At 34.6% G+C, this 57671-nt stretch carries 52 protein-coding genes and 2 pseudogenes (2 of these 54 cut by a window edge); 18 read left to right on the forward strand and 36 right to left on the reverse strand.

Going from position 1 to position 57671, the window contains the following annotated elements; genetic code table 11:
- The 6 genes in view from BR43_RS09100 to BR43_RS09125 are tightly spaced (at most 29 nt apart) and all read right to left on the reverse strand, a layout consistent with a single transcriptional unit that may run on beyond the window.
- Positions 1-321, reverse strand: the 5' portion of a protein-coding gene (locus BR43_RS09100; protein ID WP_034561368.1) for a thioredoxin family protein. It extends 165 nt beyond the left edge of the window; only the first 321 of its 486 coding nucleotides appear in the window; its start codon is at positions 319-321; its stop codon lies off the left edge, out of view.
- Between the two features lie 29 nt (positions 322-350).
- A complete protein-coding gene (locus BR43_RS09105) occupies positions 351-797 on the reverse strand; it encodes a thioredoxin family protein (RefSeq protein WP_034561370.1) in 447 nt (148 codons plus the stop codon).
- Entirely contained in the window at positions 784-2859 is a 2076-nt protein-coding gene (locus tag BR43_RS09110) for an ATP-binding cassette domain-containing protein (RefSeq protein WP_034561372.1), read from the reverse strand. The genes BR43_RS09105 and BR43_RS09110 overlap by 14 nt, the downstream gene beginning before the upstream one ends.
- Before the next feature lie 5 nt (positions 2860-2864).
- The gene (locus BR43_RS09115) at positions 2865-3977 is read right to left on the reverse strand and encodes an ABC transporter permease subunit (protein ID WP_034561374.1); all 1113 of its coding nucleotides are present in this window, start codon (positions 3975-3977) and stop codon (positions 2865-2867) included.
- Positions 3978-3979: 2 nt separating this feature from the next.
- Entirely contained in the window at positions 3980-4861 is an 882-nt protein-coding gene (locus tag BR43_RS09120) for an ABC transporter ATP-binding protein (RefSeq protein WP_034561376.1), read from the reverse strand.
- A gap of 10 nt (positions 4862-4871) precedes the next feature.
- Positions 4872-6152: a hypothetical protein gene (locus BR43_RS09125; protein ID WP_034561378.1), complete on the reverse strand. Its 1281-nt coding sequence runs from the start codon at positions 6150-6152 to the stop codon at positions 4872-4874.
- A gap of 214 nt (positions 6153-6366) precedes the next feature.
- Here BR43_RS09125 and BR43_RS09130 point away from each other — a divergent pair, with 214 nt between their 5' ends.
- Complete coding sequence (locus tag BR43_RS09130) at positions 6367-6558, forward strand: hypothetical protein (protein ID WP_034561380.1); 192 nt, start codon at positions 6367-6369, stop codon at positions 6556-6558.
- Between the two features lie 154 nt (positions 6559-6712).
- Here BR43_RS09130 and BR43_RS19890 read toward each other — a convergent pair whose 3' ends face one another.
- The 7 genes from BR43_RS19890 to BR43_RS09160 form a co-directional block, all read right to left on the reverse strand.
- On the reverse strand, positions 6713-6889 hold the full coding sequence (locus BR43_RS19890; protein WP_157463980.1) for a hypothetical protein: 177 nt from the start codon (positions 6887-6889) through the stop codon (positions 6713-6715).
- Between the two features lie 223 nt (positions 6890-7112).
- A complete protein-coding gene (locus tag BR43_RS09135; protein WP_245617847.1) occupies positions 7113-8219 on the reverse strand; it encodes a TcaA second domain-containing protein in 1107 nt (368 codons plus the stop codon).
- Positions 8220-8292: 73 nt separating this feature from the next.
- Positions 8293-9357: a DUF5105 domain-containing protein gene (locus tag BR43_RS09140; protein ID WP_034561382.1), complete on the reverse strand. Its 1065-nt coding sequence runs from the start codon at positions 9355-9357 to the stop codon at positions 8293-8295.
- A gap of 204 nt (positions 9358-9561) precedes the next feature.
- Entirely contained in the window at positions 9562-10392 is an 831-nt protein-coding gene (locus BR43_RS09145; protein ID WP_034561384.1) for a carbohydrate ABC transporter permease, read from the reverse strand.
- Positions 10385-11248, reverse strand: coding sequence for a carbohydrate ABC transporter permease (locus BR43_RS09150; protein WP_034561386.1), 864 nt, complete (start codon positions 11246-11248; stop codon positions 10385-10387). Before BR43_RS09150 ends, BR43_RS09145 begins: the two co-directional genes overlap by 8 nt.
- Before the next feature lie 68 nt (positions 11249-11316).
- Complete coding sequence (locus BR43_RS09155) at positions 11317-12648, reverse strand: ABC transporter substrate-binding protein (RefSeq protein ID WP_034561388.1); 1332 nt, start codon at positions 12646-12648, stop codon at positions 11317-11319.
- 24 nt (positions 12649-12672) lie between these two features.
- Complete coding sequence (locus tag BR43_RS09160; protein WP_245617848.1) at positions 12673-13803, reverse strand: glycoside hydrolase family 88 protein; 1131 nt, start codon at positions 13801-13803, stop codon at positions 12673-12675.
- A 499-nt stretch (positions 13804-14302) separates the two neighbouring features.
- Here BR43_RS09160 and BR43_RS09165 point away from each other — a divergent pair, with 499 nt between their 5' ends.
- The gene (locus BR43_RS09165; RefSeq protein ID WP_034561393.1) at positions 14303-15283 is read left to right on the forward strand and encodes a LacI family DNA-binding transcriptional regulator; all 981 of its coding nucleotides are present in this window, start codon (positions 14303-14305) and stop codon (positions 15281-15283) included.
- A 272-nt stretch (positions 15284-15555) separates the two neighbouring features.
- A complete protein-coding gene (locus BR43_RS09170) occupies positions 15556-16572 on the forward strand; it encodes an Abi family protein (protein ID WP_034561398.1) in 1017 nt (338 codons plus the stop codon).
- A 68-nt stretch (positions 16573-16640) separates the two neighbouring features.
- Here BR43_RS09170 and lacD read toward each other — a convergent pair whose 3' ends face one another.
- The 5 genes from lacD to BR43_RS09195 are packed head-to-tail and all read right to left on the reverse strand — an operon-like array spanning position 16641 to position 20365.
- On the reverse strand, positions 16641-17630 hold the full coding sequence (gene lacD, locus BR43_RS09175) for a tagatose-bisphosphate aldolase (RefSeq protein WP_034561400.1): 990 nt from the start codon (positions 17628-17630) through the stop codon (positions 16641-16643).
- 18 nt (positions 17631-17648) lie between these two features.
- Positions 17649-18590 (reverse strand): hexose kinase, encoded by a 942-nt coding sequence (locus BR43_RS09180; protein WP_034561402.1) that lies wholly within the window; start codon positions 18588-18590, stop codon positions 17649-17651.
- A gap of 20 nt (positions 18591-18610) precedes the next feature.
- Positions 18611-19129: a galactose-6-phosphate isomerase subunit LacB gene (lacB, locus tag BR43_RS09185; protein ID WP_034561404.1), complete on the reverse strand. Its 519-nt coding sequence runs from the start codon at positions 19127-19129 to the stop codon at positions 18611-18613.
- 25 nt (positions 19130-19154) lie between these two features.
- Positions 19155-19583 (reverse strand): galactose-6-phosphate isomerase subunit LacA, encoded by a 429-nt coding sequence (gene lacA / locus BR43_RS09190; RefSeq protein WP_034561407.1) that lies wholly within the window; start codon positions 19581-19583, stop codon positions 19155-19157.
- Positions 19584-19606: 23 nt separating this feature from the next.
- Positions 19607-20365, reverse strand: a complete 759-nt coding sequence (locus BR43_RS09195) for a DeoR family transcriptional regulator (RefSeq protein WP_034561409.1) — start codon at positions 20363-20365, stop codon at positions 19607-19609.
- Positions 20366-20655: 290 nt separating this feature from the next.
- On the opposite strand from BR43_RS09195, the gene BR43_RS09200 reads away from it, so the two are divergent.
- Genes BR43_RS09200 through lacG form a run of 3 tightly spaced genes read left to right on the forward strand, consistent with a single transcriptional unit; the run spans position 20656 to position 24121 of the window.
- Positions 20656-20964: a PTS sugar transporter subunit IIA gene (locus BR43_RS09200; protein WP_034564977.1), complete on the forward strand. Its 309-nt coding sequence runs from the start codon at positions 20656-20658 to the stop codon at positions 20962-20964.
- A 55-nt stretch (positions 20965-21019) separates the two neighbouring features.
- Positions 21020-22696 (forward strand): lactose-specific PTS transporter subunit EIIC, encoded by a 1677-nt coding sequence (locus BR43_RS09205; RefSeq protein ID WP_034561411.1) that lies wholly within the window; start codon positions 21020-21022, stop codon positions 22694-22696.
- An 18-nt stretch (positions 22697-22714) separates the two neighbouring features.
- Positions 22715-24121 carry a 6-phospho-beta-galactosidase gene (lacG, locus tag BR43_RS09210; protein WP_034561413.1) on the forward strand — a complete coding sequence of 469 codons (1407 nt, stop codon included), beginning with the start codon at positions 22715-22717 and terminating at the stop codon, positions 24119-24121.
- A 26-nt stretch (positions 24122-24147) separates the two neighbouring features.
- Here lacG and BR43_RS09215 read toward each other — a convergent pair whose 3' ends face one another.
- From BR43_RS09215 to BR43_RS09240, 6 genes are read right to left on the reverse strand one after another with little or no spacing between them, the layout of a single operon-like run.
- Positions 24148-26319 (reverse strand): glycoside hydrolase family 3 N-terminal domain-containing protein, encoded by a 2172-nt coding sequence (locus tag BR43_RS09215; protein WP_034561415.1) that lies wholly within the window; start codon positions 26317-26319, stop codon positions 24148-24150.
- A 14-nt stretch (positions 26320-26333) separates the two neighbouring features.
- Positions 26334-27236 (reverse strand): ROK family protein, encoded by a 903-nt coding sequence (locus tag BR43_RS09220; RefSeq protein WP_034561416.1) that lies wholly within the window; start codon positions 27234-27236, stop codon positions 26334-26336.
- Positions 27237-27288: 52 nt separating this feature from the next.
- Positions 27289-27891, reverse strand: a complete 603-nt coding sequence (locus tag BR43_RS09225; protein ID WP_034561419.1) for a YesL family protein — start codon at positions 27889-27891, stop codon at positions 27289-27291.
- Between the two features lie 27 nt (positions 27892-27918).
- Positions 27919-29565 carry a type 2 periplasmic-binding domain-containing protein gene (locus BR43_RS09230; RefSeq protein ID WP_034561421.1) on the reverse strand — a complete coding sequence of 549 codons (1647 nt, stop codon included), beginning with the start codon at positions 29563-29565 and terminating at the stop codon, positions 27919-27921.
- A 21-nt stretch (positions 29566-29586) separates the two neighbouring features.
- On the reverse strand, positions 29587-30462 hold the full coding sequence (locus tag BR43_RS09235) for a carbohydrate ABC transporter permease (RefSeq protein ID WP_034561423.1): 876 nt from the start codon (positions 30460-30462) through the stop codon (positions 29587-29589).
- Between the two features lie 8 nt (positions 30463-30470).
- Positions 30471-31409, reverse strand: a complete 939-nt coding sequence (locus tag BR43_RS09240) for an ABC transporter permease (protein ID WP_051933891.1) — start codon at positions 31407-31409, stop codon at positions 30471-30473.
- Between the two features lie 184 nt (positions 31410-31593).
- Here BR43_RS09240 and BR43_RS09245 point away from each other — a divergent pair, with 184 nt between their 5' ends.
- Entirely contained in the window at positions 31594-32352 is a 759-nt protein-coding gene (locus tag BR43_RS09245) for a MurR/RpiR family transcriptional regulator (protein ID WP_034561425.1), read from the forward strand.
- 146 nt (positions 32353-32498) lie between these two features.
- Here BR43_RS09245 and BR43_RS09250 read toward each other — a convergent pair whose 3' ends face one another.
- The 4 genes from BR43_RS09250 to BR43_RS09265 form a co-directional block, all read right to left on the reverse strand.
- Entirely contained in the window at positions 32499-33956 is a 1458-nt protein-coding gene (locus BR43_RS09250) for an ATP-binding protein (RefSeq protein ID WP_034561426.1), read from the reverse strand.
- Between the two features lie 581 nt (positions 33957-34537).
- Positions 34538-35920, reverse strand: a complete 1383-nt coding sequence (locus BR43_RS09255) for a PTS transporter subunit EIIC (RefSeq protein ID WP_034561427.1) — start codon at positions 35918-35920, stop codon at positions 34538-34540.
- Positions 35921-35984: 64 nt separating this feature from the next.
- Entirely contained in the window at positions 35985-38267 is a 2283-nt protein-coding gene (locus tag BR43_RS09260; protein ID WP_051933892.1) for a glycoside hydrolase family 65 protein, read from the reverse strand.
- Positions 38268-38293: 26 nt separating this feature from the next.
- Complete coding sequence (locus BR43_RS09265) at positions 38294-39724, reverse strand: 6-phospho-beta-glucosidase (protein ID WP_034561428.1); 1431 nt, start codon at positions 39722-39724, stop codon at positions 38294-38296.
- A gap of 274 nt (positions 39725-39998) precedes the next feature.
- On the opposite strand from BR43_RS09265, the gene BR43_RS09270 reads away from it, so the two are divergent.
- Positions 39999-40613, forward strand: coding sequence for an HAD-IA family hydrolase (locus BR43_RS09270; protein ID WP_034561429.1), 615 nt, complete (start codon positions 39999-40001; stop codon positions 40611-40613).
- A 71-nt stretch (positions 40614-40684) separates the two neighbouring features.
- On the opposite strand, the gene BR43_RS09275 is transcribed toward BR43_RS09270, so the two are convergent.
- Positions 40685-41548, reverse strand: a complete 864-nt coding sequence (locus BR43_RS09275; RefSeq protein WP_034561430.1) for an AraC family transcriptional regulator — start codon at positions 41546-41548, stop codon at positions 40685-40687.
- Between the two features lie 37 nt (positions 41549-41585).
- A complete protein-coding gene (locus BR43_RS09280; protein ID WP_034561431.1) occupies positions 41586-41966 on the reverse strand; it encodes a winged helix-turn-helix transcriptional regulator in 381 nt (126 codons plus the stop codon).
- 145 nt (positions 41967-42111) lie between these two features.
- On the opposite strand from BR43_RS09280, the pseudogene BR43_RS09285 reads away from it, so the two are divergent.
- A pseudogene (locus BR43_RS09285) lies at positions 42112-42990 on the forward strand (NADH-dependent flavin oxidoreductase); the annotation flags it as partial.
- 15 nt (positions 42991-43005) lie between these two features.
- Here the strand turns inward: BR43_RS09285 and BR43_RS09290 are convergent.
- Positions 43006-44610, reverse strand: a complete 1605-nt coding sequence (locus tag BR43_RS09290; RefSeq protein ID WP_034558278.1) for an IS1634 family transposase — start codon at positions 44608-44610, stop codon at positions 43006-43008.
- 118 nt (positions 44611-44728) lie between these two features.
- Between BR43_RS09290 and BR43_RS09295 the strand changes: the two are divergent.
- Positions 44729-45049 (forward strand): annotated as a pseudogene (locus BR43_RS09295) (NADH-dependent flavin oxidoreductase); the annotation flags it as partial.
- A 766-nt stretch (positions 45050-45815) separates the two neighbouring features.
- Here the strand turns inward: BR43_RS09295 and BR43_RS09300 are convergent.
- Positions 45816-46952, reverse strand: a complete 1137-nt coding sequence (locus BR43_RS09300; protein ID WP_034561433.1) for a hypothetical protein — start codon at positions 46950-46952, stop codon at positions 45816-45818.
- On the reverse strand, positions 46953-47645 hold the full coding sequence (locus tag BR43_RS09305) for an ATP-binding cassette domain-containing protein (protein ID WP_034561434.1): 693 nt from the start codon (positions 47643-47645) through the stop codon (positions 46953-46955). It lies immediately after the preceding gene.
- Positions 47646-47808: 163 nt separating this feature from the next.
- Here BR43_RS09305 and BR43_RS09310 point away from each other — a divergent pair, with 163 nt between their 5' ends.
- Positions 47809-48129, forward strand: coding sequence for a hypothetical protein (locus tag BR43_RS09310; protein WP_034561435.1), 321 nt, complete (start codon positions 47809-47811; stop codon positions 48127-48129).
- Between the two features lie 223 nt (positions 48130-48352).
- On the opposite strand, the gene BR43_RS20725 is transcribed toward BR43_RS09310, so the two are convergent.
- Positions 48353-48607, reverse strand: a complete 255-nt coding sequence (locus BR43_RS20725) for a transposase (RefSeq protein ID WP_034561436.1) — start codon at positions 48605-48607, stop codon at positions 48353-48355.
- A gap of 257 nt (positions 48608-48864) precedes the next feature.
- On the opposite strand from BR43_RS20725, the gene BR43_RS09320 reads away from it, so the two are divergent.
- The 7 genes from BR43_RS09320 (at position 48865) to dagF (ending at position 56386) form a co-directional block, all read left to right on the forward strand.
- The gene (locus tag BR43_RS09320) at positions 48865-51699 is read left to right on the forward strand and encodes a sigma 54-interacting transcriptional regulator (RefSeq protein WP_245617850.1); all 2835 of its coding nucleotides are present in this window, start codon (positions 48865-48867) and stop codon (positions 51697-51699) included.
- Positions 51700-51918: 219 nt separating this feature from the next.
- Complete coding sequence (locus BR43_RS09325; protein ID WP_034561437.1) at positions 51919-52323, forward strand: PTS sugar transporter subunit IIA; 405 nt, start codon at positions 51919-51921, stop codon at positions 52321-52323.
- A 23-nt stretch (positions 52324-52346) separates the two neighbouring features.
- Entirely contained in the window at positions 52347-52844 is a 498-nt protein-coding gene (locus tag BR43_RS09330) for a PTS sugar transporter subunit IIB (protein WP_034561438.1), read from the forward strand.
- Positions 52845-52866: 22 nt separating this feature from the next.
- Positions 52867-53616, forward strand: a complete 750-nt coding sequence (locus BR43_RS09335; RefSeq protein WP_034561439.1) for a PTS mannose/fructose/sorbose/N-acetylgalactosamine transporter subunit IIC — start codon at positions 52867-52869, stop codon at positions 53614-53616.
- Positions 53616-54452, forward strand: a complete 837-nt coding sequence (locus BR43_RS09340) for a PTS system mannose/fructose/sorbose family transporter subunit IID (RefSeq protein ID WP_034561440.1) — start codon at positions 53616-53618, stop codon at positions 54450-54452. Before BR43_RS09335 ends, BR43_RS09340 begins: the two co-directional genes overlap by 1 nt.
- A 63-nt stretch (positions 54453-54515) precedes the next feature.
- Positions 54516-55610, forward strand: a complete 1095-nt coding sequence (locus BR43_RS09345) for a DgaE family pyridoxal phosphate-dependent ammonia lyase (RefSeq protein WP_034561441.1) — start codon at positions 54516-54518, stop codon at positions 55608-55610.
- 35 nt (positions 55611-55645) lie between these two features.
- A complete protein-coding gene (gene dagF / locus BR43_RS09350; RefSeq protein ID WP_034561442.1) occupies positions 55646-56386 on the forward strand; it encodes a 2-dehydro-3-deoxy-phosphogluconate aldolase in 741 nt (246 codons plus the stop codon).
- A gap of 102 nt (positions 56387-56488) precedes the next feature.
- Here the strand turns inward: dagF and BR43_RS09355 are convergent, their stop codons facing one another.
- Complete coding sequence (locus tag BR43_RS09355; protein WP_034561443.1) at positions 56489-57421, reverse strand: hexose kinase; 933 nt, start codon at positions 57419-57421, stop codon at positions 56489-56491.
- A 14-nt stretch (positions 57422-57435) separates the two neighbouring features.
- Positions 57436-57671, reverse strand: the 3' end of a protein-coding gene (locus BR43_RS09360) for a xylulokinase (RefSeq protein ID WP_034561444.1). It continues 1270 nt past the right edge of the window; the window shows 236 of its 1506 coding nt (coding positions 1271-1506); the start codon falls outside the window, past its right edge; its stop codon occupies positions 57436-57438.

Consider the following 57671-nt stretch of genomic DNA (forward strand, 5'->3'; position numbering starts at 1 on the left):
ATATAATTTTGCTACATTTAAATAAACTATTTTTTGATTTAAGCTATTCCCCTTTATATACTTAATCAATTCAGGTTCAAAAATTGTACAATCTCCACAAGTTGGTCTTCCTATATAAACTAAACTTGTTCCCATATTTGATATATTTTTTTCAAAATTATCTACAGTTATTGAATTTAGCACATTATAAATATCTGGATAACTTTCTTTTTCTTCAGTTAAATTTTCTTTTAATTTTTTATCAACATCAAAATACATAATACCCGTCACAATATTTAATAACATAAAACTGAATAATAACAATAGACCTAGCTTCTTCATAAAATTCACCCCTAAATACTAATAAACCTTTAACCTATTTGTTCTAATAATTTCTGAACATCCTCTTCAAGTTGTACTCCTTCTACCCGTTTGATAATTTTACCATTTTTTATAATCAAGGTTGTTGGTGTTACTGATATTCCATAATAGGAAATCATTTTTTTATTTTTATCAGAAGGAACCACAATATGAAAAACTCGATTCATCAAATCTTTTTCTTTTACTTCTTTTTCTAAAATTGGTGCATACTCCATACAACCATCACAATCTTCATTGCCTAATAATACTAAAAAAGTTTCTTTTTTAGCCATTTTTTCTTCAAATTCAACAACATCTATTTCTAAAAAATTAATAGATTCTGATTTTACCAAATCGCTATCATGATTATGAACCAATTCTTCATTACTCAAAAGATAAAAACTAACAATACAAATTAATGCTAATAAGTACATAAAAAATAATTTAACTTTGCTCATGAGTGATAACACCATCTTTCATAGTAAAAACTTGATCACATATTTCTAGTAATGAACTTTCATGAGTGATCAAAAGCACCATCTTGTTTTGTTCTTTCAACTTTAATATGTGTTTGATCAAATCTATTCTAGAATGGTTATCCAGATTACCAGATGGTTCATCTAAAATAAACAACGTACTTTCCCTTTTACTCATACACCTATCTAAAAGTACTTTTTGCTTTTGCCCTTGAGAAATATTAGTTCCTTGTGAAAACAACAATTCATCTGACTGTAAATGATAGTCAAAAATTGATTGATAGTTTTTTTTGCTTTCATGTTCAAATAAAGTCATATTTACATTCTCTTTCACACTACCATAAAAAATGTGTTCTTCTGGTGAATAAAAGCTAATATATTTCAAAATATCCGTATTTGATAAAGTAGGATAACCTTTAGCACTCAAATATATACTTCCTTGATTTGGTGATAATAGCCCTGAAATTATTTTTGTAAGTGTCGTTTTCCCCATTCCATTGTTTCCTTTTATGGCAATAATCTCTCCACAAGATAAAGTTAAATCAAGTTTTTTAATAATGCTTTCTGAATAATCATATTGAAAACTGATGTTTTCTAAAACTAACGTACTAAAATTATCAATTTGAATGAATCTATCTTCATGCAACTCTTCTCCCAATGAGATAGCCTTTATTGTTTCAATATATCCTGCTGAGATTGATGACATTTTATATGCTAAATAATTATTTACAATTCCTTCTAAGATATTAATAATTACAAAAAATACATACATACCTGATGTTAGCGGATATAATGGGTTTTCAAAAAATGTAAAGGATACAAATGTAACTAATAAAATTAAAACCAATATTGTAAATGTTGATATATTGGAAGCTATGTTTATTTTATTTTGTAGGATTTCTTCTAAATACCTAGCTTTAAAAAACATCTCGATTTTATCATCTAAATAGTTTTTAGCGGCCTTGCTTTTTGAAAAAAGTTTAATATCCATCGATCCCATAATATGCTCTTCAAAAGTTGATAAAAAATTATTATTTGATGCTACACTATATTTTTCGTAATTGGCTATTTTTTTTAAATTTACTCGAATATAAACAATATATAGCAATAATACACCTGCAAATATAAGTGGAAAAGTTATATGGATCTTCGCCAATAATAAAATTAGAAAAATTGCATATATACAATCAATTTTTAAAAAGAACTTTATTGCTAATCCACTTGAGTTTCCCATTAAAGTGACCAAGTATCCAATAATGTTATTCATATTCTTCTTCGATTCATTATGATTCATATTCGATTTATAAAATATCTCAATTACTTTTTTTTGTAATAAATTTTCGATTTTCAATTTTATTTGAGTATTTCGAATACTTAATAAGTACATCCCAATAAAGAACGGAATATAAAAAGCTAAGTAAAGAATTGTAGTGGATAAGTGCACATGGGCGAAATTATCAGTTAATACATTTTGTAAAATTTGATAAAACATTATTGGTAAAAGATATTTAAATAATGTAATAAAAAACAACTCTACTTTTACGTTGAAATTTAAATTCCCCAATATAGATTTATAAAGTAACTCTGATCCAGATTTATTTTTCTTAACACTCTGTGTATTTTTAATTTTTTTACCAGAATTTTCAAATTTTATCAAATAACCTAAAAATATATCTTCTAATTCTTTTTCATCAATACTTTCAATATCAGGCTTTGAAGGATCAGAAATAAGAAATTCCAGCTTATTACGATCATAAGAATGTATAACTATATAATGTGTTAATCCATACCTATCACACACAACGATAAATGAATGATCTAATTTTTTTATCTCTTCTATACTATCTACTCTGTAGCAATTGGATTCTATTTCATATTTTAAAAATACTTCTATAATATCATTAATTGATAGTCCTTTATTTTCTACCAGTTGTAGATTAAATACAGTATCTGAGACTTTCAAGCCAACTTGTTCTAGCATAGTTTTAGTCACAGCTATTCCACAATCACTTTGCAGATTTTGCATATTGTGTTTATATTTCATATTTTTTACTCCTGTCTTTTATTCTTTTTAGCTACTATCGCTATCATTGTAATGATTAAAAACATAAGAAATCCTTCCAAAATAAATCTTTTCATTTGATTATTTGAAACATTATCTACTATTCTTTTACCTATCTCTTCATAGTAAAATGGCAACAATCTAACTAAACTAAATTGACCTAATAGCTCGTTTAAAAATAATGAAGGCAAAGTAGATAATCCAAGACAAATATATAACATAGTCATAGAGTTTTTCACAACAAATGAAAGTCCGTAAATACAAGATAACATAAAGAAAAGAAAACAGTTAAATAACAAGAATGCAATAATTATATACTGATACAAAAGCAAAATATTAAATTTATTGTCTGTATATTGAATAACTATTGGATAAACCAATGAACCTGTCTTTCCAGAAAAGATACTTCCAATAAAAAAACTAATGAACAAAGTGACACTTGTAATAATCAATGAATTGATCAAAGACATCTTTAATTTAGTTATTCCTATTTTCTTACGATCTAGAGGTAGTGTGTTTAATAATAAAATTGTATTTTCTTCAACTTCTTTAACATACAAATCAAAAAATAAAAGACAGATTAATATCGTACCACCATAAGAAAAAAAAATTCTTAATACCGTGATTATATAATACCAACCATATGTACCAAAAAGTTCATCAATAGGTTCAATATTTTTCTCCAAAAAATACTGATCCTTTGCCAGAGTAAGTTTTATTTCTTCTTTTAAAGAAGGTAGTTCTCCTCCCAAAATCTGAATTTTTTCTAAAGCTAGCAAATAATCAATATGGTAATTCAGACTTTTTTTCCAATCTTTCCTACTCAATTTCCGTGCATATTCATCTAAATTATCAATTGCTTCAGAGTATGCTTTAATCAATTGATCTGATCCCTCTGAAGAATGAAGTAAGACTTGATGATTACTATATAGGTTCAAATAATTACTACGCAACTCTTCTCGATTTAATTCTTCTCTTACTTTCATTTCATGTTGCGCAACAAAATAACCTCCTATTAAAAAAATAATTAGAGCGAGTAGGATTGATTGATTTTTAGAAGATTTTACCCATTTCTTTAATTCAAATCGAAAGTAGACCATCATTATCCCTCCTCAAATAAATCAAAATACAGACTTTCAGATTGAGTTGCAATAAGTTCATCATCAAAAATTATCTTTTTCTCATCGCAACAGAACGCTCTTATTTTTTGGAACTCAACCTCTGTCATAGTTATCTCTAGTTGATATTCAGTCAATTGCTGATACTCTAGTGAAAGCATTTCAGCTTTTTTGATCAACAACTGTAAATTATCAGTAAAAATTTTATATCGACTTCCTTGTGTTGTTTCAATATCTTGAACAGAAATAATTTTTCCTTCTGATAAAAAAATACAATTACTTGTGAGTTTGTCAATTTCTTCAAGGTTGTGAGAAGAAAATAGAACAGTTGTTGCATCCTCTTGGTTCATTCTTTTCAAAATAGTTCTGACTTTTGCCACACTACTGGGATCCAGTCCATTCAAAGGCTCATCTAAAAGCAGCAGCTTAGGTTTCGGCAGAATAGACATCGCAAAAAGTAAATGTTGCTTCATTCCTAGTGAATAATTCTTTACTTTCTTCTTTAAATATCCTTGCATTCCTAATTCTTCTGTAACTTCTTCTATTCTCTTACTCGAAAGCTTATGCATATCCATAATAAGTTGCAAATGATCCAAACCGCTTAGACTGTCATATAAAACTGAATTATCTTGAAGATAACTCAGCTGATAAAAATTCGTATATTTTGTTGCAGGCTGTCCAAAAATTTTGATTTCTCCTGCATCGGCTTTTTCTAAATTACAAATAATGTTCATTAACGTTGACTTGCCTGATCCATTTGGTGCCACTAAAGCAATAATTTCAGGACTATCAATAAAAAAATCAAGCTCATCCAAAACTAATTCATTTTTATAAAATTTACTTACTCCAGATATTTCTAAAATCATATAAATCTCCTTATATTGTTATTTTTCGGTAGATAAATCGATTAATTAATAATAGACATATACTGCCACAAAACAAGGCAATCCATCCATTTTTCAAATTAATATTAACATTATTCGTCGATAGGGTTGTTCCACTATAATATGCTGGGTTTTCATAAAAATAAACTGACTCTATAGAATTCTCTTCATTAATTGATGACGTTATATTTTGATTTAACTGTACATTATCTTTTCCTATAAATAACTTACTGCTTTCAATATAAGTAAATGGATTCCATTGGGAACCGTTGATTTTTGTATTATTTTCAATTTGTGCCGTTCGACCTAGACCAAATAAAACTACTACAACCACTGCTATTGCTATGAAATTATTTTTACTAACAATTATAGCCAATTGACTTAATTCAAAAGAAAAAAATAAGACCGCTAAAAAGAGCAGAGCATTTTTTAAGATATAATTTGATATCGGTATTAATTGAACTTTACCATTAATTAACGAAATAAGCGGATAATCTGAAGGAATATGGGTTCCAAATAAATAACCAATCAAGTAAGAAATTAGGATTAAACTTAGTAGAAAAAAGAAGGATTGTAATAAAAATAGGCAACTATCTATTAATAACATTAATGTCCGGCTAATTGGTTGTACGAAATTCAATCTCATTTTTTTATTTTCAATTTTTTTTAAATGAATATTTCCAAATAATAATAAAAAAATAACGATTCCTAATACTGACGTTATATATTGAAGTGCTGAAACTAAAAACATATAGTTTGAGGTTCCATATCTAGTCGATTCAGGTATCAACTTTTTTTTTAATAAACTATTATTCAACAACTGTTTTCCATCTAAATACTTAGAAAAAACTACTGAACTATTTGTAAATACTGAAGAATTATTTTCTAAAAACATCTCCGTATCAAAATTTTGTAAATTAATTAATTCATTTTGCATATAAGTTGTATAGTTTTTTGACTGAAATGACTCATAATTAGTCAAATAAACTCTAGATATTTCCTCATCCTCAGCTAGAATCTTTTTTTCAGTCTCTTTAGAGACTTCTGCGCCATCCTTTTTCATACTTTCAATACTTTGTATTGTAACTTGTTTATTCCGTTCCATATCTTCTTTAGTAAATTTGATAGCATTCTCAATTGTTATGTATTCATTTTTGGCATTATTTTGATTAACTAAATATAAAAGGAACAATGATAAAATAATCAAGATTACTCCTAAAAATATTTTTTGTTCTTGCCAGATTCTTTTTATTTCAAACTTTAGATATCCCACCAACCCACCCCTTCATTTATTAATCTTTTTTTAACAATAACATAATTAATAATAAAAAAAAACCCGTGATTAAATTATTAATTTACTGCTAATATATCCAAAAAAAAAAAAATTGACTCAAAATAAAACGGATGTTACGATTGAAATAAGATAAATCATATTTATTATTTATCAATATAATGTGTATTTATCAAATTTATTTAGGAGGAAAAACATGAAAAAAATTACTTTAGAAGTAACTAAAGAAATATATGCCGGTGCGTCCTATTCGGGAAATATTTATTACGTTGCTGGAATCAAGTTCAATTGTTCTCATAGCTGTAAAGGCGGCAGAATTGGTCACAATGTAACTGGTAATTCAAAAAATGGTTATGTTGTAACTCATATTTGTACAGTAGCACCATAAATATTATCTATTTAAATTTATACTAAAAACTAAAATGCAGATAAGAAATAAACTCCTTATCTGCACTCTTTTTATTTAATCTGTGTATCTACTTGAATGTACTTTGAACCTAAGTATAAAGCACTAAAACAATGCTGGAATCAAAATAGCAAATTCAGAAATCATCCATGACAGCATAATCACCATAAAAAAAAGCGCGATTTGCCATAAAATGATACTTCACTAATGTGTGGCCAGCTAGTGTTGTGACAAATGTTGAAACTAACACCATACTCCAAGAAATCGCTGAAGCTTTCCCAAAGTCAATCATCTCAAAATTAGTTTTATACAAATTCACTCCTACGGTAACTTCAATTCCATTTGGTCCAAAGGGGTTTCATATAAACTATTCGGAATTTCAAATGTATTCAAACCATTAATCGTCGCTAGAATGGTACTTAATAAAATAACAGAATTCATCAAATGATAAACCTTTATTTGATAAAAGAAAAAGCAGATGAGGAAGTTAATCCGTCTCTGCTTCCTCATTTGTCTAACTAGATGACTTATTTACATTAAATCGAATTTATTTCTTCCACATTCCCCTTCCACTTATATATTTTTGGCTTTGGTGAAGATAGCGTCGTACTATTTTTCCATTCAGACACATTTCCAAAACCATTACTTCGGCCAGCAACTTCCCATTTTTTCCCATTTTCATTGTAAATCAGCTGATATTCATACACTTTGCTCTCATCCAACTCCATTTTATTTTCTAAAAATAAAGGTGCTTCAATATATGAATTTGAATCTAAAAATACCATTACAGTCAGTTCCCATTGGTTGCTTTTTTTTCTGATCTTAATTGAATCATTATTCACTGTAATTCCTTTGTATTCATAATACAGAGATTCAATCAAGGGACGGATCTCCATTAAATCTGCAGACACCTCTTTCAAAACGCTGTTCTCAGCCTCTACGAATCCACCGCCCATAAATGCCGCATATTCATCGGAGAATAGGTCAATGACTGTTGCTATACTTTCTGTAAATTGCTTATCCTTTTCAGCTGACTTCGCTAAATAAATTTCTAGATTTTTATTCTTATTCCAAACAATTACTTTTTCTTGCTTCGCTTCGATTTTTGGCATATCTGATAGTAGCTCTATGTTAAAATCATATATTCCTGGAAAAATAGGCCCATATTGTTTTTTTTGTTCATTATATGGAATTGTTTTATTTTTTTCATTATTTATTATTACATTTTTTGCATCCGTGCTGACAGTTAGATAGTTTGGGGTAACTTTTAATTGATAATTTGGGAAAAACAACCATTTTCGCCCTTTAGAACTAATCTCAAAAGTTTTTGTAACTAATTCTCCCTGCTTCTTTTCTGCAGCTTGTTCTTTTAAATCATCAAAAAAAACTTCTTTACTTTTTTCATCTGATTTTAAGTAACTATATAATGATACTATCTCGTCTTTAGTTGCCTTACGTTCTTTAGTGCCAACTACTATTGATTTTTGTAATCCAGAGATATTTTTTTCGTACATCATTTTTTCCAAATGCACAACAAATTTTTCTTTATTATTTAAAGAAACCCCTAATATTACGCTTATACCAACAATTACCACAATACCTATTGCAACTAATTTTTTATTTTTAATAATCAATTTTATCATTTCAAACTCCTTTATTTTCAACTGCTAAAAAATAGCTCCCTACTGAAGTAGTAAGAAGCTATTTTTTATTTCGTTATTCTACTCCTCCGATGAAGGCTCTTAAAAGATACTCATTTGTTCCATCCATATTAGACTTCAGACTCACGTCCCATTTATCATCTTTTTTAGTTAAAACAATTTTCAAATCATTTCTTGGCTCTCCAAGGTCGGATTTTTCAAGAATTTCTGTATATTTAGTTAGTGCATATTGTTCTGATTTTTCAGAATCATACGTGTCTGACTGATCAATATACTCGTCTTTATATTCACCAAAAATCTCATTAATTGCCTCGTTAGATAGGCCTTTCATCGTCATTTCAACTAATGCTTTCTTTCCAACATTTCCGATGACATTAGTTTTATAGGTCGCTCTTTTCGCTTCTATTTCTTGGAATTTATTGAAAAAAGTAGTTAATTCTTCATCTGTTGGTTTGTAACTATACACTGTGTTATTTTTAAAATTTTTAGTAAAAGCTTTTTTTACTGTTTCTTTTGCTACATCACTATCTGTAGAAACATATTTATCATAGTCTGCATTTTCTTTATTCAATAAAACAACATCAATATAAGCATCTAAAGCTTTTTTTGGTTCATCTAATTGTTTTTTAGTTCCTTCATATTTACTTAAATCAATCGCTACTTCAATATCATTTTTACTGTCTTCAGAAATCGAAGAAGGCGAATAACTTAATGTGTATTCTTTATCTGAATCTATATTAAACAAAATTGTTCCATTTAAGTTTTTTCCAGCAGAAAGTTTTCCGCCATCAAAGTTTTCAATCCCTGTACGATAGCCCACGTCAGGTGTTATTTTTTGATCTTCGCCTTTTTCAAATAATGCAAAACTATCAGTTGATAGATACTGTTGTTCTTTTCCGATATTTTTAACTTTTACATCCAACGCGATATAAGTATCCGATCCGCCTTCACCATCTTCAGTAAAAGGAATTACATACGTTCCATTTTCAATGCTAATTTCTGCAATTTTATTTTTAGAAGTTCCAACTTCCTTATCCTTATTACTCATTGCTTTTCCACCGCAACCAGACATTACTACTACTAACAACACAATTAATGCTAACAAATTCTTTTTTTTCATTTGACATCTCCCGTAATCATTTAATAAAATATTATATATCAACCTTAACATACAACAGTTATTATATCAAACGTTTTATAATTGCAGTTATCTAGTATTAATCTATTAGATAGCTGTCAATAAATGAAATGAAAAACCAGATAGTTGCTTAGATACTTCATAATTATACATCTTAGCCAGTTAAGCTTATAATTTTCTCTTCTTTTATTTAATTCCCTTATCTACATCTGTCGATTTGAATTTGCTTTGAACCCATGTATAGAGCGCTAAAACGGGGATAACAGAAGTTGCCAAGACTGCCATCATCGCTCCATAATTTAGATCGTCTTGTGAGGCTTGGGTAATATTGCGAATGACCAAAGGAACGGTGTACATCTCTGTATCCGAAGTCATTACTAGCGGGAATAAATAAGAATTCCAGTAGCCCATAAAAATGAGTAAACCTGATGTAATAATATTTGGTTTCAGTAAGGGCAAAGCAATCTGATAAAAAATCCGAAACTCGCCAGCACCATCAATACGAGCTGCTTCAATTAGCTCAATTGGAAAACTGTCCGCATATTGCTTCATAATAAAGACTGCATTTGCTGAAGCGACTGCTGGTAAAATAATCCCACCATAAGTATTGGTTAAGCCTAGCCGACTAAAAATCATAAATGTTGGAATCAAAATAGCAAATCCAGGAATCATCCGTGACAGCATAATTACCATAAAAAAAGCGCGATTTGCCATAAAACGATACTTCGCTAATGTGTAGCCAGCTAGTGTCGTAACAAACGTTGAAACGAGCGTTCCTATAATTGTTACAAATAAACTATTAAAAATCACTCGTACATATTGATAATTTTCTAACAAGTAGTTCATGTTTTCCATTAAATGGGAACCGAACTTAAGGTTAATCGTATTACTTAAAATCATGGCATTATTTTGAGTTGAAGCAATCATCATGTAAATATAAGGAACAATAAAAATAACAACACCAATAGCTAACATGAGATAAACTATTCCATTTTTTCTTCTATTTTTTTTATGCATTCTTCTTCCCCACCTTAAATTGAACAACTGATAGAATCGTTGACACTAACACCATACTCCAAGCAATCGCTGAAGCTTTCCCAAAGTCAATCATCTCAAAACTTGTTTTATACAAGTTCACTCCTACAGTAACCGCAATTCCATTTGGTCCAAAGGTATTTCCATATAAAATATTCGGAATTTCAAATGTATTCAAACCATTAATCGTTGCTAAAACTGTACTTAATAAAATAACGGGTTTTAACATAGGAACTGTAATATTAAAAAATTTTACAGTTGATGAAGCACCGTCAATATCTGCACTTTCATAGATTTCACTGGAAATATTTTGCAATCCCCCTAAAAATAGAATTGTATAATATCCTACATTTTGCCAAATAATGACGATAAACATCGCCATTCTTCCCCAGAAAGGATTTGATAACCAAGGAATTGGATCGCCGCCAAATAACGTAATAATAGAATTAAATAACCCAACTGGATTAAAAAACGTCATAAAAACTGAAGCGACTGCAACTAGCGAAGTAATTGCTGGTAAATAGTAGACTGTTCTAAAAAAACCTTTTCCTTTAATAGATGGATTGTTTAGCAGAACTGCAAAAAATAGCGCAAAAAAGATAATAAAAGGGATTGTTCCAACCATTAAAATCAAGACGTTAACATAGGATTTTAAAAACATTGGATCCTTGAATAAAGCACTAAAATTAGCTCCGCCTATAAAACGAAAACTATTGCCTCGAATTTCCATAAAGCTAAAGGCTAAAGAAATTAAAATCGGTAAAAGAACTGTAATAATGAAGAAAAACATAAACGGTACCATAAATAAATAAGGAATACCTTTTGATTTAGCTTTCATCTTGCCACACCTTTCAATAAAAAGGCTGACTTGCTTACCTTCATCAGCCTTTATCTTTTTTAACTAAATTATTTATTGACTTCAATTGAATATTTTTGTGCCATTAAATCGGCTTGTTTCGCTAGGGAATCCTCTAATTTTGCACCATTCCAATAATCATAAACAGCCATTTTTAAATAGTTTACTGCATCTCCTGCATAAGGATAATAAGCTAAGCTAACTGCATTATTCCCAGCTTCAAGAATCGGTTCATAAATTTTTTGACCGCCATAAAAATCAAAGCCTGTGTTTGCAGCCTCGCCTTCATACGCTTTTGTCACTGCTGAAGCACTCCCCCGAGCAATAATATCATTTTGAGTCGCTTCATCTGAGATAGCAAAGTCCATAAATTGTGCTGCTGCCGTTTTATTTTTAGCATTTTCACCAATATACCAAGCTGATCCACCACTGACTGGATTCAATCCTTGTTCATCTGCAGAATAATCAACAATCTGGCTAACTTTCCATTTATCTTTATCATCTGGATAGTTATTCGCCATATTTCCCGCTAGCCAAGTTCCTTCAATAATTACAGCTGCCTTTTGGAAGGTTGGGTAGCGATCTTTATCACTTGAATAGTAAGACACAATTTTAGCATCAATCATTTTATCAACAATTTTGATTGCATTTTTTGCTTCTTTTGTCGCTAAATTAAGGTTACCATCCTTATCAATTAAGGGTTTATCTTGTTGCTGCATAATATGTGAAATCAAACTATTTTCACCATTTGCATCTAAGGCCACTAAATCGACTCCCGTTTTTTCTTTGATTTTTTTACCAGCGTCAATTAATTGATCCCAATCTTTCACGGTAGCAATGTCTACACCAGCTTCTTTAAATAAATCTTCACGATAAAACATCATGACCATGCCTAAATCTTGTGGGATTCCAAACAAATCTTTATTAGGTGCTGTTTCTTTTAACCCATTTAACTTAGATGAAATGATAGTCTTTCCATATTTATCTTCAAATTTTGCTTTTGTTAAATTCATAAATGAATCTGGAAATTTATCTAACACTCCTGTGATATCGCTATCTTGCACTATGACTAACTCAGGTAGGATTTCGTTGCCAACTAAAAGTGGCGTTAATTTTTGGGTAATTGCTGGTGGTGCGACATCGGTTGTCTTTAAGGTTAATTTTGTATCGTATTCTTTGTTGTAACGTTCAAGCGTACTTTCAAGCCACTCTGTATTTTTGCCTTTTGGTGCGTACACCTTTAGCTCGCCGTCTTTCACTCGTTCGGCCGTTTGATAGTCAACAGACTTAGCTCCATTTGCGCTACTTTCACTTTTTCCACAAGCTGAAAAAACAACTAAACTCATTGTCAACAAACTCATTGCAATTAAACTTTTTTTCATTTTCCTTCCTCCTTAAAAATCAAATTACCAGTATGGTTTCCAAACTTTTCTTAATCGAACTAAGGCTTCATAGTAATAATAATCGCCCCAAAGACAGCATTCATCAATTCCCAAATCATTCGGTATGGAATACACTGCATGTTTAACAAATCCGTTCACCGCTTCGCCTTCAGTTGTGTAGTGTTCACTTAACGATCGAACAATGCTATAAGCTGTTTCTTCATATTGGCTCCGTCTTTCATCTGTGATTGGCAAATGTTTGGCCAATTCCAATAAGCCACAGGCTAAGATTGACCCCGCCGACGTATCCCGATATTCATCACCAGAAGTAAAATATAAATCCCAGTAAGGTACATCATCCTCTGGCAAATAACGTAAAAAATAATCTGCATTTGCTAAAGCCGTCTCCAACAAACTTTCATCATCTGTATATAAATAATTTAAAGCAAAACCATAAACTGCCCACGCTTGCCCTCTCGACCAACAAGATGAATCTGAATATCCTTGAGCCGTTGTTCCACGTAAAGGTTCTCCTGTCTCGCTATCAAAATAATACGTATGATGAGTTGAATTATCTTCTCTCACCAAATACTTTTGAGCATTCTTAATATGAGCATAGGCTTTATCGTAATAAGAACGATCCCCAGTAATTTGATAAGCTTCATACAATAAACACAAATTCATATTACAATCAATAATAATTCTGCCTCGATTTTCAGAATCATCTGGATCACCCCAAGCTTGAATAATTCCCGCAACATCCAGATAACGAACCACTAATTTATCTGCTGCTGCCACAATAATCTTACGACTGTCACTAGCATGATTTAAACGATATTCAGGGATATGGCTTAATGAAAAATAAAAACCAATATCATGATTATCCATCTCAATATCCAATTTTAGTCGTTGATTAAAACTCTCTAAATGAGCCTCAATCACTTGCCGATAAATCGCTTCGCCCGTTAATTCATAAGATAACCACATCATTCCTGTCCAAAAAGATGGCGTCCAACTAACATTTTCACCAAATTTATAATTTAAATGAACCGATGCTGGCTCTGGAAATAAATTTCCATGTACTTTAATATTCTCCTTTATTTTAGTTTGTATAAATACTAGTTTTGCGTCGATCCAATGCACATCTTTTTTCAAAATAATCCTCCTAATCGAAACTTAAACGTTTCAGTAAAAACGTTAAAAAAAATCATTATACGTTTTATTACCGCTTACAAAACCTAATATACCGAATTTTTTTTTGCTTGTCAACGTTTTATTTCAAAAAAACTTAAACGCTTAAGTTGCATTTAAAAGAATACTATTTGATCTATTTTACGATAATCTCCTAGTATTAGTTAGTACCATTTCTTGAGAAAACGATTAAAATAACTGTCATCTGCAAATTAGGACCAGCTGCTGTGGTATATAACAAATCTCCTTTTAAAGTTGGTGATATCATACAATGATTGAGCGATATTATAAATTTTTTTTTCAAAAGATTTACACTATACTTGACTATCTGGATAAATGATTGATTTTGAAGCTCGTTTATTCTCGTAAAAGACAGTAAGCATCAGGTTTTTATCTTCTTTACTTAATCGTTTCAGTTTGATACAATAAAGTAACTATTCTAATTAGAAAGGCAGGCTTCACTATGAAAAATAAAATAACTCTAAAACAGCTTGCTGAAACCGCACAAGTTTCCATTGCGACTGTTTCTTACGCTTTAAGTGATAGCCCGCAAGTCAGCGAAATGACTCGTGCTAAGATCAAAAAAATTGCAAAAGAACTGAACTATGTCCCTAATCTATCCGCACAAAATTTACGAACAAATAATTCCAACTTAATCTATGCTTTATTGAATACTTACCAAGGGAATTTTAATGGGAATGTTTTACAAGAAATCCAACTAATCTTTAAAGAATATGGCTATGATCTGCTTGCTACAAGTGGATCAATTCCCGATATTGTCAAAACCAACACCGTTGATGGTGGAATTATTTTAAACTTTGCTGTCCCTACACCGACTTTATTAGATTTAGCTAGCACCAAACCATTAGTTTTGCTATCAAATGAAGTTCAGCATGAGAATATTGCAAATGTAGTCATTGATAATGAATTAGGAATGAAATATTTGCTGGATTTATTTAAAGAGTCTTATCATCGAAATCTTTGTTTTATTGTCGGAGAAGAGCGTTCTTACAACAATGGACAGCGGGTGAAAGCAGCTGAATTCTATTATCATAAAATGTTTCAAAAAAGTGATTTTCAAGAACGAGTCTATCAAGGAGAATTTAATTCTGAGATAGCTTACGAACTTGGTTTAACGATCCTAAAAGAGCAAAAACATGATGCATTTATTTGTTTAAATGATGATATGGCACTAGGAATCTATCATGCAGCAGCAGATTTAGGCTTAACTGTCGGAAAAGATATTAGCATTGCTGGATTTGATGATAGTTATTTATCTAATATTATTTCACCAAAATTAACGACGATTCATATTGATAAACACGCATGGGCTCAGGCTGTTGTCCAAGCCTACCTTGATTTAAAAAAGGGAACTCCACAAGAGAAAGTCAATAAAGTGAAGCCAAAGTTAACCTTACGTGATTCTGTTCGCTTAAGAAAATAGTTTTCTATAAAAATTTGTCTTGAATCAACAATTTTTTTATCATCTTCTACAATAGAAAAATCAAGAGATAGGTATCCAATGTTCACTCACAGATATCTATCCCCACTGTTGTAGTTCATTTAAATCTATAAAAAAAACAGTTGACTTTTTTTTACGTATTCTTTATAATTTATTCATAGGTACTTACCACGCTTCCGGACATTAGTCTAGCGGACCCAGGTAGGGGCTTTTTTTTTAGCTAATTTTAACAATAATAGGCAGGTGAAAAGCTATTGGATAATCATTTATTTCTTACGGACAAAATTAAATTTATCTATTCAATAAAACATACTTTAAAAAGACTACATAAATGTGAAGATGCTAGAACTATTAAACCATATAAATCTGTCCCAGAACTAATTACTCATTTAGAACAAGTTGAATGGAATCCATTAACTTTTACTGAACAAGAAAAAGAAATTGCTCTTCATTTTTTTACATATACTAACTATTATAATTTCTCTGTATACAGAAAGCACCTTCCTAGAGAACCTCATAAACAACATACTTTCTCTGATTGTTTAAAATTATATGATTTTGATACTTTCTTGAGAGAAAATATCAACAAATTTACTGGTATAGTGGAACTAATGGTGCGAGCAACGTTAACTACTGAATTGTGTACCGCATACACTGGCGACTTTAACAAAGCTGACTTTTACTTAGATTTATCTATCTATCAAAGTAAAAATTTTGGTTCAAAAGTATTATCTACAATTTTTGAAAGAGTGAATAACAGTAAATCTGAATCTATTTTACATCATCTAACGAATAAAAATGGACATATACCGTTCTGGGTTTTAGTTGAAGAGCTAACTTTTGGAGAACTATGTACCTTTTTTGAAGCTTTGACAAAAGAATACCGTACAGGCTGGCTTTTTAGAGCTTTTAGCAAGCAAGAAAGCAAACATTTGATTACTTGGTTTAACTCTTGTAGGTATATGAGAAATACCTGTGCTCATTATTCTAGAATATATGGTAGATATTTCACCTTTGCACCGCCAAAATACTTATTAAATGACCTAAGAAAAGCTGAAGTTAAAAAGAATCAAAATGAAACATTGTTTGCTAGGCTACTTGCAATAAAAAATATACTTGCTTACAGTATTTATACAGATCACGAAAAGTGGAATAACTTTATAAAACAACTACGAGATGAAATTTCAGAGAAGGAAACTATCATCCGACTTGATAAAATGGGGTTTCCAATAAACTGGTATGACATGCTCTATTTTGAAAACTTTCACTAGCTTAAATTGTAATTTTATCTAAAAAAGCAGAACTCATTGAATTTATAGACATGAGTTCTGCTTTTAATTTATCCAGAAACCTTACTATACCAAGATTTTGCTGTTTGCTTCAATACATCATTCAACTCTCGGATATGCTGTGTTCCTACTGTTTGCAACCATTGTTGACCTGCCATCGTTCCTTCTTTAGCAAATGGAGCGACGCCATCTTTCCATGTTGCTCGGCCGCAAAGCACCCCATTAAAATCCGAGCCTGCTTGGCTAGCAAAGGTCAATGTTTTTTGAAATAAAGTCGCGCTCACTCCGGCACTTAAGAAAATAAAAGGCAATTCCGTTGCCTCGCTCTGCTCTTTAAAATAAGCCGTAGCCTCTGCTTGAGTATACGCGATTTCTCCCTCACTATACCCTTCAACAAATTTCATATTTACTGGAACTTCAACTTTTAATACATCGACTTGATAACGTGATTTTGAAAATTCTCTCATCATTTGAATCACTTTATGTGGCTTCACTTTAGCAAAGTCTAAGCTAGCAACATCTTCATTGGTTGCATCATACGAAACCAATTCAAGGAAAAAAGGAATATCTTCTGCAGTACATTCTGAACCTAAACGTTCAATAAAAATATGCTTTTGCTCATTGATTTCTGATGCTTCATCATAATCATAGTACAGCAAAAATTTGACTGCATCTGCTCCCGCCTCTTTAATCCGCTTCACCGACCACTCCGTTAGTAAGTCTGGCAAACGCCCTGGCTCTGAAGCATCGTACCCCGTCTTTTCATAAGCAATTAACAGTCCCGCATCGGAATCACGAACTTGTGCCGCTGGCAACCCATACTCAGGATCCAACAAAATCGCCGAAGCATATGGTGTTAATTCCTCTGAGACAAGCTTCTTAAACTGAATAATGCCAGTATCTCCAATATCTTGATGACTATCTACAGCAATCATTTTCTTTAATGAACCACGTTGATCTATTGCTAACGCTCCAATAATTCCATTTTCATCCGATAGTCGTTTTAACGCTTTCATTTTCTCATTCGTTATAGTCAACATCTTTTCTCCCCCTGAAATTTAAGTCATTTTTATAACTTTAACTTGAGCAAAATAGTCATTAAATTGAGTTCCATCTATCGAACCGGTTTCAACTTCTAACGTATTTAGAATACCTGTTGTCATAGCTGTTTTAATCACAGAAATTGGATCTTCTTGCTTCGCCAACGCTACAGCCAATCCCGCAACTGTCGCATCGCCTGAGCCCACTGGATTTACAGCAGTAATCTTAGGAATTTCAACTTGATAAAACGTTTCCTCATACTTTACAAATGCACCTGCCGCACCTAAAGACACAACAATCCATGGTATTCCTGCAAAAAGTGACTCTGAAAGTACTGCTTGTAATTCCTTCGGATCGTCACTTAGCGTTCGTCCCATAAGCTGACTTAACTCACTTTGATTCGGTTTAATTAGCGTCGGTTTTTCTGAATTTAATAGAATTTTTTCTAAAGGTTCCCCTGAGCAATCTAACAGAATCGGCACATCTTCTCCTTGAGCAATCGCAACTAATTGTTGATATAATGCCGAATTTAATCCTGTTGGCAAACTTCCAGAAACCGTTATCATTTCTACTGTTTCTTCTTTTAACAAGTGAGTAAACTTAGTCAAAAAATCCGTTGCTTCTTGTTCAGATAAGGTTGGGCCTGATTCTAATATTTCTGTCTGTTGCCCATCATGTAAAATAGCAATACAATTTCTTGATTCTTGTGATATCTTCAAAAAATGACTGGGAATATCAATCTTTTCTAGTTCATTTTCAATAAATTCACCGATGGTTCCACCTAAAATGCCACTTAATCCAACTGGATAGTCTAATAATTTAATGACTCGTGCTACGTTTAATCCTTTTCCCCCAGCTGTTTTTCTAGTATCTGTTACCCGATTAACGTCATTTAAAACAAATTTTTCTAGCGGATACGAAATATCTACAGATGGATTCATTGTTATTGTTAAAATCATTTTTTCACTCCTATTGCTGGCTAATCGTGGTATTCGCCACGGTCCCATTTTTCTATAAATTCATCAAAGAACTCTGAATGATTCGTTTGCGTATCTTCCGTTTTTTCAAGTGCCATTAATTTTTCTAGGATTGCTTCTTTTTCTGGAGTTGGTTGATATTCAGCAGCTAAAAACGCATCAATAATTGAAAAAATCAAATGCTCCCCCGTAATTTTCCCACCAAATCCTATGACATTTGCATTCAGTTCTTCAACAGAATAAGTCGCTGTCGTTGTATCGCGAGCCAGTGCAGCCCTAGCCCCAAAAACCTTATTAACCGCTGTCGTAATTCCAACACCCGTACCACAAATCACAATTCCCCGATCTGCTTTTCCGGTGGTAACTGCTTCGGCAACTTTTTTTCCAAAAATTGGATAGTGGGTTCTTGTAAAATCATATGTCCCAAAATCTAAAACTGTGTGCCCTTGAGTTTTTAAATAATCAGATACCGCAATTTTAGTGTCTGTTACAATGTGGTCACAACCTAATGAAATAATCATCACTTTCACTCCTAAATTTCAAATTTTATAACATTTTATTCAACATATCTACTCGAACTTGATGTCTTCCAGCTGCATAATGCGTTTCTACAAAAGCTTTTGCACAAGCTTTTGCTAAGTCTGACCCAACGATTTCTGCTCCCATCACAATCACTCGTGCGCCATTGTGTTCTCTTGTCATTTTAGCTGAATGCTCATCAGATACTTCTGCAGCCACAACTCCTTTAATCTTACTGGCAGCTATAAATGAACCAGCACCGGTACGATCGAATAAAATTCCTAACTCTCCTTCTTGATTTATTAACCCTGTTGTCACCGCCACCGTTGAATCAACAAAATCCGTTGCTCCAAGAAGTGTCTTGTCGATTACCTCATAGCCTAATGCACTTAAATAATCCTTCACTTCATTTTTTAAATCCAGTCCACTTTGATCTGATCCGATTAAAATGTTCATATAATTCCCTCCAGTTAGATTTATTATTTTTCAGTTAATACGTTAGTAAAGGTGTGATACATGTTTTTGACATCTGGATTTACTCCATCGTCTGTGATCAGTGCCGTTATTTCATCTAAACAATAAAAACGATAAAAATCTTCTTGGTTTAATTTGTGATGATCTGCAACAATATACTTCTCATTAGCGTTATCTAAAACTAAGCTTTGTGTTACTCCTTCCTCCTCACTAGAAGTTGTGATGTTATTTTGAAAAACACCATTCGTTCCAATAAAAGCTTTTTTAACGCGGATTTTATTCAAGGTCTCATTTGCAAAGCTACCTATAAAAGCTCCTGTTCGCGAACGATAGGTTCCACCAATTAAAATCAGTTCAAAGCGATCATCTCCAACAAAACGATTAAAAACATGAATCGAATTTGTAATAATCTTGGCAAATGAAATCTCTAAATAATCATAAACAAATTCAAGAGTCGTTCCTGGACCTAGAAAAACTGTATCTCCATCTACAATTAAATGTGCAATAATCTCTGCAACTTTTTTCTTTTCTTCAATATGAATCTCTTGCTTTTCTAAATGAGACAATTCACGATCATTTAAACTTTCTATTTTCTTAGCTCCACCATGAATACGTTGAACTAAACCTTGCTCTTCTAATATTTGTAGGTCCCGTCTCACAGTCATTTCAGTTACTCCTAGTAAATCTGTAATATCTGAAACCTTTATAATTCCTTTAGTTTCTATTAATGCTACAATTTTTTCTAACCGCTCATCTTTTAGCAAATAGCTCACCTCTGTACATTTTTGTTACAAAATGTTCGTTTTTGTTTTATAATTGAAATTTATCATACATTTTTTTCTGTGTCAATAGAAGATGTTGCTACTCTATTATTCTAAAATAGCTATTTAACTTTATTAAGATAAAACCATTGACATTACAAACGCTTACATTTATGATGATTGCAAAGGGACAAAATAAAACATTTTCGATAACAAAAAAACATTTATACTCTTTTAATTTAAAAAAAAATAACAATTACGTTTCAAAAAGAGAAAGGATGATACTCATGGGAATGTCAAAAGAAGAAACAGGAATGGTTGGATTTGAAATTGTTGCGTTTGCTGGAGAAGCTCGTTCCAAATTAATTTTAGCTTTAGATGAAGCTGAAAAAAAGAATTTTGTTAAGGCCGATGAATTAATGGCAGAAGCGAATGCAAGTTTAATTGAAGCGCATAAGTCTCAAACACAGATGCTAGCTGCTGAAGCTCGAGGAGAGACGATGGAAATCGGATTTATTATGGTTCATGCGCAAGATCACTTAATGACAACGATGTTATTGAGAGATGTGATGAAGCATTTAATTAACGTGTATCGTAATTAATTTTGGCTATCTACTTGATTGATAGACTCATTTTATGTATCTGGAGGGATAAAGAATGAACGGATTAATTAAACAAATCGAAAAAATGAAACCCACTTTTGAAAAAATGTCAAACAATCCTTATTTACGGGCGATTCGGGATGGATTTATTAGTTTAATTCCAGTTATTTTATTTTCAAGTTTCTTTCTATTAGTGGCTTATGTTCCCAATATTTTCCAATTTTATTGGAGCCCTGAAATAGAAGCCATCTTAATGAAGGCTTATAATTTTTCAATGGGAATTCTTGGTTTACTGATGTCTGCTACAATTGCTAAAAGTTTAACGGATAATTTTAATGGAAAGTTGCCTAAAACAAATCAAATCAACACCGTCTCTACGATGATTGCTGCTATTATCGGCTTTTTATTAATTGGAGTGGATGGAATCGACGGTGGAATTTCAACGGCTTTTACAGGCACTAAAGGTCTATTAACTTCCTTTGTAGTCGGTTTTATTGTGCCGAACGTTTATCGTTTTTGTGTAAAAAATAATATTACTATCAAAATGCCAGAGGAAGTTCCTAGCAATATCTCCCAAACCTTTAAAGATTTAATTCCAATTACTATTTCAACTGTCTTTTTCTGGTTATTTGATTTAACTTTTAGAAGTGTTGCTCAAACCAGTTTCTCTGCATGGATTATTGATATTTTCCAACCAATTTTCTCAGCTGCAGACGGTTATCCTGGGTTAGCTTTAATCTTTGGAGCAATGGCTTTCTTCTGGTTTATCGGAATTCACGGACCTTCTATTGTTGAACCAGCTGTTTCTGCGATTTATATTACCAATGTTGAATTAAACTTTAATAACTTCCAAAATGGTGAACATGCAACTAATGTGCTCTCACAAGGGACACAATATTTCGTTGCAACTCTTGGCGGAACTGGGGCTACACTGATTATTACGTTAATGTTTGCTTTCTTAGCTCGCTCCAAGCAACTAAAATCTATCGGACGCGCTTCTTCTGTTCCCGTATTATTTGGAGTAAACGAACCTATTTTATTTGGTGCACCAATTGTTTTAAATCCGGTCTTCTTTATTCCTTTTATTCTTGCACCGATTGTCAATGTTTGGCTTTTGAAATTCTTTATTGATGGTTTAGGCATGAATGGTTTTATCTACAATTTACCATGGACTACGCCAGGACCAATCGGACTCTTCATGGGAACCGGTTTTGCACCTTTAGCTGCTGTTCTAGTTCTCGTTTTACTTGCAGTTGATTTTGCGATTTACTATCCGTTCTTTAAAGTCTATGATAGAGAACTGTTGGCAGAAGAAGCTGAAAAGGAACTAGCAATTGAAGCTGGGATTATCGCGCCAACCAATAACGACGAACTAAATCCTATTGAACCTGCACTACAAACTGTAACGGTTACGGATGAAAAAAATGTCCTCGTTCTTTGTGCAAATGGTGCCACTAGTGGAATGCTAGCTAATGCGATTGCCAAAGGAGCCACAGCAGAAAATCTACCAGTAAAAACAACTGCAATGGCCTATGGACAACACAAAGATTTAATTAGTGAATTTGATTTAATCATCCTGGCACCGCAAATGGCTTCAATGTTAGGCGAGCTAGAAAATGATGTTTCTAGCTATAAAACTAAAGCCGTTTCGACTACTGGAGCTGAATACGTTGCATTAGCACGGGATCCAGAAAAAGCCTTGCACTTCGCTTTATCAGCGATTCAATCATAAAAAGGAGTTGTTTCATCTATGGAATTGAACTTGCCACAAGACTTTATCTTAGGGGCAGCCACAGCTGCCTATCAAGCCGAAGGCGCTCTTAATGAAGGTAGAAAAGGCAAAACTTACTGGGATGCTTATCTAGCCAAGCAAGGTATTTTCGACCCTAGCACTGCCAGTGATTTTTATCATCAATACCCTCATGATTTAGCCTTAGCTCGTGAATTTGGACTAAACGGCATCCGAATTTCAATTGCTTGGTCACGTATTTTTCCAGCTGGAACTGGTGAAATAAACCCAGAAGGCATTGCTTTTTACCACCAATTAATTGATAGCTGTCTTGCTAATGGCGTGGAACCTTTTGTTACTTTGCATCATTTTGATACACCTGAGCCACTTTTCCTTGAAGGAGACTGGTTGAATCGGGAAAATCTGAATCATTTTGTAGCATTTGCTAAAGTTTGTTTTGAAGAATATGGTCATAAAGTCAAAAAATGGATTACCATTAATGAACCGTGGTCCGTGGTTGCGGGACAGTATATTATCGGTCATTTCCCACCAAATATTCACTACGATATTCCTAAAGCCGTGCAAGCTATGCACCACATGATGGTAGCACATGCTAAGGTAGTGGAACTTTATAAAAGCCTTAAGCTTTCTGGTGAAATTGGGATTGTGCATATCCTGGAGTCAAAATACCCAATTAGTTCCAATGAAGCCGATCAACAAGCAGCTTATCTTGAGGATTTAATCGCAAATCGTTTTATGTTAGATGCGACTTTTAAAGGAAATTATGAACCTGAAACCTTAAAAAACATCAATGACATTGTTCAGAAGAATAACGGAGAATTAGTGATTGAAGCGGAAGATTTAGTTTTACTCGCTAGTGCTGCAAAACTGAATGATTTTCTTGGAGTAAATTATTATGCCAGCCACTTTTTAAAAGCCTATCGAGGTGAAAGCCAGATTCAGCATAATGGTACTGGCGAAAAAGGCAGCTCCATCTTTGCCTTAAAAGGAGTCGGTCAACGCGTGACGAATCCAGCAATTCCAACAACTGATTGGGATTGGCCGATCTATCCACAGGGCTTGACGGATATGTTGATTCGGATTAAACAGGATTATCCGAATTATCAAACCCTCTATGTAACTGAAAATGGGATGGGGTATAAGGATGAGCTAATCGCTGGTACCGTTGATGATACTCCGAGAATTGAGTATATTCAACAACATTTAGGCGCTATCTCAACAGCTATTAACGCTGGTGTCAACGTAAAAGGCTACTTCTTATGGTCATTGATGGATGTCTTTTCTTGGACAAATGGATACAACAAACGTTACGGCTTGTTGTATGTTGATTTTGCTACACAAGAACGTTTCCCAAAAAAGAGCGCTTATTGGTTCAAAGAATTAGCTGATACAAAAAAGCGACTGTGAAAAACACACACAGTCGCTTTTTTTGACTAAATTAATTCAAAGCTTCCAACTTTTTCAGCCTGACTACTCCCACCAAGATACACGTTAAAGTTACCTAAATCCGCTTTAAAATCAAGGTTCCGCTGATAATAACACAAATCTTCAAGTGTCAGATTGAACGTCACTACTTGAGACTCTCCTGCTTCTAGATAGATTTTTTCAAAGCGACGTAGCTCTTTAACAGGACGAGCGACTGTTGCAACTACATCTTCCAAATACAGTTGAACGGTCTCTTTGCCAGCGAGTTTCCCGGTATTTGTAACTGTCACCTCAAAAGTCAGTTGCTCCTGATATGTGATTTTATGATGACTTTGTTTCACATTTGAGTAAGCAAATGTTGTATAACTTAAACCAAAACCAAAGTCATACAACGGTTCATTAGGAATATCTAAATAACGAGAAATGTATTTTTGCTCGTTATTGCCAACATGGGCGGGACGACCTGTTTTTAGATGGTTGTAATAAACGGGTACTTGTCCTGTTGTAACAGGAAAACTCATCGGCAACTTTCCTGATGGACTAACGTTTCCACTCAAGACGTCAGCAATTCCAGTTCCTGCTTCAGTTCCAGGGAACCATGCCATCACTAAAGCTGTTGAATGAAAGGAAATATCACTTAAATCAAGTGGACGACCACCGAATACAACGGTAACTACTGGTTTTCCTAAGTCAGCCAGCTCGGCTAAAAACTGCTCTTGTTCTACCGGCAAACGAATCGTTGCTAAACTTGCCGCTTCCCCACTACTTTCAGAGCTTTCACCTAATGCCACAACGACAATATCAGCATCATGGGCAATTGTTCGACTTGCAGCTAGTTCTTCAGCCGTCACCTGTTGATTTTGCTGCCAACCGACACTTACAACATTCGGTAAAGCCATTTTTAATCCATCTGCTAAATGGTGACTTTCTGTTTGCTCACCAATCCATGACCAAGCACCCAAGACATCCTGACTTTCAGCCAATGGACCTACAACTGCAATTTTTTGTTCTTTCCGTAATGGCAATGCATAATTTTTATTTTTCAGTAGCACTACAGATTCTGCTGCTACTTCACGAGCTACACGACGATGATTGTCACTCATTGTTCTGAGTTTTTTGGTTGGAGCTACTGTCTTTAATCCACGGTAAGGATCTTCAAACAATCCTAAAGCATTTTTCAAATTCAACACCGCTAAAACAGCTGCATCAATTTGCTCTATTTGAACGTGGTTTTCCATCACTAACGCTTCTAAATTCTGTAGATAACAGCTGGTCATCATTTCTAGATCCACTCCCGCTTGAATCGATTGATACGCAGCCTCCTTAGAATTCTCAGCAACACCATGATTAATTAGTTCGCCAACTGCGCCCCAATCTGAAATCACTAAACCAGTAAAACCCAAGTCTTTTCGTAGCACATCTTGCATCAGCCATTGATTCCCTGTCGCTGGAATACCATCAACTGTATTAAAAGCGGTCATAACCAAAAGTACTCCCGCTTCAATTGCTGCCTGATAGGCTGGCAAATAATTCTGATATAACTCACGAACAGACGTATCCACCGTATTATATTCACGCCCCGCTTCTGCTGCTCCATAGGCCGCAAAGTGTTTCACACATGCTGCTACTCGATCAAAATTCGTTGCTAACTCACCGTGTTCACCTTGATACCCTTTGACAAAAGCTCTAGCAAAATAACTATTTAAATACGCATCTTCTCCCGTACTTTCCATCACACGTCCCCATCGAGGATCACGAACTAAATCAACCATTGGAGAAAAAGTTACATGAACGCCTGCCTCACTAGCTTCAATCGCTGAAATCTCCGCAACTTTCTGAGCTAAATCAGCATTCCAAGTCGCCCCAATTGCTAATGGAATTGGAAAAATCGTACGATATCCATGAATCACATCTGCCATAAAAACTAAAGGAATTCCTAAACGATTGGTTTTTAAATACGCCTCTTGAATCTTCATGACTTCTTCAGCGGTATGAGTTCCTAAAACAGAACCAATATTTTTTAAATCTTCTGCTTTCAAGCCCAATTCTGCCATTGGACCCGTAATTTCACCATCACTACTTGCCCCACTGAAAAACTGTGGCGTCAATTGAGTTAGCTGAGCAATTTTTTCAGTTAACGTCATTTCCTTAAGCAAATCCTCAATTTGTACTGTTTTCATCTGTTCCTCCTACTCTAATCTGCTTGTTTAATTTGATAAACCGCTCCAATCAGACCAGCATTATTTCTAAATTCACATGGTAAAATCTGTGGTAATTTTACATTTTCCATATCACGATGTCCAGCTTTTAACTGATGCATTCGTTGCTCTATTTCCAGAATAAAGGCTGGATTACTGCTGATAGCGCCACCGATTAAAATCACTTCTGGATCAAAAGAGGTAGCCAAATTAAACAGCCCTTGACTTAGTCGTTGATAGAAAATTTCAATTGTTTCCTTAGCATGCTGATCTCCATTTTCCGCTAAATCAAATACTTCTTTGCCATTTACAGTGCTTTCGCCGCCATCTTGATTCAGATATTTATTCACTATACCGCATTGAACGGAACCCGTTAAACTTAATGTCGCTAAGCGTGTATCTTGATTTTCAATTGGTTCCACAACCATGAAACCAAATTCCCCAGCCATTGAATTCGCACCACGGAAAAGTTGATTGTTAATCACAATCGCTCCGCCAATTCCGGTGCCAACCGCTACACATAAAAAATGTTTATACTTCTTGCCTGCACCCAACCATTTTTCAGCCAAAGCCGCACAATTAACATCATTTTCGACTGCTACTGGTAAACCTAACTTTTCTTCTAAAATATCTTTCAGATGAATGCCGTAAAAATCAAAAATAGCGCCACCTGTAATCATAAATCCATCTTCCGCAACAATCCCCGGCACACTTAAGCCCACACCTTGAATGTCATAATCGTCTTGATAACCTTGTACTACTTCCGCAATGCTTGCAATAATCGCAGGACCATTTTGTGCAGTGGCAACTTTACCACTTGCTAAAATCTCGCCCACCTCTGTTACTAAACCATATTTTACATCTGTGCCACCTACATCAATACCTACATAATAATTCAAATGAATAAACTCCTTTTTTTTAATCAGAAAAACTCAATTCAGCAAGCCTAGCCTAAACGACATCTAACGTCGAATCAATATTTTTTTCTACTATCACTAATTTCAATTCTTTCTGAACCAATTTCAAATAAAACCACATTAAACCACTGAATAAAAACAACGCAGCAACTACTCCGATTGGCAACGTTCCTAACCAAACACAACCAACGATGACAACCGGAAAGAAAAAGGTCTTATGAAATGTTCCCAATGTAAAATAAAAACTACTTCTAAATAAATCCAAACCTCTGCCATCTGTGAATCCGAGTAAACTATAATTGTTTACGTTATACACTAAAACAAAACTTTGCATCACCAAACGAATGACTACATTACCCGGAACACCTTGTAATAAATTATTAAAACTGATTAAAAATAAAATTGAAACGATACTAAATGCCACTAAAGGTAAACTTCTCAGCCATGACTTCCGAAAATTAGCACTAAAATTAGCAACTATCGGTTGATCCATTTGCTTCACACCAACTACTAAAGCTGTAAAAGAACCACCTAACGTGACCAAAGGGATCGAGAAAAGGATAAAAAGGACATTTAAACAAAACAGACGCATCACTACTTCACAAAATCGATAAAATCGGCTAGTTAAAGAAAACATTTTATCCCTCCACTCTCACTCTATTAGTTATTTTAACCGTTCATTATTTGCTTTGATGGCTTCATTTCGTGTGTCGGTAATTTCTTTCCAGCCATTATTATCACGAGTCGCCATAAAATCAGTCCAGGCTTTTTCGCCAATTTTCTTATCCTTTGCTTGAATAAACGCAACAATCGCTTGAACTCGATCTGTATTCATTGTCGTTAAATCTCGTGCCATTCTAGTTCCAGCCACTGGATCGATGTTCTCTGTCTCAAAACGAGGTTCCAGCTTATCACTTGACCAAGCAACAATGTCCTTAATCGAAGCAGAAGGTTCATTCCCTTTTCCTTGAGCAAATGACGAATCCGCAACAAACCAATACGTATCTGTTCCAATCTCTTTATTAAAAGCAGCAAAGTCATTGTTCTTCAAATCTAAGATTTCCTTCGTTAAAACAGCCTTGTCATCAACTAAATTATACGTTTCGCCTTCAATTCCAAAAGATTGCACCATGTTGCCATATTCACTTGCTAAATAGGTAATGATTTCCATCGCCTTTTGTGGTTCTTTCGTTTCTTTCGTAACAAAAGTATTCGTCCAACCACTAATCCCACCACCGTTAAAGAAAGAAGGTTTTCCATTGCTATTTTTTGGTCCATCAATCGCAATATATTCTTCGGCTGGATTACGTTTATTGTTATCCGATAAGAATTCAGATAACCCAACAACATTGGTATGCATATAAGCAAAATAAGCACCTTGTTGTAATTTTTCTTTGATTGTATTGTCGTTGTCAGAGAATTGGTCATTGGAAATATAACCACTTGCATACGCTTGACGCAAGATATCTAACCATTTCATATATTCTGGATCTCGATCACGGTCATTGATTTCTCCATCAATAGTTAGAGGAATCCCTAAAAAGTCTTGCAAATTCCCACCAAATGCACCATCACCGCCATTGGCAATATCCATCGCTGTTCCTGAAAATTGAATCATATCTGCGCCATCATCTGTTTTTGGTTGTTGAACTTTCGCTAGTTCCAACGCTTTCAAGAAACCCTCCGGCGTAGACATATCTGGCTTACCAATTGCTTCATAAATATCTTTACGAACAATTAAAGCTTGATCGCCTTTCACATTACCTGCATCATAATCTGCCTGAGTCACTGAAAAACTTGGATACGTATAAATTTGTCCATCGTCTTTTGTATACCATTTCAGCGTATCTTTTTTAGCTGCATTCTCTAGAAAATAAGGATCATATTTTTCAGCCAGTGTACTCAATGGAATAGCAAATTTTTCAGCATCTTGCGCCACCTTCAACTGACGGTCAAACGTCATAATATCTGGTAAATCCCCTGAAGCCATCATTGTATTCAACTTTTCATCATTTCCCACAATAAATTCTACGTTGATATTCATATCTTCTTTAATTTTTCGAGTCACAACATCCTTACCCCAGCCAGCTGGAGCGTACCAATCAAAGTTAACATACCATTTAATTGTCGCTTCTTGGTCTGTATCTTTTTGCCAACTTGGTACCTCTTTATCTGGTTTAAAGCGAGCTTCTGGCAAATCTACTCCTTTTCCAGCACTCTTCTTGTCTCCACTTGAACCACATGCTGCCAATCCTAAAACTGCTACCCCACATAACAAACCCAACATTAATTTTTTTGTCGTCTTTTTCATTTTAACGTCTCCTTTTAGTTGTTATTCTTTAACCGAACCAATCATCATACCTTTAATAAAATATTTTTGTAAAAATGGATAAACAATGACTACTGGAACTGTCGTAACGACCATCGTTGCTAACTGTAAAGATTGAGAAGTTGTTTCTCGAATGACATTTGTCCCTGATGCCACTGATGGCGATAGATTTTCAGAAACTAAACGATACAGTAACATTTGTACAGGATATAACGTTCGATCATCCACATAAATATTCGCTGTCATATAATCATTCCATTGAAAAACGCCATGAAATAAAGCAATCGTTGCTAAAATCGGTAACGACAACGGTAAAATAATCCGGATAAAAATGCCTAATGGATGCGCTCCATCTATTTCAGCAGACTCTTCAAGAGACGCCGGAATATTCCGGAAAAAATTCATCATAATAATCATGTCATAAAAAGAAAATAGCACGGGGATAATATATACCCAAAAATTATTCAATAAACCTAACTGGCGATACAATAGAAAAGTTGGAATCATCCCACCACTAAAAAACATGGTCACAATCCCCATCTTCATATAAATATTCCGTCCAATTAACTGCTGTTTTGAAATACCATATGCCATAATTCCAGTAAATAAAGTATGTCCTACTACACCAATTACTGTTTTAGCAACTGAAATCCCAAAAGCACGATAAATCTGAGTATCCTCAAAAACCGTTTTATAACTCTCTAAAGAGAAATTCCTTGGCCAAAAATAAATGCCACCTCGTAATGCATCTTTCGCATCATTAAAAGAAAGGGCCACAATATTCCATAACGGCAATGCTATAATAGCCACGAAAAAAATCATAAAGGCTACGTTAATAAAATTGAAAACTTTCTCATCTGTTAGCTTTTTCATCTCCATAAACCTCCTTAGAATACTGATGTATCACTGATTTTTTTCGTAGCATAGTGACTTGCCACAACTAAAACTAGTGAAACGACTGATGTAAATAGCCCTACCGCTGTTGAATAAGAAAAGTCTCCTTGTTGAATCCCTAATTTGAATACATACGAATTAATTACTTCGCTGGCTGAGTAGTTGACGGGATTCTGTAGCACCAACGTTTGATCCAGGTTAGAATTTAATAAGCCACCTACAGCTAAAACTAAGGTTAATGCGATAATATTACGAATTGATGGAATCGTAATTTTAATAATTTGTTGAAATTTTGAAGCTCCATCCATTTTGGCGGCTTCATATAATGCCGGATTAATCCCTGTCATTGCCGCAATATAAAGAATCGTATTCCAACCAACCTCTTTCCAAACGTCCGAAATCACAGCAATTCCCCAATAATAATTAGGCTTTGTCAAAAAAGCAATCGGCTCTTTAATGATAGATGCATCCATCAATAAATTATTCACCAATCCACTGTCAGATAGCCAAGAAATAAACATGCCGCCTAAAATTACCCACGATAAAAAATGTGGCAAATATGAGACTGTTTGAACCATTTTTTTGAATTTTGCATTGAACAACTCATTCACTAATACCGCTAAAAGAATCGCTAATGGAAAACCAATGATTAATTTGAAAAAGCTAATGCCAAATGTATTTTTAACGACTAACCAAAACTTGGGATCAGAAAAGAACTCCTTAAAGTAATCCAAACCTACCCACGGCGCATTACCAATCGTATCTAATACCGAATAATCTTTAAATGCAATAATAATGCCATACATTGGCACAAAATTAAAAATAATCATAAAAATAACACTAGGAAGTACCATTGCTTGATAAAAAGATTGCTTCTTTAATTTTTTCCAAAACACGTATTTCACCCCTTTTTCATTACAAACCAAAACCATTCATTTAATGCATTATCCTTTCATAAAAACAAAAAGTAACCGCTATCACTATTTCAATATAGACATTCTTGATAGGATAGTAAATACCTTCTCACTAGATAGGAAAGTGTTCCAACTTTATGTTTTTTGTTCCAAAATAAAACAATATGTTTTATACTAAGACTACATGAAAAGGAGTGAGGCAATGTTTGAACCAGAAATCGTGAAGACATATAACGATTTAGATCGCACAGTTTATAATTATGTTATCAACAATATCCATAAGGTAACTCTAATGCGTATTCGAGATTTATCTGAATTTACTCATGTAAGCACAACCTCTATTTTGCGTTTTTGCAAGAAAAATGAGTGCAACGGTTTTTCTGAATTTAAATACAAATTAAAACAATACATTACTCAACAAGAAGAAATTCAACTTTATCACTACAATGATGTTCATGAGCATATTGATTTTTTGAAAAAAGCTCAATCGGAACATTTTAATCAAGCGATTACCGATATTTGTCAGGTGATTGCGACTACCCAAAATGTATTATTAATCGGCATCGGGACTTCAGGAATTATGGCAGAATATGGTGCTCGTTTCTTTTCTACCCTAGGTATGCTATCGCATTTTATTAATGATCCTTATATGCCTGTCTATAATTACGACCGTGAAAGTACAGTGATTTTAATTTCCAATTCTGGCGAGACGACCGAACTAATTAATATCGCTCAAGCCTTTAAAAAAAGTCCCAGCAAAGTGGTTTCAATTACTAATACTGCAAGTTCAACAATTGCCAAGATGTCAGATTATAATATTAGTACTTATATCAACGTTGATCGTCAAGGCTCCGTCAATTTGGCTTCAAATATTTCTATTATGTATATTTTAGAATCACTTGCTAAGCAAACAAGCGATATTCGCACAAGTCATCAATTAAAAGGTGAGCGCTTACGTTAGAGATAGATCTAAAACTTATTTATCTCATACAATTAATGGAAATTCGATAGGTATAATCGTCCAAATTAAACTGATCTTCTCCATCCTGAAACAACAACAAAAAGTTCTGCCAAAGTTTACATGATACTTTGGTAGAACTTTTTACTTTATAATTCGACATCCTCTATAAAAATATAGTATTGCAAAGGGTCTGTTTGTGAATTTGCTACATTCTTTAAGATTCCATTTGCAACTAGCTTATCTAATATTTTTCTAGAAGTATTTGGACTTTTATCTAAAATAACCGCCAATTCAGATGTACGCACCTTTCCCTTATTGTAAATAACCGATAGCGCCCGTTGTTCATCTAGACTTAATTGCTCCCACTCAACATTCGTCTTTGTTTCAATGCTTTCCGACTGTCGAATACGCCTAATATAAATATTGTTCTTAAGTGTTAGCTTCACTGTATTATTCTTTTCCTCAAATACCGGATCATCCAGAAAAAAAGTTTCCATTTCATTGTACATTCGATCTACACCTTCACCAAATTCTCGAACCCAACCAAATTCATTCATTGTTCGAGCAATTACAGGATTTTTAGAAAAATGAACATCCCTTATATTTTTAGGGTTTACGATGGATGGAAAATTCCCCGGACTTTGAATTTCTAATCTATCTTCAAACATCATGATCCGAATGTCATCACCACTTATATTATAAGACCTATGTATCAGAGCATTAACTATCCCTTCAATCCAAGCATCCTCAGGATATTCAGAAACTTTTTCAAATTTACCAGATTTAATGCTTAAAAAATTAAACTCTCTTAGCTGAGCTTTAACCACATCAATCGCCTTTTTAATCAAACTAGGTATCGGTCCCTCAATCGTTATGTTTTTAATAACATTCATCTTCGTACCTGTCTGTGCTAAATTTCCATCATATCTAATAAAACGAACTTTTGCGTTAGGTAGAAAGACTGTTGGATAGTTGCAAAAAAGAGCAATGGCAGCATTATTTAACAGATAGTCAGTCCCGTTTATTCTTTTAGCTAAACCTCTAGAAAAAAGCAAGTTCCAAATATCTTCTTTTTCATATTGATGAATTTCTTTAAATTTTGTTATCAATTCCTCATCTAAATCGCTTAGAAGGCAGTCATTACTAGGCTCTATTTCAAAACTAAGCCCACCTCGTTCATATTCCAGTTGCTTTCTTTGCTCAAAATCTATTTCTTTCGTTTCATCTCCAATGCGAATAAAAACTTTATCTTTAGTTGTAGCGTAAACTTTATCTTCACTTGGATGTACTTCTAGTAGGATAACTTCATCTTTTTCGCCATTCTCTTTTTCAACTACCCTTCTTGCAGAATACACAGCTAGTCTAGGTATACAATGATCGTAACCAGCCTGAATAAAATCGTTTATTTTTATTTCTCCTAACCCTTTGATTCCAGTAAATTTTTTATCCGTTATCCCAATTGCTACAACGCCCCCATTAGTATTCGCAAAGGCTACTAAAATTTCTGCTAATTTTTTTAGTTCGATTTTCCCTGATTTTCTATCAAAGCAAACATTTTCTGATTTAATTAACAAGCTTTCTACATCGACTTTATCTATATTCATATTGGCCTCCTAATAACACTAGTATTATAAACGTACTTCTATATTAATATAATTTAGATTGTTAAGCGAGGATTAATTTTTTAACTCTACCCTTTTCAACTAAAGCTTCGTACTATTTCACTCTACTTCGCAACTCCTTTCGCTACTTCGCAATTTCTTTCGCTACTTCGCAATTTCTTTCGCTACTTCGCAACTCCTTTCGCTACTTCGCAACTCCTTTCGCTACTTCGCAATTTCTTTCGCTACTTCGCAATTTCTTTCGCTACTTCGCAATTTCTTTCGCTACTTCGCAATTTCTTTCGCTACTTCGCAATTTCTTTCGCTACTTCGCAATTTCTTTCGCTACTTCGCAATTTCTTTCGCTACTTCGCAATTTCTTTCGCTACTTCGCAATTTCTTTCGCTACTTCGCAATTTCTTTCGCTACTTCGCAATTTCTTTCGCTACTTCGCAATTTCTTTCGCTACTTCGCAATTTCTTTCGCTACTTCGCAATTTCTTTCGCTACTTCCAATGCAAACTAAAAAAGCTAGAAAAATAAATTTCTAGCCTTACTTATTACTTGCTTTTCATTCAACTATTATTACGCTTCTTCAGCTGGATCTTCAAAGCCTAAAACCAATGTTGCAATAAAGGATGCTCCTAATGATAGAGCCATCATAATTAATCCGTTGATAATGTTTGACGTTCCTTTTTCACCAGATAATGCCAAAGCTGCCATGATACTGTTTTGCATAACATACACACTAACATGCATGATACCTGCATATAATCCAGCGACTCCCGCACCAATTGCAGCTGCTAGCATTGGTTTCTTCAATTTCAATGTAACTCCGTAAATTGCTGGTTCGGTAATTCCCATAATCGCTGAAACACCTGATGCTGCTGCTACTTGTTTCAAGCCTTTATTTTTACTACGAAGAGAAACGGCAAATGCTGCTCCGCCTTGAGCTAAATTTGCACAAATTTGAGCGATTAAAATTAATGACTCTTGACCTGTTGCTGCATATGTTGCTAAGAAAATTGGTGTTAACGCGTGATGCATACCCGTCATAACAATAAAAGGCATTGCTGCTGCTAATAAGGTGACCATCATGAAACCAAGTTGACCTTCAAGTAAACGAATTAGACTTGCTAGCCCTTCCCCTGCATAGCTTCCCAGTGGACCAACAACTAACAATGCAAGTGGTGCGCTAATTAGTAAAACTAATGTTGGATTTAATAGAATTTTCAACATTTTTGGCGTAATCTTATCGACACCTTTTTCAATATAAGACATCACCCAAACCATCAATAACGCTGGGATAATTGATGCTGCATAGATTACTCCTGGAACTGGCAAGCTTAAAAATGAAATTGGGTCTCCTGAAGCTACCCAACCTGTAAAGTTAGGATGTAAGAAAATTCCCACTACAATCACAGCAATCGATGTGTTTACTTTAAATTTCCGTGAAGCAAAAACTGCTAACAAAATTGGCATAAAGTAAAAAGCTGAATCTCCAATAATATCTAATATTCGATATGTATCAGAAGTTGGCGTTAGCCAATTAAATGTATTAATTAAAGATAAGATCACCTTAATCATACCAGCTGCTGTTAATGCTGGAATCATTGGCGTCATACAGCCTGTAATCGTATCCACTATTTTGCTAAATAAACCTTCTTTAGTCGCATTTGGTTTTTCATCCACTAGTTGAGTGTCATGTTCTCCATTGGCGATACCTAAGTTAATAATTTCCTTGAAGACAGCATCGACTTCATTTCCAATAATAATCTGATATTGTGCTTTCGTTGGATTCACTCCCGCAACACCTGATAAACTCTGGATAGCCTCTTTATTTGCTAGTTCCTGATCCTTTAAACGAAAACGCAAGCGGGTCGCACAATGTACAAGATCGATAATATTTTCTTGTCCCCCGACTTGTTCAACAATCTGGCTTGCTAACTCTTTATAATTTGTACTCACTTTTATTTCCTCCTTTTTGAAAGTGAACTGTCTGCATCAAGTACAGACAGTCACATCATTATTTTCAAATTAATTTTTGTAAATGTCCATTTTCACTAATTGTTAAACCTGTCCCTTTGACTAATTCATATTTAGAGCCATCATGACTTAAGGTAACCTTCACAATTTGCCCTTGAAATTCAATGCTAAATGATAGTGCATCCCATTTTTTAGGCAAACGCGGAGCAAAACTTAGATGTCCCTCACTAACTTTCATTCCAGCAAATCCATAGACTAGGCTCATCCATGTTCCACCCATATTCGCTGCGTGAATTCCATCAGCCGTATTCTCTTGCATATCTACCAAATCCATCAAAGCCGTGTCCATAAAGTAGTGATATGCCTTATCTTCCTCACCAATTTCACTAGCCATCATCCCGAAAATCGAACGTGATAATGAAGAATCGTGAGTGGTTACCTGTTCATAGTAGTCAAAATCACGCTGCTTTTGCTCTTTAGAAGTGGCTTCACCATACAATAACTGTGCCAATACCGTATCCGCTTGTTTATTGACTTGGTAACGATAAATCGTCAACGGATGATAATTTAATAATAGTGGATAATTTTCTTTTGGCGTTCCAGCAAAATCCCACACTGCCTTATCAAAGAAAGAATCATCTTGCTTTGTTAATTGACGATCCTCATCATAAGGTAGATACATGTTATCGCCAGCTTCTTGCCACGAAGCAATCTCACTATCCGTCACACCTAACTCTTTAAATAAAGCCGTCGCTTGGAAACGAGTAGCCATTTTAGCTGCCATTTGTAAATTATATTTTGCCATCAGATTTGTATAGTAATTATTATTTACAATTGCCGTATACTCATCGGGTCCAGTCACACCATTTAAACAGAATTGATCCTCTTTCCCTGAAATATAATCACCAAATTCACGCCAGAATCTAGCTGTTTCTACTAAAATTGCCAATCCTTTTTCAGCCATAAACGTTTCATCGGCAGTTGCTTCATAATAGACTTTTACGCCATAAGCAATATCCGCGTTGATATGAAACTGCGCCGTTCCTGCTGGATAATACGCACTACATTCTTCCCCATTAATCGTGCGCCATGCAAATAAAGCACCTTTTGCTACACCCATCTCTCTAGCTCTTTTTCTTGCTGACTCTAAAATACTGTGGCGATAAGAAAGCAGTTGATAAGCTGTTGCTGGATTCGTATAAACAAAGAACGGCAACATATACATTTCAGTATCCCAGAAATAATGGCCCTCATAACCATCTCCTGTTAACCCTTTAGCAGCAATATTCGTCTTACCATCTCGACCTGCCGCTTGATTTAAATGAAATAAATTCAAACGCAAACCTAGTTGCAACTCATCATCACCAGCAATCTCAACATCACTAATTGACCAGAAATCTGCCATATCAGCTAGATGTTGGTTTTTCATTTGCTTAAATCCTTGCTTAGACACTTGGTGCATTTTTTGCATAAATGTTATTTTTACGTTTTTCTCAGCCTCGGAATCTCGAACAATTTCACTATAGCCAACAATAACCTCAATCTTGATTGGCTCATTTTCCACCGCCGCAAAAGTAACTGCCGTTTCCAGTTTTTGATTGGAATGGGTCCCTTTAACAGCTAGCACCTCACCTGCTACTGGCTTAACCGTTGCTGTCGTCCATAGACGCAAACCACTTCTAATTGTTGAAATTTGCAATAATTCTAAGTCCGCTTCTTTCATCGCTTCGATTTTCGTTTGTTTTTCATGTCGTGCCGCAATCCGAGGATCATCAATTGCCGTTACTGTTTCTAGCTCTTCTTCCAGAAGATCATGGATTAGCACAATCTCTCCAGAAAAATTCAGTGGCGTCAGCTCATAGGATAGAAGTAATGCCTCTGATACTTGATAGGATACAAAACGCTCCGTCGAAATCACTACTTTTTTCCCTGTTGAACTTGTCCATTGAAATTCTCTTTTTAAAATCCCTTCAAAAAGATCCAATGTCCGCTGATGATTGTCTACTGTTCCTAAATCAAGTTGAAAACGTTCACCCTCGATTTCAAAAGTCAAAATATGTCCATTAGGTAATTTGCAGATAGTTTGATGATTTTTCGCATAGCCATATGCATTTTCACCGTATACAATTGGAGACGTTTCATAAAATCCGTTAACATATGTGCCCATAATTCCAGTATGATTTTTGGAAAAATAACCTTCTTCTAGATTGCCACGAACACCCAGATGTCCATTCGATAAAGAAAATAACGTATTATGAAAGGCTAATTTTTCCTGTTCTAAGTTAGTTTCAACTAATTGACTTGCGTTTTTTAGTCCTTTTAATCCCACAATCTATTCCTCCAACACCTTATTTTCTAGTTAAATAAATTTTCACCGTTACTTTGAATAACATCACGATACCAAGAGAAGCTCTTCTTCTTAGAACGTTTCATCGTGCCTTGACCGTAATCGTCAGCATCAACATAGATCATGCCATAACGTTTGCTGATTCTGCCTTCACTGACACTCACTAAATCAATACAGCCCCAAGGTAAATACCCAATCAAATCAATGCCATCTTGTTCTACTGCTTCAATCATATTGCGAATGTGACCATCCATATATTCAATCCGATAATCATCATTAATTTCACCAGACTCTTCTAAAACGTCTTGCGTTCCAAGTCCATTTTCCACGATAAATAAAGGCTTTTGGTAACGATCAGCTAATTGATTCATTGTAATTCGCAAACCGCGTGGGTCAACTTGCCAGACACTTCCAGATTCTGGTAAATAAGGATTTTTCACTGTATCTGAACCATTCATAGCATTTTTTTCAAGACCTTCTACCGATGCTGCTGTACAAGCACTTGAATAATAACTAAAGGAAACAAAATCAACTGTATTTTCTTGTAAAATAGCTGAGTCTTGTTCCTTCATCTCAACATGAATATTTTGTTCCTTAAAATAATAATCAATGTACGTTGGATACGCTCCACGAACTTGAATATCTGAGAAAAATAAATTGTGCTTGTCACTTTCAAGTGCCGCAAAGACATCTTCTGGATCACAAGTATACGCATATGTTTTCCCTGCCGCCATCATACAGCCAAATTGAAAATCTGGATTAATCTTCTTGCCAATCTCAATCGTTCGAGCATTGGCTAACAATTGATGATGAGCTGCTTGGTATTTTTTTTCTAAACGATTTTCATCGCTTAAAAAGGTTAATCCCGCTCCAATAAAAGGAATATGCATAATCATGTTCATTTCGTTAAATGGAATCCAGTAGCGTACATACTCCTCATATCTTGTCATTAAAATCTCCGCATAGCGCGTATACAAGTCGACTAACTGACGATTGTGCCAACCGCCATAGGCTTCTACTAAATGCATCGGCACATCAAAATGACTAATTGTTACAACTGGTTCCATCTGATGTTTTTTTAATTCCTTTAAAATATTTTCATAGAAGGCTAAACCAGCTTCATTCGGTTCTACATCATCGCCATTTGGAAAAATTCGCGACCATGAGATTGAAAAACGAAAACTATTTAATCCCATTTCAGCTAATAGCTGAATATCTTCTTTATACGTATGATAAAAATTAATTCCTGTCCGACTTGGGTAATGCTGATTTTCTTCATTTAAAATATTTGATTGATCCAAGATTACTTCTTTTAACCGTCTATCGTTCATAGGCAGAACATCAAAACTAGAAAGTCCTTTTCCATCTTCTAAATAAGCGCCTTCTGCTTGGTTTGCCGAAATGGCTCCACCCCATAAAAAATCATTTCTTAGTGTCATTTTTGATTAAACTCCTCTATCTCTTATCTTAATTTATCATTATTTTATAGGCATCCTCTGTTTACCTCTCTATCTTACTTCTTTTTAAATCGTTTTCATTTCCTCATTTTTGTCTAATTATTCTCATATTTTGTCCTAAAAAAACAAATTGTACTAAATGCATTCATTTTCTGAAAATTTTCTGAAAATAAGACTAAACTATTGTAATAACTAACGGAAAATAATACAATATGAAAAAGATAAAAACAATGGTATAAACAAGGAGGGAGCCTTCATGCAGACATTTATTTGGGATTTAGATGGAACGTTAGTCAATTCTTACAATGTTATTTTACAGTCTTTAAACGAAACTTTTTCTTTTTATTCAATTCCATACAATCAAGAACGCGTAAAAGACTTTATTTTAAAGCAATCTGTTGTTGATTTATTGAAACAAAAATCCAGCGAATTTTCGATTCCATATGAGGAATTAAAAAATTTCTTTTCAGAAAAGTCACAATCTAAAAACAATCAAGTGACTTTAATTGCTGGTGCTACCGAAGTTCTTAGCTGGACTAAAGAAAATGGGATTAACAATTTTATGTATACCCATAAAGGGGCAAACACATTCGATATCTTGAAAAACTTAGGCATTTCAGACTATTTTACCGAAATTCTTACTAGCGCTGATGGATTTAAAAGAAAACCAGATCCAGAAGCCATTCAGTATTTGATTGATAAATATCAGCTTGTCTTAGATCAAACCTATTACATTGGAGATCGAAGCCTAGATGTTGGCATAGCCCAAAATGCTGGAATTAATAGTCTTAATCTAACTCAGCCTGATTCTGATCATAATGTTAAAATTTCAACATTAACTGATATTTTTAAACAAGAGGGAATTCTTTGATTTTTATCAGTTCCTATCTAAAAAGCGTTAGACAAAACTTTAGTTTTGTCTAACGCTTTTTAGGTTTAATCTTAACGTTGATATTCACTCCGAAAGGCCAACGGTGAAATCCCCATCGTCTTCTTAAATAACCGATAAAAGGTTTTGTTGCTACCAAATCCGACACGCTCCACTAATTCCGTAATCATAATATCTTCATTCAATAACAACCACTTAGCTTTATCGATTCGATACTCGTTCAAAAAAGTAATAAACGTATTTCCTGTATTCTTCTTAAAAAACTTGGCAAAATAATACGTACTAAAACCTACATGATACGCAACATCATCTAACTTAATTAAATGAGTGTAATTTTCCTCCACATAACGAAAAATTAAATCTAACTTCTCTAAGATATCCTTTTGTGCAACTTTTTTTTCAATCTCATCAGAGAAATTTTCCTTTTGAGGAACTTCTCGAAATAACAGTATAATCAATGTATTTAATTTGCCTTTAATACTATAAGAAAAGCCTATATCTTGTTGAATGCTCTCTTCATAAATCTCCAATAATAACGTAACCATCTTCTGATGAACCTCTTCAGACCAATCTTGACTACAATTTTGAATCCGTGAAAACAATTCAGCTAATGTGTAAGGAGTATCTTGCAATAACATCGTATCGTGGAAAAATTGCAAATCAAACTGAAAGACGAGACGCTCACTACGAGGTGAAGCTAGCACATAATGAATGTCACCACTATTTACTACAATAATCTCACCTTTTTTCAATTGAGTGGGTTGGTCATTAATCCCTAAATTTACGATTCCTTCGGTGACTAAGATCAGTTCTAGCTCCTTATGCCAGTGGGGCGTTGTCAAAACCTCACCTTCATTCACCAAACACCTAAAGGGAAAATGTGTGTCTAGTTTAGGAATCTCTAAATAAATCGCCATCCCTTCAACCTCCCATCTTTTTTAATGCTGCCTAACATTAATAGTTCAAAAATCCATTGTGGTCGTTTGTAATTAGCTGAATATTTTGTCCGTTCTCTTGTAACTTTTGAGCTTTTCTTTCGCCCCAGATCGACATCGCTACTAATAAATCACGCAAGGTCTTTCCCTCATCGGTTAAGGCATATTCGACTTTTGGCGGTACCTGATTGTAAACTTTTCGATTCACAATCTCATCTTCTTCCAGCTCTCGCAACTGTTGTGTCAACATTTTAGCTGTAATATTTGGAATGCGACGACGTAGTTCTCCAGTACGAATCGGGCCATTTCCCAGATGACACAAAATAATTGGTTTCCACTTTCCACCAATCACATCTAACGTCACTTCTACTCCAATATGATAAATTTTTTCTACTTCCATCAACTCAAACCCCTTTATTCATACAATAGTTACTTTTAGGATACTATAGCACTAAAAGGTGCATACTTGTATGATAATCTATATAGGCTATACTAACACTTATCAAGAAAAAAACAACCTATTTTCTATAAAAAGGAGAATTACAATGACAAAACAACAATTTTTATCAAATTACTCATTTTCTAACGGATTGGACGTAAAAAATCGCATCGTCATGTCACCTATGACTACGATGTCTAGTTTCTACAATGGAATGGTGACAAACGACGAGATTAACTATTACGCTGCTCGTGCTGGCGGTCCTGGAATGATTATTACCGGTGTTGCCAACGTTAGTGAAAACGGAAAAGGCTTTGAAGGTGAATTATCTGTTGCTAGTGATGATATGATTCCTGGTTTAACTAAATTAGCATCTGCCATTAAAAAAGATGGAACAAAAGCCATCTTGCAAATTTTCCACGCAGGTAGAAAATCAACAAGTAAAATCTTGCGCGGCGAACAACCCGTTAGCGCGAGCGCCTTAGCCGCAACTTATCCCACTGACTCAGAAGTACCTCGTGCGTTAACACACGAGGAGATCCTAACTATTATTGCTGAATTTGGTGACGCTACTCGTCGTGCCATTCAAGCTGGGTTTGACGGCGTCGAGCTTCACGGAGCGAACACTTATTTGTTGCAACAATTTTTCTCAGAAAATTCAAATCAACGAACAGATACTTGGGGTGGTTCGCAAGAAAATCGAATGAAATTCCCATTAGCTGTCCTCGAAGCGGTCAATAAAACTGTGGCTAGCTATGCAAAAAATCCATTTGTTGTTGGTTACCGTATTTCACCAGAAGAAATCGAAACACCAGGAATTCGTTTAGAAGATTCACTATTCTTCGCAGATAAAATCAAAGAAACCATTGATTACTTACATTTATCACTTGGCAGTTATCAACGGACTTCATTAAATGATGAAGCAAATACTAAAACGATTATTTCTCAATTTGCCGAACAACTAAAAAATGTGATTCCTTTAATCCTGAATTCCCGGAATTTATAACGAGGGAAGGGCAACGCCTAACGCCTCGTATAATTCCTTCTGCTTCGTCGTAACCTCTCCCAACACGCGACCGTGCCCGGGGGCCTCAAATAATTCAATCATGTCCAGTTCGTCCAGTACACCTTGAAGGGTCCATTGGTTAAATAGCTCGGCATCCTGCATCTTCTTTTTCACGTAGGATAAGTAGATTAAGGCGATGAATTCCACAAAAAGCTTCCCATTCAGGGACAATTCGGATGAAACTTGCATTCTTCTGAAGTTGAGGCGCTCTTTTAAATTGCCGAAGGCTTTTTCAACAACATCCTTGCTGCGATAAAGAGACAACGCTTCAAACGGATCATTGACCTCATTAGAAAGCAAGGCGAAGTAACCATAATTTCTAACCGCATTGCGCATCGCCTCTTCTTTAGGCGTGATTTTCTTCCCTCGTTTAGGTGTCTCAGTAACTTCGAAGTACTTATCATAATCTTTCATACGATAATCTTTTAGTGTATTTTCCTTCAGATCTTGGTGAAGGGCTGTCAGATAGTCGTTCATGTCTACCTGATCTTTAATCGCTTTTTCAGGATTGTAGAACAGATGCAGATACGCGCGCTTTTCCAATTTTATCACATCACCTTTATACGGACGTTCCTGTTCGTATTCCCAGTTTATTGTGCGACATACACCGTAGGTGGTGAACTGTGTTTCGAAGTTTGACCAAAGTTTCAAGTTCTCACGTTCCGCTTCCAACACACCCTTGACATATTTGAGTTTGAGTTGCACTCCTATCACGAATTTCTGGTGGTGTTTATACAAGGCGTTGATATTATCCTTGCTGTAAAAACCTCGATCAAATATCACGTTGACCTTTTTGTAGCCCATTACATCAAATTCCTTCATGAGTTGCCGAACCGTTTTAACATCGGTGATATTTCCGGAGAGCTTGCGGTAATAAAAGGGCAGTCCGGATTGCGCCCCAAACAAGAGTGCCAAGTTGATTTGTGGCAAGCGGTCGTGTTCCTTGTTTCGTCCCTTCTTCACTTGCGATAAGACCTCTGAGTAACTCGATATCGACGTAGTGTCAAATGCCCAATACTCCTTTTCCATCCGGCGGTTGCCTTGTTTCTGAAAGAAGGCCATCCGGCCTTCCTCATCGATTGCTTGGAATAGGTCGCTGCTTCGTTGTGAAGGAATATCCTGGCAATACGGGTGATGATGCAGTTTTTGCCAATGGGAAAAACGACTCAAGGCGTTATTCTCTTCGAGAATCAAGTAATAGGCGATCGACAGAATTTGCTTATAATGCTCCGGGAAGATGGCCTTAAGGTCCGCGTATACGCCTGTCTGCTTGCCAATTTGATCGAGCAGATAACCTGCCCCATAGAAGATTCTTCGGACTTGTGTCATTGGAATCGGCCCTGGCTTAACTTCCGATGAAGTCGGGGCCGGTTTCTTTTTGTACGAACGTGTTGGGACGATTTCACCTGTAACCGGATCGACTTTTCCAATCAGTGTCCTCTTAGCGCGTGATTGTTGCTTTTCCTTATCCCAGTAGGGTTCATTCTGATAGGCATAAGTAATGCCCGTTTTCTTGTTTGTCTGAAAAATAACTGCCATATCAACACTCCTCGTTATACATTATATTATATAACGAGTTATAAGTCTACAAAAAAACCGCTATATATCAATCGTTATAGCGGTTTTTCGAGTGATTATCGTTACACAATTCGGGAATGCAGGTTTAATTGGAATTGGTTCAGTCGAATTGCCAGAAGATGCTGATGCAGTATTGAAGGATGGCGCTGATTTTGTTGCAATTGGTCGTGAATTAATTCGTGAACCTCAATGGGTACAAAAAGTTATGGCAAATGATAGTGCCAGTATTCGTTTACAAATTAGTCCATTTGATTTAGCTGAATTGGCTATTCCAACAGTAATGCAAACCTATCTGAAAGAATCATTCAATTCCGTTATGAACTTTACAACCGATACTGACGGAAAACAAGATTATCAAAAAAGCTTAGCACCGATGGAAGGCTTTGAGAAAAAACTTTAAAAAACAATAAAAAAACCTTACTTTTTTCAGATGATTTCTAGCAATAGAAATCATCTTTTTTCATACTAAAAAGCAAATAAAAATACACTTTTTATTGAACTATGTATAATCGTATGCTACCGTTATTTGTAACCACAACCTATAAAATTGTAACTTCTATATCAAATAACTAAGTATAATGTGATTCATGTTATCCTTGTAAAAATTGAACATCCCCAAATCCCACATTCCCACCCTTTAATTCTTCCTCAATAGTGCGTTTGTTTTATTTATAGCATATAAAATCCAAGTATCTTTCCAACCTATTTAATCTCTCCTTTGTTACTTAATAATAATATCACCAGAGATATTTAAATTATTATCTTTCTTTCAAAACATAACAAAATAAAAAACCTAACTAGGCATTTATTCTAGTTAGGTTCATCAACTTATAAGTTGATGACTACCCTCCTTTTTATTGTTACTACTAATTTTATTATGGCGAACTTAAATGATAGCCCGCAAACTCACGTAAATCAGTTAAGCAAAATCTACAAATGAAGTACACCCTATTGGTTGATTTATATTTTGTTCATACCCCCCCTTACTACACTCTAGAAAGATTTTAAAAGCAATCAAAAAAATGACAATAAAGTATACTCTATTGTCATTTTCTGGATTTTAAAAATTCGGTTCAATCAAAATATAGTATCTGAAAACACGAAAAATTATTTGTTACAAAGGCGAGTAAAAAACCGAGTTTCTTCATTTCAAGTGTCAGGTTTTTTTATTGACTAAATTTTTTATAAATTAATTTCTTTGGAAATTTAAATAGAAGTAATATTACTAGTATCAGTAAAAATACTACACTGAAGGATAGTAAAAATAATCCGTTATTATAAGTGAACGCAGCGTTAGTAATTGGTTTAAGTTCACTTCCGCCAATTATGATGTTAGAAATATCAAGATAACTTAAAAGAATAAAAGGTTTTATATCATTACTTATAAAAGTATCTAAAAGTTCATATTGTCCTAGTATCAATGGAAGTGTAATCACAGCAATATTCAAGATTAAGTTACTAGATAAAATTGATAACAACAAGCTGAGCAATCCCAGTAAAATTAGAAATATAAAAATAAAGATAACTATTTTCAATAAGAATTCACGGGTAGAAATAATGCTAACATCATTATTGTTTTGAATGGTTGCAATAGGATAGTTCCAGTTCCCAATTCCATTTTTTAACCATGATATAGAAAATACAAATAGAAATACACTACCTACATTCAATAAGACAGCTACTATATTAGCTGAGAACTTAGTAATGAAAACGTTTAAATATGAACGAGGAGAGAGACTATAGATAATGAAATTATTTTTTTTGTAATCCAGATTAAAAATATAAATCATTTGAAAACTAACCAAAATCAAAACTACTAATACAATTTGTGGGGTTGAAAATAAAGTGCTCAAGTAATTAATGCTACCTAATTCTTTAACATTATAACTTTCTTTTTTTATATCATTGTCATATAAATATTGTAAAACAGCAACGGTAGCTTTCTGCTGTATTAAAGGAGCCGAACTTAATCTTCCTGCTTTGATGTCTTCTAAATTTTTATTTTCATATTTCAATTCATTACTCAAAAACATATCGCTGTTTTTATTTTTTGTTGCTATAATCATTTTTTCAAGATAACTATTAGATTCCTTTATGTCATTCAGGGTCTCTGCTGCAGTAGCATCATCTTTGATTTTCTCAATAACACGTATGTTATTTTGATAATTATTTTCATAGTACTGTAAATAGTCAATCGTAGGAGTTCCTAAAATAAGTGGAACTAAAATTACTAAAGCTAACACAGCTGCTAATACATAAGTCGTTTTTTCCCTATAAATTTTTAAAAGTTCAAATTTCAACATTTATTCTCTCCTAACAGTAAAAACGCTATTATATTGTTCTTTTAATGTTTTATAATCTAAAGGAGCTTCAGAAATTGATCCGTTAACTAAAAAATAGATATGATCACATAGTTTACTTATTTCAAAGATATTATGGGAAGACAGTAATAGTGTTTTCCCCTTTTTCTTTAAAGCTAAGAAAATAGTCGATATATTCTCAATATTTTCTATATCTAAACCATTCAAAGGTTCATCAAATATAATAAAATCAGATCCACTTGCAATAGCAACAGCTACTAAAACCTTTTGTTTCATACCTAAGGATAAGTGCTTCACTTTTTTATCCTTATACTTTCTAATTCCTACAAAATCTAATAGTTGATTTATGTCAGTATCCTGCTTCCATAACTTTGAAATAAATTGAACGTTTTCATAGGCAGTCAAATTTTGAAATAATTGCTCCGAGCTTTCTAAAAAAAATAAATTTTGATTAAATCTTTTTCTGTCGTTAAAAGACTCAGAATCAATAGTAATATTTCCCGTATTTATAGGTAATATACCAGCTAAGGACTTAAAAAAAGTTGTTTTTCCTGTTCCATTTGGTGCAACAATACATGTAATTGTTCCTTTATCTAGTTTTAGTGAAAGATTTTTAATTAAATGTTCTTTCTTTACGTGTACCGATAGTTCTGTAACAACAAGTCTTTCTTGCAAAGGTATTCCCTCCTTTTTTTCTAATAAGTTTTCCCGTCTATTTGATTATAATAGCATTAAAATTAAATTAAAAATAGAGTTATTTTTTCGAACTGTTTATGGCATAATTAATAAATATTAGTTATATAACTAACTAAAATAAGATATGAAAAGGAGCTTAGATATGAAAAAGAAGATTATTTTTGCTATTACTTTGCTTACGTTTGTGGGACTGTTCTTTTTAAATTCTCCAGCAAATGCAGCAAAGAACTCTCAAGTTGAGATTCAGCCTAAAGCCCAGTTTGGAACAGTGGTAAAATATTTCCACCAATATCGAACAAAAGCAACTGGTAATTGGGCACCTAACCTTCATAAATATGAATATGGTGAGATTAGAGTTCCTAATGGTTTTGAAGAAGCAGGTTATACAAATTTGGGAACAACTAGTTCTTCAACAACATATACATGGGAATATAGATTTCGTCAAAATTATCGTATTTGGTAAAGAGATTAGGACATAATTCTTAGCCTACTTCATATCTCTGAACACTAGATACGGTATGAGTTTCAAAAGCTTACATCTGAGATAATTTGGCTCTATATCAACCGGGATTTGTTGATAGATCTTTTTTGTGAGGATAGAATCGATCGTTTTTTAGGCAGCTTGCGAGAAAGCCTCAAGCTGTTTTTTGCGTTGTCCAACAAGCGTTTGGAGCTAGAAAAGGCTTCTATACCCAAAGCTTGATCTTATTGATGGTGCTTTCTAAGGAACCATTGGAATAAAGGGATTGAAGTGTATTCGCAATCCGAAGTTTATGCTTTTTCAAGGTTTTTATACTTGTTTTCATTTCGGATGAAACTTGGTATGGAACGTTGAGTAGTAATGTTTCAAAAGTTATAAAATCTTTCTGTTTAAAGGCGTAAAAAAGATCTTGATAATACAGATAAGTTTCGTTCAATTCATCATCTAATGTGAAAGGCATAGTTTTTATCCTACTGCACTATTGAAAGATTTCTTGATAGTTAATCTCTTTAATATAACACGCAAGGATCACTCTAAAACCAGCTTCATAGTTCACTGTAATTGGCGATCCAACATCACAGTCCTTTTGAAACCAACGCAGTCACAAGCAAGGATGATGAATGCTAAAATCGACTCATCTAGAAGAAAAAACAAGGATTTTTCTATCTTCTTCAAGTTTAATCAAGTATAATGTGTCCTAGTAAGCGGATGAAGGGCGTGGGGAAATTGCAACGTATAGATCGTGTACAGCAAGCACTCGTTAAACAAACAAAAAAACAGCTTGAACCTGATGAACATCGCTTGGAGGGCGTTACGGCGATAGAAATCAGCCAGCTGTTGTCATTAGCTAGAAATACAGTAAGTGAAGAATTAAACAAATTAGTTTCAGAAGATAGTGCCATAAAAATAAAAAGCCGACCTGTCTTATTTTTTAGTAAAGAGGAGCTAGAAACTTATTATCACTGTTCATTTGATACGGACGTTTCATTTAAATCCTTAGACGATTTGGTTGCTTATTTAGAAAAAAAGAATCCTGTAGAAATCCAACAAGATCAAGCTCAAAATCAGAAACCATTTTCAGAAGTCATTGGATTTGAAGGAAGCTTGAAAGCAAGTATTGATAAGTTAAAAGCAGCTGTTTTGTATCCACCTAATGGCCTAAATGTATTGCTGGGTGGTGAATCCGGTGTAGGGAAAACCTCAATAGCAGAATCTTTGCATCGCTACTATGAAGAGTATTCTGGACGAGAAATACCGTTTATTTATTTTAATTGCTCAGAGTATTTCAATAATCCAGAGCTACTGACATCACATCTATTTGGCTACAAAAAAGGGAGTTTTACTGGCGCTTTAGAAGATAAGCCGGGACTAATTGAGTATGCGGATCAAGGATTTCTCTTTCTTGATGAAGTTCATAGACTTTCTAACGAAGGACAGGAAAAGCTGTTTACGTTGCTGGATAAAGGCTATTTTTCGAGAATGGGGGAAGCGGATACAAAACGTCATGCAGAGGTTCGATTTATCTTTGCAACGACGGAAGACTTTTCCGAAATATTTTTACAAACCTTTTTACGAAGAATCCCAGTCAGCCTCTTGTTGCCCTCAGTAAAAGAGCGGCCTGTTCAGGAAAAAATTGAACTAGTCGTAAAATTTTTCCAAGATGAAAGCCGAAAAATTAAGCAGGATTTGATTATTGCTCATCAAGTCATCGAACAGTTAGTCTTCAAAGATTATGTGGGCAACGTTGGTGAGATGAAGTCGGAAATCCAATTTATCTGTGCCCAAGGTTATTTGAAGCAAATTGAGAAACAGTCAAAAGAGCTGTTGATTGATTCTTCCTTGTTGATTAGTGAAGAACAGTTTGAAAAAGATGCGCGAGATCAGATTGCCTTAAATGAGTTGTTAAATGGTCAAAATCTCCATATAAAAGCAGATAATCTACGTTCTGTGACGAACTATTTTGTTCCGAGAGAAACGATCAATGATGCATTTTATGATTTTTTGCTAAAAGAATTTTCTAATTTAAAGAACAGCAATATTCCTCAAAAAGAAGTTTCGGCTATTCTTCAGAAAAAAATAGACCAGCTGTTTGATATGCGCTTGTTTGAACCGGCTCAAAAAAATCAGTCGTTGCGTACGATTGATGAACAATTTGAAAACCGAATGAACGAATTGACGCAGTATATCTCAGAGTTGACGGGGATTAGTTTACAGCCTAACTTGAAAGAGGTTTTGGGAAATCATATTTATTCTACGTTGCTTTTTATGGACATTCCTAATGATGACTTTTATTTATATTCAAGTCAATTAATGCTTGGACGCTTGGAAAATTATGATATCTCGAAAAATATTGTCGAAAAAGTCTCTGAATTATTTTCTGTCGAGTTGCCAAAAACAGAGATTACCTACTATGGTTTATTTTTAAGAAAATTGAAGCAAACAGATAGTAAGTATCATCGAAATGATGATTGCGGTGTGATCGTCGTAGCTCATGGCGGGACGACAGCAACCAGTATGGCGGAGTACTCAAATATTTTATTCTCAAGCAACTTATTAAAAGCAGTCAATATGCCGATTCACCAAACTGTCGAAGAAACCTTAGAGCGCGTTAAAAATATTATTCGGATAAATGATTACAAGAAACTCATTTTATTAGTGGATATCGGATCACTAGTTTATTTTGGCAATCTAATTAGTGAAGAATTTGGAATTGATGTTTTATTAGTGAAAAATATCAATCTACTTTCTTTACTAGAAGTTTCTCGAGAGGTCATCTATGAGTCAACGGATTTCAGCCACTTGCTACCGGTTTTGAATAAAAAAGGGCATCTTTCCACACTGTGCAAAAAAGGACATTTCTTTGATTCCAAAGTATTAATCGTTTCTTGTATGACTGGGCTTGGAACCGCTCTAAAAATCGAAAAATTAATTGTGGATGTCTTTCAAGAAGAGATTCTCCAAAATATTCGGATTTTGACTCTGGATAATAGTGAAGTGCAAGATATCAATCGCATTCATCAACATATCCGAACGGATGAAAAATTAGTCGGAATTGTCGGTACGGTTCATACGGAAGTTCCCGATATACCTTTTATCTCGCTAGAAGAATTGTTCTCTGAAAAAGGCGTAGAAAGATTGTTACTGCTGTTTGGCTATGATATGTCTGTCAAAGAAAATCGCGAATTACGGGAACAAGTAGCTAAACGCTACATTCATGGCTTATCGTTAAAAGCGATTATTAATCATATCACAGTCTTGAATCCCGAGCGGTTATCGATTGAAGTCAGTCAAATCTATGATGATATCTGCCAACAACTAGATATAGCAAGCAACGAGAAAGTGATGTTGCGTTTTCTGATTCATACTTGTTGTACAGTGGAACGTTTAGTCATAAATAAAGAGTACAATACATCAGAATATAATCTGTCATACAAAGATTTACCGAATGAAGCATCTGTCATAAAAATGGCATTTAGAAGCTTAGAAGTGTCATACAACGTTCAGTTTTCACCATTAGAAATAAAATACGTTTATGAATTGCTATTTGGGTAATTAAAATAAAAAACGGTTGAAACGATTGTGTTCAACTCTAAAAGCCACCTTTTTTACAGTGTTTAAGAGCTTAAAACAAAACTAAAATAGTTTTGTTTTAAGCTCTTTTTTTGTCTGATGAAAACTCATTTTTCACTGTGACAGTTTATTTGGCACGGTATTTGCTTATTAAAAGAATGAGTCGCAAGATTTAGCACACAGAAACAAGGAGATGACTAAATGGAAAAAGAACCAATTATACTACTTACACACGGAGGCTGGGGTGAAAGTTTACTTCAAAGTGTCAAAATGATCGTTGGTCAAACGGACAATATCCATGAGGTAGTACTAAAACCAGAAGATAATTTACAAGACTTCTTAGAACGTGTAAAAAATCAGATTGATGCTGTTAACTGGCGTGAAAAATTATTAATTTTGACTGATATCAAAGGTGGCACGACTAGTAATGTGGCACTAAGATTATCACGAGACTACAATATTTTAGCTTTATCTGGTCTAAATACTGCCATGCTATTGGATGCAGTAATGAAACAAGCAACGCCATACACCGAAACAGATGGTGAAGAAATTCTACAAGCATCATTAGAAAATTGCCAAATTTTAAAATTACCAACAACAAATTAAATTAGAATAGAGGAGAAAAAATAATGGCTAATATCGTATTAACAAGAGTGGACAGTCGCTTAATTCATGGACAAGTAGTTACAAAATGGTTACAACAATCTGCAGCAAATGAAATTTTCGTAGTAAGTGATGAACTTGAAAATGATGAGTTCTTGCAAAGTATCTATGTTATGGCTGCACCTCCAGGAGTAGAAGTAAAAATTTATGGCGTTGAATCAGCTAAAAAATATTGGGCCGAAGAAGCAGCTAATAGCAATGCCAAAGTTCTTTTCTTAGTTCCGGATCTAACTGCTTTAAAAGCAATGGTTGAAGCAGACGTAATCAAAAATGATATTCAAATCGGCGGCTTAGGCGGCGGAGCTGAACGTAAAAATGTTTTGAAAAATATTAACTTATCTGAAAATGATGTAGAGATTTTAAATGGATTTTTAGCGAAAAAATTGAATGTCTTTTTCCAAGCAATTCCAGAAGATAATCCAATCGAAATCAGCAAATTAATCGAAAAATATAATTCTTTATAAGAAGGAAAAGGAAGTGAAATAGATGGGTGTTTTAGGCGTTTCAATCACAATGGGGCTCTACTATTGGTTTGCTCGATTACGTTTTGGGTATACCTTTTCAGGAATGCTGTCACAACCACTTTGTGCAGCCATGGTTGCAGGGTTAGCGACAGGAAAAATAGCTGAAGCAATGATTATTGGTGCAGGAATTCAATTGGTCTACCTAGGTGTAACTTCTACTCCTGGTGGGAATGTTCCCAGTGATCCAGCTTTAGCAGCAGCGATTGCAATTCCAATCGCACTTGGTGTCGGAATGAATGCAGACGCAGCAATCGCTTTAGCTGTTCCGTTTGGTGTTTTAGGTGTTTTCATGGATCAAATCAGAAGAACCGTTAATGCAACATTCGTTCATATGGCAGATAAATATGCAGATAACTTAAACTACAAAGGAATTTATCGTGCAGCCTTTCTTTATCCAGCATTAGTTGGTTTCTTGCTGCGTTTCCCGTTAGTTTTTGCAGGGAATTACTTCGGTCAATCCGTTGTCACAACATTATTGGATATTATTCCGGCGAAATTAATGCATGGATTTGAAGTAATGGGTGGTCTTTTACCAGCTTTAGGTTTTGCTTTAACCATTATGGTTATTGGGAAGAAAAATTTGATTCCTTACTTCTTAATTGGGTTTGTAGCCGTAATGTATTTTGACGCAGCAGTGATGGCTGTAGCAGTAATCGGTACTTGTATCGCTTTCTTAGTGAGAAACAACGCAACGAAAGAGGGGGCAGCTTAATGGAAAATACAACAGAGTTAGCTAAAAAGAAATTAACCAAAAAAGAAATTAGTAAAACCTTTTGGATCTACCAATTAGGGTGTGAGCTATCAAACTCTTACGAACGTTTACAAAGTTTAATATTCTGTGCATCCATGATTCCAGCAATAAAAAAACTATATGCTGACAGTGAAGACGAGCAAAGAGAAGCTTTAAAAAGACATTTGGCTTTCTTCAACACCGAAGGAACCATCGGCGCTTCAATTCAAGGGATTTCTTTAGCAATGGAAGAAGAACGTGCAAATGGTGCAGATATTGGCGATTCAGCAATCACATCAATCAAAACTGGGTTAATGGGTCCATTGGCTGGTATTGGTGATTCAATCGTTTGGGCGGCAATTATGCCATTAATTATTTCAATTTTTATTCCCATCGCTAAAAATGGGAGTATCATGGGCGGAGTTGGTCCACTAGTCATCTATACAGTTTTGACAATGTATATGAGCTGGGTTTTAATTAATAAATCTTATACACTCGGTCGAAATTCTATCATGTCGCTTTTAAAAGATGGAAAAATCAAACAAGTCATCTACGGCGCGAATGTCTTAGGAATGATGATGATGGGAGCTTTATCTGCTAGTTATGTGAATATCTCAAGTCCGATGAAATTCCATGTAAGTGGCGGCGCAACAATCGTGATCCAAGATATTTTGGATCAAATTATGCGTGGCGTCTTACCATTAACAGCGGTATTCTTAATTTATTTCTACATGGTTAAAAAAGGACCACGTTACGGTATCATTATTGGTACAATCGTTGCCGTAAGTATTATTGGTTCATTCTTAGGCCTTTTATAAAAAACACAAAATCATGCGTAATTTTCGCATGATTTTATTCTGACTTAAATGAGAGGAGAAATTATGACAATTAGTTATGAAAAATTCAATTTAAAAGAAGTCATCAATGCATCAGGGAGGATGACTATTTTAGGGGTCTCAAAAGTATCAGAAACGGTTTTAGCCGCTCAACGATTTGGTGGTGAACACTTTTTTGAAATGAGTGAATTAAGTATCCAAACAGGAAAGCATTTAGCGAGTTTATTAAAAGTAGAAGACGCACAAGTTGTATCTTCTGCTTCTGCTGGGATTGCCCAAAGCGTGGCGGCGCTGATTGGAGCTGGATCGGTCTATCATGCCTATCATCCGTATACCGAAAAGTGTACAAAACGGGAAATCATCTTGCCAAAAGGACATAATGTTGATTATGGTACACCTGTCGAAGTCATGATTGCCCAAGGTGGCGGTCAATTAGTAGAAGCTGGTTATGCCAACATGTGTTCACCCGACCATGTCGACATGATGGTGACCGAAAAAACAGCTGCAATTCTTTATATCAAGAGTCACCATACCGTTCAAAAAAGTATGTTAAGCGTTCAAGAAGCGGCAGCCGTTGCTAAAAAAAATAATATTCCTTTGATTGTTGATGCCGCGGCGGAAGAAGATTTATTTGGATATATCGAAGCTGGCGCAGATCTCGTAATTTATAGTGGTGCGAAAGCTATTGAGGGTCCAAGTGCTGGTTTAGTCGTCGGAAAAAAAGAATATATCGAATGGATTCGTCTCCAAGGAAAAGGAATTGGTCGTGCCATGAAAATTGGGAAAGATAATATTCTAGGCTTTACACAAGCGGTTGAAGACTATCTTAAAAACGGCAGTGAATCCGGCGATTCTATGCAAGAACGCCTAACTCCTTTTATTACTGATTTAAATGCAGTGCCGAATCTTGAAGCAAAAATCGTGCAAGATGGTGCAGGTCGTGATATTTATCGTGGGAGCTTAAAAGTCAGTGGCTCTAAAAATGCCAAAACTGTCATTCAAGAGCTCAAAGCTGAGAATCCAGCGATTTACACTCGGGAATATCAAGCAAATAACGGAATCATTGAATTTGATATTCGTTCAGTCAATCAAGCTGAGATGGCGAAAATTATCAAGCGTTTAAAAGAGATTATGGCGTAATACACTAATAAAAAAATGCGAAATGAGGAATTCAAATGTCATTAACACCAAATTATATAGAAGATCGTTTATGTTTAAATGTTTTAGCTAATTCAGTAGAAAATGCGAAAGCTTGTTACGAAGCAGCGGAAGGACATGCTGTCTTAGGTGTTCTTTCTAAAAATTACCCAACGGATGAAGCCGCAATTGAAGATATGAAGAAGTATGCGGCAGCAACAGAAAATGCTCTTTCAGTTGGATTAGGAGCTGGCGATCCAAACCAAAGTCAAATGGTCTCACGGATTTCAAAAGAATTACAGCCACAACATGTGAACCAGGTCTTTACAGGAGTAGGGACATCACGGGCTTTGCTCGGTCAAAATGACACGATCGTGAATGGCTTAGTTTCTCCGACAGGTAAAGTAGGAATTGTCAATGTGGCGACTGGACCGTTAAGTTCACAAGCTCCGTCAGGCGAAGTAACCATTGAAACAGCGATCCGATTGTTACAAGATATGGGTGGTAGTTCAATTAAGTTTTTCCCAATGAAAGGCTTAGCGCATATTGAAGAATACAAAGCCGTAGCAACTGCTTGTGCCAAATATGATTTTTACTTGGAGCCAACAGGTGGCATTGATTTAGAAAACTTTGAAGAAATCGTTCAAATCGCAGTAGACGCAGGCGTGAAAAAAATTATTCCTCATGTATACAGCTCAATCATTGATTCAACAACTGGCGATACACGCCCAGAAGACGTGAAAACGTTGCTTGGCATGATGAAAAATACACTGAAATAAAAAATAAAAATCCGAATAAGATTGCCTAACGAAAAAGACAATTTTATTCGGATTTTTCTGTATCTAAAATTCTTATTAATCTAATTTTTTTAAAGTTAACAGCTATATCTTCACTAGTTTAATCTGAGAAAATACCCAATCAAATTCCGCCTTTTTCAAATGTCCTGGCTGAGAATCAAGTGTATTCAATACACCAAAGGTCATTCCTAATTTGATGATTTCCTCATCAGCTAACCCTTTGCTAATCCCCTTCGCTAATCCAGCAATTACAGAATCGCCTGAGCCAATTGCGCTAACTACATCAATCTTAGGAACAGTTACTTTAAAAAAGTTATTCCCTCTTTTAATAACTGCACCAGCACTGCCTAAAGAAACGACTAGCCATTCAATTCCATTAAATAACGGATCATCCAAGGCCTTCTTCAACTCGGACAAATTTTGACTATTAATCTTACGCCCAAGTAATTCAGAAAGTTCATGCTCATTAGGTTTTATTAATGTCGGAGGACTATTAGATTGTAAAACGTCTAGTAAAGCTCCACCTGAACTGTCAAAAAATACAGGCTTTCCAGCTTCTTTTGCTAATCGAATCAGTCGAATATAACTTTCACCATCTAATCCTTGTGGCAAACTTCCAGAAATCACTACCAAACTTGTGCCTTCCAAAAGCCGTTGATATAACTGAACAAATGCTTCAATATCCGCAACTAAATTAGGTCCAGCTTCCAAAATCTCCGTCTGTTCTCCATCTGCAACAATGGTGATATTATTTCGAGATTCTGCCTGACTTTGATAAAAAGCATGCTTAATTCCTAATTCATCCAATTGTTGGCAAATAAAGTCACCGCATGTTCCACCGATAATTCCAGTAGCTGTTACAGATGTATCCATTTGTTGCAAAACTCGTGTTACATTTAAACCTTTTCCACCAGCTGTCTTTATACTTTTAGGAACTCGATTGGATTGACCTAGCTGTAATCCAATTAATTCATACGTAATATCTACCGAAGGATTCAGTGTTACTGTTAAAATCATTTTCTCACCTCAAACTATTCTGTCATTAATGGTTCCAATTGTTGGTATAATCGTTTATATTGGGCAAATCCTTGATCATATTCTTTTTTGACTTCTGGATTTGGGTGATACACTTTTTTGACTTTGATTGTCTGATCACGAGCATCTTGATAATCCTTGTAGACTCCAACTCCAATTCCCGCAAGTATTGCTGCACCAAGGGTAGTCGCTGTGTCAGATGAAGGAACTTTAATCACTTTTCCTGTTACAT

The organism is Carnobacterium gallinarum DSM 4847 (assembly GCF_000744375.1).
GTDB classification, from domain to species: Bacteria; Bacillota; Bacilli; order Lactobacillales; family Carnobacteriaceae; genus Carnobacterium; species Carnobacterium gallinarum.

Bases quoted from the DNA above. Each gene is read 5' to 3' on its own strand.
- BR43_RS09105 (WP_034561370.1), bottom strand. From the start codon at position 797: ATGAGCAAAGTTAAATTATTTTTTATGTACTTATTAGCATTAATTTGT.
- BR43_RS09110 (WP_034561372.1), bottom strand. From the start codon at position 2,859: ATGAAATATAAACACAATATGCAAAATCTGCAAAGTGATTGTGGAATA.
- BR43_RS09115 (WP_034561374.1), bottom strand. From the start codon at position 3,977: ATGGTCTACTTTCGATTTGAATTAAAGAAATGGGTAAAATCTTCTAAA.
- BR43_RS09120 (WP_034561376.1), bottom strand. From the start codon at position 4,861: ATGATTTTAGAAATATCTGGAGTAAGTAAATTTTATAAAAATGAATTA.
- BR43_RS09130 (WP_034561380.1), top strand. From the start codon at position 6,367: ATGAAAAAAATTACTTTAGAAGTAACTAAAGAAATATATGCCGGTGCG.
- BR43_RS09135 (WP_245617847.1), bottom strand. From the start codon at position 8,219: ATGATAAAATTGATTATTAAAAATAAAAAATTAGTTGCAATAGGTATT.
- BR43_RS09140 (WP_034561382.1), bottom strand. From the start codon at position 9,357: ATGAAAAAAAAGAATTTGTTAGCATTAATTGTGTTGTTAGTAGTAGTA.
- BR43_RS09145 (WP_034561384.1), bottom strand. From the start codon at position 10,392: ATGCATAAAAAAAATAGAAGAAAAAATGGAATAGTTTATCTCATGTTA.
- BR43_RS09150 (WP_034561386.1), bottom strand. From the start codon at position 11,248: ATGAAAGCTAAATCAAAAGGTATTCCTTATTTATTTATGGTACCGTTT.
- BR43_RS09155 (WP_034561388.1), bottom strand. From the start codon at position 12,648: ATGAAAAAAAGTTTAATTGCAATGAGTTTGTTGACAATGAGTTTAGTT.
- BR43_RS09165 (WP_034561393.1), top strand. From the start codon at position 14,303: ATGAAAAATAAAATAACTCTAAAACAGCTTGCTGAAACCGCACAAGTT.
- lacD (WP_034561400.1), bottom strand. From the start codon at position 17,630: ATGTTGACTATAACGAATGAGAAAATGAAAGCGTTAAAACGACTATCG.
- BR43_RS09180 (WP_034561402.1), bottom strand. From the start codon at position 18,590: ATGATTTTAACAATAACAATGAATCCATCTGTAGATATTTCGTATCCG.
- lacB (WP_034561404.1), bottom strand. From the start codon at position 19,129: ATGATTATTTCATTAGGTTGTGACCACATTGTAACAGACACTAAAATT.
- lacA (WP_034561407.1), bottom strand. From the start codon at position 19,583: ATGAACATTTTAATCGGATCAGATCAAAGTGGACTGGATTTAAAAAAT.
- BR43_RS09200 (WP_034564977.1), top strand. From the start codon at position 20,656: ATGTCAAAAGAAGAAACAGGAATGGTTGGATTTGAAATTGTTGCGTTT.
- BR43_RS09205 (WP_034561411.1), top strand. From the start codon at position 21,020: ATGAACGGATTAATTAAACAAATCGAAAAAATGAAACCCACTTTTGAA.
- lacG (WP_034561413.1), top strand. From the start codon at position 22,715: ATGGAATTGAACTTGCCACAAGACTTTATCTTAGGGGCAGCCACAGCT.
- BR43_RS09215 (WP_034561415.1), bottom strand. From the start codon at position 26,319: ATGAAAACAGTACAAATTGAGGATTTGCTTAAGGAAATGACGTTAACT.
- BR43_RS09225 (WP_034561419.1), bottom strand. From the start codon at position 27,891: ATGTTTTCTTTAACTAGCCGATTTTATCGATTTTGTGAAGTAGTGATG.
- BR43_RS09230 (WP_034561421.1), bottom strand. From the start codon at position 29,565: ATGAAAAAGACGACAAAAAAATTAATGTTGGGTTTGTTATGTGGGGTA.
- BR43_RS09235 (WP_034561423.1), bottom strand. From the start codon at position 30,462: ATGGAGATGAAAAAGCTAACAGATGAGAAAGTTTTCAATTTTATTAAC.
- BR43_RS09240 (WP_051933891.1), bottom strand. From the start codon at position 31,409: ATGGTTTTGGTTTGTAATGAAAAAGGGGTGAAATACGTGTTTTGGAAA.
- BR43_RS09245 (WP_034561425.1), top strand. From the start codon at position 31,594: ATGTTTGAACCAGAAATCGTGAAGACATATAACGATTTAGATCGCACA.
- BR43_RS09250 (WP_034561426.1), bottom strand. From the start codon at position 33,956: ATGAATATAGATAAAGTCGATGTAGAAAGCTTGTTAATTAAATCAGAA.
- BR43_RS09265 (WP_034561428.1), bottom strand. From the start codon at position 39,724: ATGACACTAAGAAATGATTTTTTATGGGGTGGAGCCATTTCGGCAAAC.
- BR43_RS09270 (WP_034561429.1), top strand. From the start codon at position 39,999: ATGCAGACATTTATTTGGGATTTAGATGGAACGTTAGTCAATTCTTAC.
- BR43_RS09275 (WP_034561430.1), bottom strand. From the start codon at position 41,548: ATGGCGATTTATTTAGAGATTCCTAAACTAGACACACATTTTCCCTTT.
- BR43_RS09280 (WP_034561431.1), bottom strand. From the start codon at position 41,966: ATGGAAGTAGAAAAAATTTATCATATTGGAGTAGAAGTGACGTTAGAT.
- BR43_RS09290 (WP_034558278.1), bottom strand. From the start codon at position 44,610: ATGGCAGTTATTTTTCAGACAAACAAGAAAACGGGCATTACTTATGCC.
- BR43_RS09300 (WP_034561433.1), bottom strand. From the start codon at position 46,952: ATGTTGAAATTTGAACTTTTAAAAATTTATAGGGAAAAAACGACTTAT.
- BR43_RS09310 (WP_034561435.1), top strand. From the start codon at position 47,809: ATGAAAAAGAAGATTATTTTTGCTATTACTTTGCTTACGTTTGTGGGA.
- BR43_RS20725 (WP_034561436.1), bottom strand. From the start codon at position 48,607: ATGCCTTTCACATTAGATGATGAATTGAACGAAACTTATCTGTATTAT.
- BR43_RS09325 (WP_034561437.1), top strand. From the start codon at position 51,919: ATGGAAAAAGAACCAATTATACTACTTACACACGGAGGCTGGGGTGAA.
- BR43_RS09330 (WP_034561438.1), top strand. From the start codon at position 52,347: ATGGCTAATATCGTATTAACAAGAGTGGACAGTCGCTTAATTCATGGA.
- BR43_RS09335 (WP_034561439.1), top strand. From the start codon at position 52,867: ATGGGTGTTTTAGGCGTTTCAATCACAATGGGGCTCTACTATTGGTTT.
- BR43_RS09340 (WP_034561440.1), top strand. From the start codon at position 53,616: ATGGAAAATACAACAGAGTTAGCTAAAAAGAAATTAACCAAAAAAGAA.
- BR43_RS09345 (WP_034561441.1), top strand. From the start codon at position 54,516: ATGACAATTAGTTATGAAAAATTCAATTTAAAAGAAGTCATCAATGCA.
- dagF (WP_034561442.1), top strand. From the start codon at position 55,646: ATGTCATTAACACCAAATTATATAGAAGATCGTTTATGTTTAAATGTT.
- BR43_RS09355 (WP_034561443.1), bottom strand. From the start codon at position 57,421: ATGATTTTAACAGTAACACTGAATCCTTCGGTAGATATTACGTATGAA.